The sequence below is a fragment of the Kitasatospora sp. CB01950 genome (assembly GCF_001905465.1).
Taxonomy (GTDB): Bacteria; Actinomycetota; Actinomycetes; order Streptomycetales; family Streptomycetaceae; genus Kitasatospora.
This window is the reverse complement of the sequence record NZ_LISX01000004.1, coordinates 225,618-282,819: the sequence shown is the minus strand read 5'-3', so window position 1 is coordinate 282,819 and position 57,202 is coordinate 225,618. Positions and strand designations below refer to the sequence as shown.

The 57,202-nt window shown below is 73.6% G+C and carries 50 protein-coding genes and 2 tRNA genes (2 of these 52 only partly in view); 38 read left to right on the top strand and 14 right to left on the bottom strand.

Translation table 11 applies throughout. The features are described from left to right. The 8 genes from rsmI to AMK19_RS13215 form a co-directional block, all read left to right on the top strand. A protein-coding gene (rsmI, locus tag AMK19_RS13250; RefSeq protein WP_073811302.1) for a 16S rRNA (cytidine(1402)-2'-O)-methyltransferase crosses the window boundary here: on the top strand, positions 1-404 show its 3' portion. Its footprint begins 442 nt before the window's first position; 404 of the gene's 846 nt are visible here — the last part of the coding sequence; the start codon falls outside the window, past its left edge; the stop codon is at positions 402-404. Between the two features lie 251 nt (positions 405-655). Beyond that, on the top strand, positions 656-1,075 hold the full coding sequence (locus tag AMK19_RS13245; protein ID WP_073811300.1) for a hypothetical protein: 420 nt from the start codon (positions 656-658) through the stop codon (positions 1,073-1,075). Between the two features lie 174 nt (positions 1,076-1,249). Next, on the top strand, positions 1,250-2,131 hold the full coding sequence (locus tag AMK19_RS13240; RefSeq protein WP_073811298.1) for a TatD family hydrolase: 882 nt from the start codon (positions 1,250-1,252) through the stop codon (positions 2,129-2,131). A 27-nt stretch (positions 2,132-2,158) separates the two neighbouring features. Beyond that, entirely contained in the window at positions 2,159-2,512 is a 354-nt protein-coding gene (locus AMK19_RS13235) for a Uma2 family endonuclease (protein ID WP_158071902.1), read from the top strand. Positions 2,513-2,528: 16 nt separating this feature from the next. Then, positions 2,529-3,410, top strand: coding sequence for a 16S rRNA (adenine(1518)-N(6)/adenine(1519)-N(6))-dimethyltransferase RsmA (rsmA, locus tag AMK19_RS13230; RefSeq protein WP_073811295.1), 882 nt, complete (start codon positions 2,529-2,531; stop codon positions 3,408-3,410). Next, positions 3,410-4,336 carry a 4-(cytidine 5'-diphospho)-2-C-methyl-D-erythritol kinase gene (locus tag AMK19_RS13225; RefSeq protein ID WP_073811294.1) on the top strand — a complete coding sequence of 309 codons (927 nt, stop codon included), beginning with the start codon at positions 3,410-3,412 and terminating at the stop codon, positions 4,334-4,336. Before rsmA ends, AMK19_RS13225 begins: the two co-directional genes overlap by 1 nt. A 76-nt stretch (positions 4,337-4,412) precedes the next feature. Continuing rightward, complete coding sequence (locus tag AMK19_RS13220) at positions 4,413-5,399, top strand: aldo/keto reductase (RefSeq protein ID WP_073811293.1); 987 nt, start codon at positions 4,413-4,415, stop codon at positions 5,397-5,399. 144 nt (positions 5,400-5,543) lie between these two features. Beyond that, positions 5,544-7,358, top strand: coding sequence for an ABC-F family ATP-binding cassette domain-containing protein (locus tag AMK19_RS13215; RefSeq protein ID WP_073811292.1), 1,815 nt, complete (start codon positions 5,544-5,546; stop codon positions 7,356-7,358). Between the two features lie 3 nt (positions 7,359-7,361). On the opposite strand, the gene AMK19_RS13210 is transcribed toward AMK19_RS13215, so the two are convergent. After that, on the bottom strand, positions 7,362-9,269 hold the full coding sequence (locus AMK19_RS13210) for an FUSC family protein (protein WP_143200192.1): 1,908 nt from the start codon (positions 9,267-9,269) through the stop codon (positions 7,362-7,364). 181 nt (positions 9,270-9,450) lie between these two features. On the opposite strand from AMK19_RS13210, the gene AMK19_RS13205 reads away from it, so the two are divergent. Together AMK19_RS13205 and AMK19_RS13200 are read left to right on the top strand one after the other, a co-directional pair. After that, positions 9,451-9,523, top strand: a tRNA-Thr gene (locus AMK19_RS13205). A gap of 148 nt (positions 9,524-9,671) precedes the next feature. Continuing rightward, complete coding sequence (locus tag AMK19_RS13200) at positions 9,672-10,331, top strand: LuxR C-terminal-related transcriptional regulator (RefSeq protein WP_073811289.1); 660 nt, start codon at positions 9,672-9,674, stop codon at positions 10,329-10,331. A gap of 13 nt (positions 10,332-10,344) precedes the next feature. Here AMK19_RS13200 and AMK19_RS13195 read toward each other — a convergent pair whose 3' ends face one another. Continuing rightward, on the bottom strand, positions 10,345-11,115 hold the full coding sequence (locus tag AMK19_RS13195; RefSeq protein ID WP_073811287.1) for a helix-turn-helix domain-containing protein: 771 nt from the start codon (positions 11,113-11,115) through the stop codon (positions 10,345-10,347). Positions 11,116-11,183: 68 nt separating this feature from the next. Between AMK19_RS13195 and AMK19_RS13190 the strand changes: the two genes are divergently transcribed. The 4 genes from AMK19_RS13190 to AMK19_RS13175 all read left to right on the top strand — a co-directional run bounded on the left by AMK19_RS13190 (position 11,184) and on the right by AMK19_RS13175 (position 15,400). Continuing rightward, positions 11,184-11,759, top strand: coding sequence for a TIGR03086 family metal-binding protein (locus tag AMK19_RS13190; protein ID WP_073811286.1), 576 nt, complete (start codon positions 11,184-11,186; stop codon positions 11,757-11,759). A gap of 55 nt (positions 11,760-11,814) precedes the next feature. Next, positions 11,815-12,774, top strand: a complete 960-nt coding sequence (gene galE, locus AMK19_RS13185; protein WP_073811284.1) for a UDP-glucose 4-epimerase GalE — start codon at positions 11,815-11,817, stop codon at positions 12,772-12,774. Positions 12,775-12,915: 141 nt separating this feature from the next. Continuing rightward, a complete protein-coding gene (locus AMK19_RS13180; RefSeq protein ID WP_083646739.1) occupies positions 12,916-13,800 on the top strand; it encodes a LuxR C-terminal-related transcriptional regulator in 885 nt (294 codons plus the stop codon). A 58-nt stretch (positions 13,801-13,858) separates the two neighbouring features. After that, positions 13,859-15,400, top strand: coding sequence for a polysaccharide biosynthesis protein (locus AMK19_RS13175; RefSeq protein WP_073811281.1), 1,542 nt, complete (start codon positions 13,859-13,861; stop codon positions 15,398-15,400). 27 nt (positions 15,401-15,427) lie between these two features. Here AMK19_RS13175 and AMK19_RS13170 read toward each other — a convergent pair whose 3' ends face one another. After that, positions 15,428-15,922, bottom strand: a complete 495-nt coding sequence (locus tag AMK19_RS13170) for a MarR family winged helix-turn-helix transcriptional regulator (RefSeq protein WP_073811277.1) — start codon at positions 15,920-15,922, stop codon at positions 15,428-15,430. Positions 15,923-16,039: 117 nt separating this feature from the next. Between AMK19_RS13170 and AMK19_RS13165 the strand changes: the two genes are divergently transcribed. Further along, on the top strand, positions 16,040-16,834 hold the full coding sequence (locus AMK19_RS13165) for a methyltransferase domain-containing protein (RefSeq protein ID WP_073811276.1): 795 nt from the start codon (positions 16,040-16,042) through the stop codon (positions 16,832-16,834). 7 nt (positions 16,835-16,841) lie between these two features. On the opposite strand, the gene AMK19_RS13160 is transcribed toward AMK19_RS13165, so the two are convergent. Genes AMK19_RS13160 through AMK19_RS13150 form a run of 3 tightly spaced genes read right to left on the bottom strand, consistent with a single transcriptional unit; the run spans position 16,842 to position 19,435 of the window. Continuing rightward, positions 16,842-17,693: a DMT family transporter gene (locus AMK19_RS13160; RefSeq protein WP_073811274.1), complete on the bottom strand. Its 852-nt coding sequence runs from the start codon at positions 17,691-17,693 to the stop codon at positions 16,842-16,844. Positions 17,694-17,750: 57 nt separating this feature from the next. Continuing rightward, positions 17,751-18,446, bottom strand: a complete 696-nt coding sequence (locus AMK19_RS13155) for a TetR family transcriptional regulator (protein WP_073811272.1) — start codon at positions 18,444-18,446, stop codon at positions 17,751-17,753. 26 nt (positions 18,447-18,472) lie between these two features. Then, the gene (locus tag AMK19_RS13150) at positions 18,473-19,435 is read right to left on the bottom strand and encodes an acyl-CoA desaturase (RefSeq protein WP_083646736.1); all 963 of its coding nucleotides are present in this window, start codon (positions 19,433-19,435) and stop codon (positions 18,473-18,475) included. Positions 19,436-19,678: 243 nt separating this feature from the next. Between AMK19_RS13150 and AMK19_RS13145 the strand changes: the two genes are divergently transcribed. From AMK19_RS13145 to AMK19_RS13120, 6 genes are all read left to right on the top strand, one after another. Beyond that, a tRNA-Gln gene (locus AMK19_RS13145) sits at positions 19,679-19,749 on the top strand. Between the two features lie 92 nt (positions 19,750-19,841). Next, positions 19,842-21,287, top strand: coding sequence for a bifunctional UDP-N-acetylglucosamine diphosphorylase/glucosamine-1-phosphate N-acetyltransferase GlmU (glmU, locus tag AMK19_RS13140; protein ID WP_073811271.1), 1,446 nt, complete (start codon positions 19,842-19,844; stop codon positions 21,285-21,287). 155 nt (positions 21,288-21,442) lie between these two features. Beyond that, a complete protein-coding gene (locus tag AMK19_RS13135; RefSeq protein ID WP_073811269.1) occupies positions 21,443-22,423 on the top strand; it encodes a ribose-phosphate diphosphokinase in 981 nt (326 codons plus the stop codon). A 277-nt stretch (positions 22,424-22,700) separates the two neighbouring features. Next, on the top strand, positions 22,701-23,315 hold the full coding sequence (locus tag AMK19_RS13130) for a 50S ribosomal protein L25/general stress protein Ctc (protein WP_073811268.1): 615 nt from the start codon (positions 22,701-22,703) through the stop codon (positions 23,313-23,315). 115 nt (positions 23,316-23,430) lie between these two features. Next, positions 23,431-24,006: an aminoacyl-tRNA hydrolase gene (gene pth, locus AMK19_RS13125; protein ID WP_073811267.1), complete on the top strand. Its 576-nt coding sequence runs from the start codon at positions 23,431-23,433 to the stop codon at positions 24,004-24,006. Positions 24,007-24,148: 142 nt separating this feature from the next. Next, a complete protein-coding gene (locus AMK19_RS13120; RefSeq protein ID WP_073811265.1) occupies positions 24,149-24,397 on the top strand; it encodes a hypothetical protein in 249 nt (82 codons plus the stop codon). 69 nt (positions 24,398-24,466) lie between these two features. On the opposite strand, the gene ppc is transcribed toward AMK19_RS13120, so the two are convergent. After that, a complete protein-coding gene (gene ppc, locus AMK19_RS13115) occupies positions 24,467-27,253 on the bottom strand; it encodes a phosphoenolpyruvate carboxylase (protein ID WP_073811263.1) in 2,787 nt (928 codons plus the stop codon). A 200-nt stretch (positions 27,254-27,453) separates the two neighbouring features. On the opposite strand from ppc, the gene AMK19_RS13110 reads away from it, so the two are divergent. Next, positions 27,454-28,725, top strand: a complete 1,272-nt coding sequence (locus AMK19_RS13110) for a sensor histidine kinase (protein WP_073811262.1) — start codon at positions 27,454-27,456, stop codon at positions 28,723-28,725. A gap of 4 nt (positions 28,726-28,729) precedes the next feature. Here AMK19_RS13110 and AMK19_RS13105 read toward each other — a convergent pair whose 3' ends face one another. Together AMK19_RS13105 and AMK19_RS13100 are read right to left on the bottom strand one after the other, a co-directional pair. Next, positions 28,730-29,188: an SUKH-3 domain-containing protein gene (locus tag AMK19_RS13105; protein WP_083646734.1), complete on the bottom strand. Its 459-nt coding sequence runs from the start codon at positions 29,186-29,188 to the stop codon at positions 28,730-28,732. Positions 29,189-29,229: 41 nt separating this feature from the next. Beyond that, positions 29,230-29,718, bottom strand: a complete 489-nt coding sequence (locus AMK19_RS13100) for a YwqJ-related putative deaminase (protein WP_073811260.1) — start codon at positions 29,716-29,718, stop codon at positions 29,230-29,232. 318 nt (positions 29,719-30,036) lie between these two features. Here AMK19_RS13100 and AMK19_RS13095 point away from each other — a divergent pair, with 318 nt between their 5' ends. The 7 genes from AMK19_RS13095 to AMK19_RS36505 all read left to right on the top strand — a co-directional run bounded on the left by AMK19_RS13095 (position 30,037) and on the right by AMK19_RS36505 (position 39,708). Next, on the top strand, positions 30,037-31,149 hold the full coding sequence (locus AMK19_RS13095; protein WP_073811259.1) for a Gfo/Idh/MocA family protein: 1,113 nt from the start codon (positions 30,037-30,039) through the stop codon (positions 31,147-31,149). Beyond that, positions 31,146-32,165: an NAD-dependent epimerase/dehydratase family protein gene (locus AMK19_RS13090; RefSeq protein ID WP_073811257.1), complete on the top strand. Its 1,020-nt coding sequence runs from the start codon at positions 31,146-31,148 to the stop codon at positions 32,163-32,165. The genes AMK19_RS13095 and AMK19_RS13090 overlap by 4 nt, the downstream gene beginning before the upstream one ends. A gap of 87 nt (positions 32,166-32,252) precedes the next feature. After that, a complete protein-coding gene (locus AMK19_RS13085; protein ID WP_073811256.1) occupies positions 32,253-33,383 on the top strand; it encodes a DegT/DnrJ/EryC1/StrS family aminotransferase in 1,131 nt (376 codons plus the stop codon). A gap of 112 nt (positions 33,384-33,495) precedes the next feature. Beyond that, complete coding sequence (locus AMK19_RS13080) at positions 33,496-34,602, top strand: DegT/DnrJ/EryC1/StrS family aminotransferase (protein ID WP_073811254.1); 1,107 nt, start codon at positions 33,496-33,498, stop codon at positions 34,600-34,602. 121 nt (positions 34,603-34,723) lie between these two features. Next, positions 34,724-35,725, top strand: coding sequence for an SMI1/KNR4 family protein (locus AMK19_RS13075; protein WP_073811252.1), 1,002 nt, complete (start codon positions 34,724-34,726; stop codon positions 35,723-35,725). A 25-nt stretch (positions 35,726-35,750) separates the two neighbouring features. Next, positions 35,751-37,994 (top strand): SUKH-4 family immunity protein, encoded by a 2,244-nt coding sequence (locus AMK19_RS13070; protein WP_338015783.1) that lies wholly within the window; start codon positions 35,751-35,753, stop codon positions 37,992-37,994. A 214-nt stretch (positions 37,995-38,208) separates the two neighbouring features. Further along, positions 38,209-39,708: a hypothetical protein gene (locus AMK19_RS36505; RefSeq protein ID WP_073811249.1), complete on the top strand. Its 1,500-nt coding sequence runs from the start codon at positions 38,209-38,211 to the stop codon at positions 39,706-39,708. A 61-nt stretch (positions 39,709-39,769) separates the two neighbouring features. On the opposite strand, the gene AMK19_RS13060 is transcribed toward AMK19_RS36505, so the two are convergent. Both AMK19_RS13060 and AMK19_RS13055 read right to left on the bottom strand, forming a co-directional pair. Next, complete coding sequence (locus tag AMK19_RS13060; protein ID WP_073811248.1) at positions 39,770-41,011, bottom strand: Dyp-type peroxidase; 1,242 nt, start codon at positions 41,009-41,011, stop codon at positions 39,770-39,772. 10 nt (positions 41,012-41,021) lie between these two features. After that, complete coding sequence (locus tag AMK19_RS13055) at positions 41,022-41,591, bottom strand: copper chaperone PCu(A)C (protein ID WP_073811699.1); 570 nt, start codon at positions 41,589-41,591, stop codon at positions 41,022-41,024. Between the two features lie 128 nt (positions 41,592-41,719). On the opposite strand from AMK19_RS13055, the gene AMK19_RS13050 reads away from it, so the two are divergent. Then, positions 41,720-42,280, top strand: a complete 561-nt coding sequence (locus tag AMK19_RS13050) for a copper resistance CopC family protein (RefSeq protein ID WP_073811246.1) — start codon at positions 41,720-41,722, stop codon at positions 42,278-42,280. 4 nt (positions 42,281-42,284) lie between these two features. Here AMK19_RS13050 and AMK19_RS13045 read toward each other — a convergent pair whose 3' ends face one another. Continuing rightward, positions 42,285-43,565, bottom strand: a complete 1,281-nt coding sequence (locus AMK19_RS13045; protein ID WP_073811245.1) for a nucleotide sugar dehydrogenase — start codon at positions 43,563-43,565, stop codon at positions 42,285-42,287. 520 nt (positions 43,566-44,085) lie between these two features. On the opposite strand from AMK19_RS13045, the gene mfd reads away from it, so the two are divergent. Next, positions 44,086-47,694 (top strand): transcription-repair coupling factor, encoded by a 3,609-nt coding sequence (gene mfd / locus AMK19_RS13040; protein ID WP_073811243.1) that lies wholly within the window; start codon positions 44,086-44,088, stop codon positions 47,692-47,694. A 66-nt stretch (positions 47,695-47,760) separates the two neighbouring features. Here the strand turns inward: mfd and AMK19_RS37185 are convergent, their stop codons facing one another. Then, on the bottom strand, positions 47,761-48,345 hold the full coding sequence (locus AMK19_RS37185) for a DUF4352 domain-containing protein (protein ID WP_073811242.1): 585 nt from the start codon (positions 48,343-48,345) through the stop codon (positions 47,761-47,763). Positions 48,346-48,526: 181 nt separating this feature from the next. Here AMK19_RS37185 and AMK19_RS13030 point away from each other — a divergent pair, with 181 nt between their 5' ends. The 6 genes from AMK19_RS13030 to AMK19_RS13000 all read left to right on the top strand — a co-directional run bounded on the left by AMK19_RS13030 (position 48,527) and on the right by AMK19_RS13000 (position 56,324). Then, positions 48,527-50,605 (top strand): N-6 DNA methylase, encoded by a 2,079-nt coding sequence (locus AMK19_RS13030; RefSeq protein ID WP_073811240.1) that lies wholly within the window; start codon positions 48,527-48,529, stop codon positions 50,603-50,605. 79 nt (positions 50,606-50,684) lie between these two features. Then, entirely contained in the window at positions 50,685-51,224 is a 540-nt protein-coding gene (locus AMK19_RS13025; protein WP_073811239.1) for a hypothetical protein, read from the top strand. Further along, a complete protein-coding gene (locus tag AMK19_RS13020) occupies positions 51,221-52,783 on the top strand; it encodes a serine/threonine-protein kinase (RefSeq protein ID WP_073811237.1) in 1,563 nt (520 codons plus the stop codon). Before AMK19_RS13025 ends, AMK19_RS13020 begins: the two co-directional genes overlap by 4 nt. Positions 52,784-54,348: 1,565 nt before the next feature. Next, positions 54,349-54,978, top strand: a complete 630-nt coding sequence (locus AMK19_RS13010) for a SurA N-terminal domain-containing protein (protein WP_073811234.1) — start codon at positions 54,349-54,351, stop codon at positions 54,976-54,978. A gap of 58 nt (positions 54,979-55,036) precedes the next feature. After that, positions 55,037-55,264 carry a hypothetical protein gene (locus tag AMK19_RS13005; RefSeq protein WP_073811232.1) on the top strand — a complete coding sequence of 76 codons (228 nt, stop codon included), beginning with the start codon at positions 55,037-55,039 and terminating at the stop codon, positions 55,262-55,264. A 61-nt stretch (positions 55,265-55,325) separates the two neighbouring features. Then, positions 55,326-56,324: a MazG family protein gene (locus tag AMK19_RS13000; RefSeq protein ID WP_073811231.1), complete on the top strand. Its 999-nt coding sequence runs from the start codon at positions 55,326-55,328 to the stop codon at positions 56,322-56,324. A 9-nt stretch (positions 56,325-56,333) separates the two neighbouring features. Here AMK19_RS13000 and AMK19_RS12995 read toward each other — a convergent pair whose 3' ends face one another. Next, positions 56,334-56,753: an SDR family NAD(P)-dependent oxidoreductase gene (locus AMK19_RS12995; RefSeq protein ID WP_158071901.1), complete on the bottom strand. Its 420-nt coding sequence runs from the start codon at positions 56,751-56,753 to the stop codon at positions 56,334-56,336. Between the two features lie 154 nt (positions 56,754-56,907). Here AMK19_RS12995 and AMK19_RS12990 point away from each other — a divergent pair, with 154 nt between their 5' ends. Continuing rightward, positions 56,908-57,202, top strand: partial view of a cytochrome P450 family protein gene (locus AMK19_RS12990; RefSeq protein ID WP_073811228.1) — the 5' portion only. The gene runs 950 nt beyond the window's last position; only the first 295 of its 1,245 coding nucleotides appear in the window; its start codon is at positions 56,908-56,910; its stop codon lies off the right edge, out of view.

Below are 57,202 nucleotides of genomic sequence, written 5' to 3'. Positions count from 1 at the left end.
AGCTCGCCCAGATCGCCGCCGAACCCCGCACCATGGTCTTCTTCGAGGCCCCGCACCGGATCGCCGAGACCCTCGCCGCGATGGCCGAGGCCTTCGGCGCCGACCGGTCCGCCGCGGTCTGCCGCGAACTCACCAAGACCTACGAGGAGGTCAAGCGCGGCCCGCTCGCCGAACTCGCCGCCTGGGCCGCCGACGGCGTCAGGGGCGAGATCACCGTCGTGGTGGCCGGCGCCCCGCCCGCCGCCCCCGAGGAGGTCGGCCCCGCCGAACTCGCCCGCCGGGTCGCCGCCCGCGAGGAGGCCGGCGAACGCCGCAAGGAGGCGATCGCCGCGGTCGCCACCGAGCTCGGCCTGCGCAAGTCCGTCGTCTTCGACGCCGTGGTGGCGGCCAAGCACGCGGGCTGAGCGCGTCGGCCGGTCGAACACGTCGGCCGGTTGAACACGTCGGCCGGTCGAGCGTGCTGTTCGATCGGCCGTGTGCCCGTGGCCGGAAACGGTCGTACGTTGGAATGAGCACCCCAGCGGAGGGCCAATTCGGAACCAAGACTTGGCAAGCCGGGCATCGGACGGACCCTCCCGGGCATTCCCTGGGATGGAAAGACCCGCGCCGGGCCCGCCAGGTCGGGCGACGGGCTCCGAGCGAAGCGAGGTGGCGCATGAGCGACACGATCGACAGCCCCCTGGACGGCGGAGCACCCAGCGGTCTCGGGCTGACCACCCGGCCGCGCATCCCCGTGGAGACGGTCCGCGAGGCCTACTCCTTCGTCTGCCTCAACTGCGGCTACGGCTGGGAGCAGGCGTACGACATCGAGCACCACACCGGCCGCGACGGACACACCGTGGTCGAGTACAAGGCGAACGGGGTCAAGGTGCCGTCCCCGCTGCGCGAACTGGTCTGCCCCGGCTGCGGCGGTGAACGGGTCCGAATCATGCGGGCCGGTCGGGTCGCCGCCCTCGCCGCCAGCGTCGCCCCCGGCTACGCGCCCACCGCCGAACCCGAGGGCCCGCAGCGGCGGCGCAAGCCGCGCGGCCGGCACTGGTGGAACCGGCTGTTCCGGCGCCACCACACCGACTGACACCCACCACTCCGATGCCCGCCGGCCCCGGACCGCCACCCGCGATCCGGGGCCGCGGCACGTCCGGGGCCGCGGCATGTCCGGGGCTGCGGCACGTCCGGGGCCGCGGCATGTCCGGGGACGTAGGATTCGCCGCGACCTTCCCCGTTCTCCCGAAGAGAAGACTGCGCTCCGATGGCCGCCAAGAAGAACGACGACCGCTCCACCCCGCCGCCGCTCCCCGAGCCGCTCGCGGTACCCGTCGCCGACTCGCACACCCACCTCGACATGCAGTCCGGCACCCCCGCCGAAGGGCTGGCCCGCGCCGCGTCCGTCGGCGTCACCACGGTCGTCCAGGTCGGCTGCGACGTGCCCGGCTCGCAGTGGGCCGCCGACCTCGCCGCCGAGTACGAGCAGGTGCACGCCGCGGTCGCGCTGCACCCCAACGAGGCCCCCCGGATCTTCCTCGGAGACCCCGACGGTTGGTCCGGCCAGCGCCGTTCGCCCGGCGGCCAGGCCGCCCTGGACGAGGCCCTCGCCGAGATCGACCGCCTCGCCGCCCTCCCGCACGTCCTCGCCGTCGGCGAGACCGGCCTCGACTACTTCCGCACCGGCCCCGAGGGCGTCGACCTGCAGAAGGAGTCCTTCCGCCGGCACATCGAGATCGCCAAGCGCCACGGCAAGGCCCTGGTCATCCACGACCGCGACGCCCACGAGGACGTCATCGCCGTCCTGCTCGAAGAGGGCGCCCCCGAACGGACGATCTTCCACTGCTACTCCGGCGACGCCGCCATGGCCAAAACCTGCGCCGAACACGGCTGGTACCTCTCCTTCGCCGGCCCCGTCACCTACAAGGCCAACCACCCCCTCCGCGAAGCCCTCACCGCCACCCCCCTCGACCGCATCCTGATCGAGACCGACGCCCCCTTCCTCACCCCCCACCCCTACCGCGGCCGCCCCAACGCCCCCTACCTGATCCCGGTGACCCTGCGCGCGATGGCGGCCCATCTGGCCCTGGGCGAGGACGAGTTGGCGACGGCGATTGCCGCCAACACGGCACGGGCGTTCGGTTACTGAGAGCGCTTGCGGCGCTACGCCAGCCGCGTGTTCGACTCGCGGAACTGGGTTCGACCCGATGTGGTGGTGCACGACGAGTCGGGGCTCGACGTCCGCACCATGGACACCCTGCCGCTGCGGTCCGTGCTGCTTGCCGTTGAGGTGGTCGTTCCGGCCACTCGCAGCACCGATCGGTTCCGCAAACCGGCGCAGTACGCCGAGGCCGGCATCCCGTCCTACTGGCGGGTCGAGCGCGGTGACAACGACCTTCCCGTCGTGCACGAGTTCCGGCTCGACGACGCGCAGGGCGTCCACCTTCCGGTCGCCGTGCACGAAGGGCTGCTGCGGACCGACCTGCCGTTCCCCGTTGAGATCGATCTCAAGCAGTTGGTGGAGTTCTGACCCGTATCCTTGGCGGGTGAGCACCACCGAACCCACCTCCGACGGCCACCTGCTGGGCGCTGCCGACATCCGTGCGCTGGCCGAGGCGTTCGGCGTGAAGCCGACCAAGCAGCGCGGGCAGAACTTCGTCATCGACGGGAACACCGTGCGGCGGATCGTGCGGGCGGCGGAGGTGACGGAGCAGGACGCGGTGGTCGAGGTCGGGCCGGGGCTCGGGTCGTTGACGCTGGCGCTGCTGGAGGTCGCGCGGCACGTCACGGCCGTGGAGATCGACCCGGTGCTGGCGCGGCACCTGCCGGACACCGTCAAGGGCCGGATGCCCGGCAAGGCCGACAACTTCGACCTGGTGCTGAGCGACGCCATGGACGTCACCGAGCTGCCCGGCCCCGAGCCGACCGCGCTGGTGGCGAACCTGCCGTACAACGTCGCCGTCCCGGTGCTGCTGCACATGCTGGAGATGTTCCCCAGCATCGAACGCACCCTGGTGATGGTGCAGAGCGAGGTCGCCGACCGGCTCGCCGCCAAGCCCGGCAACAAGGTCTACGGCGTGCCGTCCGTGAAGGCCAACTGGTACGCGGACGTGAAGCGGGCCGGCGCGATCGGACGGAACGTGTTCTGGCCCGCGCCGAACGTCGACTCCGGTCTGGTCTCGCTGATCCGCCGCGACCCGCCGTCCACCACCGCCACCCGGCGCGAGGTGTTCGCCGTCGTGGACGCCGCGTTCGCGCAGCGCCGCAAGACCCTGCGGGCCGCGCTCGCGTCCTGGGCCGGCTCGCCGGCCGCCGCCGAGGAGGCGCTGCGCGGCGCGGGCATCGACCACACGCTGCGCGGCGAGATGCTGACGGTGGAGCAGTTCGCGGCGATCGCCGAGCACAAGCCGAAGACTCCGGAGCAGTGATGGTCACCGTCCGCGTACCCGCCAAGGTCAACGTGCAGCTCGGCGTCGGCGGGGTCCGTCCCGACGGCTACCACGACCTGGCGAACGTGTTCTTCGCCGTCGCCCTCGGCGACGAGGTCACCGCCACCCCCGGCGACGGCGTCACCCTGACCTGCACCGGCCCCGACGCGGACGCCGTCCCGCTCGACGACACCAACCTGGCCGCCCGGGCCGCCCGCCTGCTCGCCGCCCACCACGGCCTGCCCGAGCCCGGCGTCCACCTGCACATCAACAAGGCCATCCCGGTCGCCGGCGGAATGGCCGGCGGCAGCGCGGACGGCGCGGCCGCGCTGCTCGCCTGCGACACCCTGTGGGGCCTGGACACCCCGCTGCCGACCCTGCTGGACCTCGCCGCCGAACTCGGCTCCGACGTCCCGTTCGCCCTGCTCGGCGGCGTCGCCCTGGGCCGCGGGCGCGGCGAGATCCTGGAGGCGCTGCCCGTCTCCGGCACCTTCCACTGGGTGTTCGCGGTCGCCGACGGGGGGCTGTCCACTCCGGCGGTCTACCGGGAGTGCGACCGGCTGCGCGAAGAGTCCGGTCTCGGGTCGTCCGCTGCGGACGTACCGGACCCCGACGCCGACCCCGAGCTGCTCGCCGCCCTCGCCGACGGCGACCCCGTCGCGCTGGCCGCCGCCCTCAGCAACGACCTGCAGGCCGCCGCCGTCTCGCTCCGCCCGTCCCTCGCCGACACCCTGCACGTGGGCACTGAGGCCGGCGCGCTCGCCGCCCTGGTCTCCGGCTCCGGCCCGACCTGCGCCTTCCTGGCCAAGGACGCCGACGCCGCCGCCCACATCGCCACCGCCCTCCGCACCTCCGGCACCTGCCGCGCGGCCCACCCCACCCACGGCCCGGTGCCCGGCGCGCAGGTGGTTCAGACCTCTGCTTGACCTGGAGCGCGCTCCGGGTTTCAGACTCCTCTCCGTGGCCCGCAGTGGGCGGGCTGCGGAGACGAGGGGAACCCGGATGCGCAAGCGCACCATTGGAACCGATCCGCGCACCCGTCGCGAGGTGAGTGTGCTCAGCCTCGGCGCGATGCTGTTCGGCACGCTCACCGACGAGGCCACGTCCTTCGCGGTGCTGGACCGGTACGTCGAGGCGGGTGGCACGTTCATCGACACCTCCAACAACTACGCGTACTGGCAGGACGGCAGCCAGGGCGGCATCAGCGAAGAGGTGCTGGGCCGGTGGCGGGCCAGCCGGGGGATCACCGACGAGGTGGTGATCGCCACCAAGCTCGGGGCGCGGCCGAAGGCCCCCGGCACGGGGTTCATCGAGAACGGCGAGGGGCTGTCCGCCGAGGTGATCCGGGCGTCCTCCGAGGCCAGTAGGAAGCGTCTCGGGGTGGAGAAGCTCGACCTGCTGTACGCGCACGTCGAGGACACGAAGGTGCCGCTCGCCGAGACCGTGCAGGCCTTCGGCGAACTCGTCGAGGAGGGGACGGTCGGGCTGCTCGGCGTCTCCAACCACTGGTCCTGGCGGGTCGAGCGGGCCCGCAACCTTGCTGCGCAGGCCGGACTGCCCGGGTACGAGGTGCTCCAGTACGGCCACACCTACCTGCGGCGGCGCGGCGACTGGCCCGGGCTGCTCAACCGGGACGGCGACCAGGCCGCCGTCCAGGGCGACCTGATCACATACCTCAAGGAGAGCCCCGAACTCACCCTGGTCGCCTACTCCCCGCTGCTCGGCGGCGGTTACGTCCGCGACGACAAGCCGCTCGGCCCGTCCTTCGACCACGCGGGGACGCCGGTCCGGCTCGCGGCGCTCGACGCGGTGGCCCGCGAGACCGGGGCGACGCGCAACCAGGTGGTGCTGGCGTGGCTGCTCGGCGGCGAGCTGCCGGTGATTCCGCTGGTGGGGGCTTCGTCGGTGGCGCAGCTGGAGGAGAGTCTGGGGGCGCTGGACCTGGAGCTGACGGTGGAGCAGCGGGCGGTTCTCGACGCTGCACGGTGAACGGCGGGTTCGCACCCTCGCAGTTCTCCCCCAGCCCTGGCGGGCCGGGAGGTACCCCCACCCGCCCCTGGTTGTGCGCTGCCTGGTTTTGCACCGCCACTAGGCTGGGGGTGTTCTTCCCCCTTTCCCCAGGAGCGCAGCTTCGTGGCCGTCAATCTCGCCACCATCGAGTCCGTCAGCAAGGTGTACGGCACCAGGGCCCTGCTGGACGGGGTGAGCCTTGGCGTCAGCGAGGGCGACCGGATCGGGGTGGTGGGGCGGAACGGTGACGGAAAGACGACGCTGATCCGGATCCTCGCGAAGCTGGAGGAGCCGGACAGCGGGCGGATCACCCACTCCGGCGGGCTGCAGATGGCGGTGTTGACGCAGCACGACTCGCTGGACCCGAAGGCGACCATCCGGCACGAGGTGATCGCGGACCGGGCGGACCACGAGTGGCTGGGCGACGCGCGGATCCGGGACATCGTCCAGGGGCTGTTCGGCGGGCTGGACCTGCCGGGGTTCGCGGACGGGCTGGACACCGTGATCGGTCCGCTGTCGGGCGGTGAGCGTCGGCGGATCGCGCTGGCGAAGCTGCTGCTGGGCGAGCCGGACCTGATCGTGCTGGACGAGCCGACCAACCACCTGGACGTGGAGGGCATCGCCTGGCTGGCGAAGCACCTGCAGAACCGGCGGTCGGCGCTGGTGTGCGTCACCCACGACCGGTGGTTCCTGGACCAGGTGTGCACCCGGATGTGGGACGTCCAGCGCGGTGAGGTGCGGGAGTACGAGGGCGGCTACTCGGACTACGTGTTCGCGCGCGCCGAGCGCTCGCGGATCGAGGCGACGGAGGAGCAGAAGCGCCAGAACCTGGCCCGCAAGGAGCTGGCGTGGCTGCGTCGCGGCGCCCCGGCGCGGACGTCCAAGCCGCGGTACCGGATCGAGGCGGCGAACGCGCTGATCGCGGACGTGCCGGAGCCGCGCGACAAGTCCGAGCTGATGAAGTTCGCCAACGCGCGGCTGGGCCGGACGGTCTTCGACCTGGAGGACGTGACCGTCAAGGCGGGCGAGAAGCTGCTGCTGGAGCGGGTGACCTGGCAGCTCGGGCCGGGCGACCGGATCGGTCTGCTGGGTGTGAACGGCGCGGGCAAGACCTCGCTGCTGCGGGCCATGCAGGCCGCGTACGCGACCGAGGGGGACGTGCAGCCGGCCGGCGGCGTGATCAAGGTCGGCAAGACGGTGCGGCTGGCGTACCTCTCGCAGGAGGTCGCGGAGCTGGACCCGACCATCCGGGTGCTGCAGGCCGTCGAGCAGGTGCGCGGCCGGGTGGACCTCGGCAAGGGCCGGGAGATGAGTGCCGGGCAGCTGTGCGAGCAGTTCGGCTTCAGCAAGGACAAGCAGTGGACGCCGGTCGGCGACCTGTCCGGTGGCGAGCGCCGCCGGCTGCAGCTGCTGCGGCTGCTGATGGACGAGCCGAACGTGCTGTTCCTCGACGAGCCGACCAACGACCTGGACATCGAGACCCTGAACCAGCTGGAGGACGTGCTCGACGGCTGGCCCGGCTCGATGGTCGTCATCAGCCACGACCGGTTCTTCATCGAGCGGACCACCGACACCGCGTACGCGCTGCTCGGCGACCGCCGGATGCGGATGCTGCCGAACGGCGTCGACGAGTACCTGGAGCGCCGCACCGCGATGGCGGAGGCCGCCGCCGCGGCCGCGGCCGCGCAGGTCCCGGCCGCCGCGGAGACGGCGTCCGGCCTGTCGGCGGGCGACGTGCGGGCGGCGAAGAAGGAGATGCAGAAGCTGGAGCGGCAGATCGCCAAGCTGGACCAGCAGGAGTCCAAGCTGCACGTCCAACTGGCCGAGCACGCCGCCGACTTCTCCAAGGTCGCCGAGCTGGACGCGCAGCTGCGCAAGGTCCGCGAGGACAAGGAGGAGCTGGAGATGGGCTGGCTGGAGCTGGCCGAGCAGGTCTGAGGTTCAGTCGAGCAGGACGTCCAGTTCGTCGGCGGCGCGGGCCAGGGCGCTGCGGGTCGGGTCGTGCGGTCCGGTCGGGCGGGCGGCCCGGCCGGACGGCGGGTGGTGGGCGCGGGCGGCTTCGGTGAGGCGGTCGAGGGAGCGCAGCACGCGTTCGATCACCTCCGGCTCGGGTTCCCGTCCGCCGTAACGGAGTTGGGCGGCGTAGGCGGCGACCGCGCCGGAGAGGCGTTCGAGGGCGGCGGTGGCGGGCAGCCACTGTTCGGCGAGGCGGCCGGCGGGCGGGGGTTCGGCGAGGCCGAGTTCGACCTGGCGGCGGGCGTCGGCGAGGGCCCGGTAGGCGGTGCGGCGCAGCCAGACCTCGGCGACCGGCTCGACCCGGGCGACGGCGGCCAGGTACTCGCGGACGGTGGCGGCGGCCGAGACGATGCCGGGTTCGATCCGGTGCGGGGTGCGTTCGGGCCACAGCAGGTAGCCGAAGACCAGGACGATGGCGCTGGCCAGCGTGGTGTCCAGGATCCGCGGCCAGAACTCGGCGGCGCCGCTCTCGCCGCCGAGCTGCACCAGGATCAGCGCCACCGGCGTCATCACCGCGGTGTTCAGTCCGTAGTGCGCGGCCGTCGAGTACGGCAGCAGCGCCACGCACAGCGACACCACGACGCTCAGCGTCCACTCGTTCGTGGTCAGGCCCAGCAGGGCGGCCGTCGCCGCGATGCCGAGCAGGGTGCCGAGCACCCGGCTGACGGCGCGCTGGAACACCGAGCCGAGATCCGGCTTCAGGACGAACGCCACCGTCAGCGGGACCCAGTAACTGCGGCTCAGCGTCAGCGCGTTGACGGCCGTCTCGGCGACCGCCACGCACAGGGCGACCCGCAGGCCGTAGCGGACCGAGCCGGCCGACAGCAGCCGGGCGCGCAGCCGCCACGGGTCGGGCGGGGGCGGAGCGGCGGTGTCCAGCGGGGCCCAGCGGCCCGCGACGGTGTCGGCGGCGGCCCGCAGCGCGGTGTCGAACGCCGTCCGGGACGGGGTGTCCGGCCGCCAGTCCGGGTAGTCGGGCTCGGGGCCGCCGGTGATCTGCCGGGCCAGCGCCGCCGGGAACTCGACCAGTTCGGGCGGCACCGGACGCCAGGCCCAGAGCAGCCCGGCGGCGGCCTCGGTGGTGCCGAGCGCGGCCTCGTACGAGCGGCGCAGCCAGCGCAGGCGTTCGGACTCGTGGCGGCCCGGGCGGGCCGGCGGCAGCAGGTCCTGCATCAGGTTGAGGCGGGCGGTCAGCACCCGTCGGGCCGCTGCCCCGTCCGGGGTGCCGAGCGCGGCCAGCATCCCGCCGAGCGCCCGGTAGACCCCCGCGAGGGCGACGGTGCGCGGGTCGGTGCGGACGTCGGTGCGGTAGCGCAGGCCCAGCAGCAGCACCAGGGCCGCGCCGCACGGCATCATCGCGGGCGCCGCCCACCACGGGTGCGGCAGCGCCATGCCGCCGCCCAGCGAGGCCGACACCAGCAGCAGCATCCCGGCCGCCGAGCCGCGCGGGCCGGTCGCGGACAGTGCGCCGCCGACGAAGCCGATCACGGTCAGTGCGACGCCGACCAGCACGCCGCCCGCGCCGAGGTGCTGGAGCGCGGCCCCGACCAGCATGCCGGTGGTGGAGGCGGTCAGTGCCAGGGCGATCCGCGGGGCGCGCAGCCGCAGCGGTTCCACCCGGTCGTTCATGGTGGCGTGCATCGCACCCAGCGCCGCGAACACCCCGAGGTCCAGCCGTCCGCCCAGCAGGCCCGCCAGCAGCGGCACCGCCATCCCGACCGCCGCCCGGACCGTCTGCCGCCACGGCACCGGCGGCCGGGCCGGCCGCAGGGCCAACGCCCACCAGGCGGAACGGGGGGCGCGGGACGCGCCACTGCGGCCGGGGGCTGACACGGAATCACGCGCCTTTGCTGCACGAGAGGTTCGCGGCTGCTGGGCGACATTGCACGGCAGATCGGGTCTTCTCGGGCAGTTTAGCCCGCTGGCCGGCGCGGAGCCGATTTCCCATGGGGTCCGCGGACCATGTAATGTCTTCCTCGTCGCAAAGGGGACCGCAAGGAAACCTGAGCAACAAGCCCCTATAGCTCAGTCGGTAGAGCGTCTCCATGGTAAGGAGAAGGTCTGCGGTTCGATTCCGCATGGGGGCTCAGCAGACGAAGGCCCCGCCACCCGCGGGGCCTTCGGCGTTTTCGCCAACTCTTCGCCAAACCGGGGGACGACCCGGTACGTCCCCTGGCGGCCCGCGCACGGATGCGCTGTGATGGTGCGTCTGTCGGCCGGACCGGGGAGTGGCGGATGAGCGTACGACTCGTGGTCGCGGACGATCACCGGCTGATGGCCGAGGCCCTGGGCACGGCCCTGCAGCAGCGCGGCCACCGGGTGCTGGGGGTGGGTTCGCCGTGCGGTTCGGTGCTGGACCTGGTGGCCGGGCGCCGTCCCGAGGTCTGCCTGCTGGGGACGGCGGCGGGCCCGGACGATCCGTTCGAGGCGTTACGCCGCTTACGCCGGGAGCGGCCGGAGATCTCCGTGGTGGTGCTGGGCCCGCTGGGTGCGCCCGGGCGGGTCGCGGCCGCGTTCGCGGCCGGCGCGGCGGGCTATGTGCGCAGCGACGAGCGGATCGAGGTGGTGGACCGGGCGATCGCCCGGGTCCGGGCGGGGGAGGCCGCGGTCGCGGTGGAGGTGCTGCGGGCGGCGTTCGAGCACCTGCTGTGGCCGGTCCTGGAGCCCGACGACGAGGCGGTGCGGCTGCTGCGGCTGTTGACCCGCCGCGAGGTGCAGGTGCTGGCCCGGATCGCGGAGGGCGAGGACACCGCGGCGATCGCGGCCGCGATGCGGATCGCCCCGTCCACGGCGCGCACGCACGTCCAGCGGGTGCTGAGCAAGCTCGGCGCGCGCTCCCGGCTGGAGGCCGCCGCACTGGCCGCCCGCACCGGGATGCTCGATCAACTCGCGTGAAACGTAAGGGTGTTCAGCGGGCGGCGTAGGCGGAGGGCGGGACGCCGACGGTCCGGGTGAACTCGCGGGTCAAGTGGGCGTGGTCGCTGTAGCCGAGGTCGGCGGCGAGCCGGGACCAGTCCGGGGCGTCCGGGCGTTCGGCGGCCTCCAGGGCCTCGTGGATCCGGTAGCGCAGGATCACCCACTTCGGCGGGACGCCGACCCGGGCGGAGAACAGGCGTTGCAGGGCGCGCACCGTGCGGCCGCTGCGGGCGGCGAGGTCGTCGACCCGGGTGATCGTCCGGTCGTGGCGGACCAGTTCGGCCAGCCGCAGGGCGGTGTCGGTGTCCGGGTGCGGGTGGGGGCCGTGGGCCAGCAGCAGGGCGTCGAGGGCCGCGACCCGGGTGTCGTCGTCCCCGGCGGGCAGCTCCGCGTCCGGCCAGAGGTCGGTGAGCGGCACCCGGCGGCCGGTCCAGGCGGAGACCGGCAGGCCGGGGTCGAACGCGGCGAAGCCGCCCGGCCGGAACTGCGCGCCGACCACCCAGCCCCGCCCGGTCAGTTCCTGCCGGAACACGTCGGCGCCGATGCCGGTCAGTTCGGCGCCGCCCGGCTGGAACACCGCGTTCACGGACGGGTGCGGCAGCACGGAGGTGGTGTACGGCCGGGGCAGGTCCCAGTCGATCAGCCAGTAGTGCTCCAGGTACGGCCGCAGCGCGGCGGCCGGCTCGCGACGCCGGAACCGCACCCGGGAGAGCAGCCCGTCCGGGTCGAGGATTCCCCGGGTGTCACGACGTGGAGCGGCCATCCGGACAGGCTAGATGGTGTCGCGTTTGTTCAAGCCGGCCCCCGGTCGGCCGCGCTAGCGTCGGCCGCATGACCACGAAGATCGCCGCCCTGCTGCAGGCCGCCACCGAGCGGACCGTCCCCGTGATCCTCGCGCTGCCGGACGCCGCGCTGGGCGCGCCGACGCCGTGCGGGGAGTACGACGTGCGGGAGTTGACGCGGCACCTGTTCCAGGTGGTGGTGAACTTCCAGGTGCTGGCCGCGAAGGGGCAGCCCGACTGGTCGGGGCCCGCGCCCGAGCTGGACGGCGACTGGCGGCAGCGGTTCGCGGCCGAGGCGGCGGAGCTGGTCGCGGCGTGGGGCGAGCCGGGCGCGGACGAGGGCCTGCTCGGGTCGATGTCGATGCCCGCGGAGACGGTCGGCGCGCTGGCCCTGATGGACCTGGCCGTGCACGGCTGGGATCTGGCGCGCGCCACCGGCCTGCCGTACCGGCCGGCCCCGGAGACGGTCGCCGTGTTGGGGCCGCTGACCGAGGAGTTGGCGCCGAACGGACGGCAGATGGGCATGTTCGCCGAGCCGGTCGCCTACGCAGGGTCGGACCCGTTCGAGGCGCTGCTCGCGCTCACCGGCCGCGACCCCGGCTGGGCCGCCGAACCGGTTCGTTGACCCGAGTGCCATATGCTCCGGACGAGGAACACCCGAGTGTGCGGAGGTCGAGGGCATGAGCAAGTACCTGGTCACGGGCGGAGCCGGCTATGTGGGCAGCGTGGTGGCGGCGCACCTGCTGGAGGCGGGCCACCGGGTGACGGTACTGGACGACCTGTCGACCGGTTTCGCGGAGGCCGTGCCGGACGGCGCGGAGTTCGTGCGCGGCCGGATCCAGGACGCCGCCGAGGTGCTCGACGCCTCCTTCGACGGCGTACTGCACTTCGCGGCCTCCTCGCAGGTCGGCGAGTCGGTCGTGGACCCGGAGAAGTACTGGCGCAACAACGTGGCCGGTTCGCTGGAGCTGGTGTCGGCGATGCGCAAGGCCGGCGTCCGCAAGCTGGTGTTCTCCTCCACCGCCGCCGTGTACGGCGAGCCGGACGAGGTGCCGATCAAGGAGACCGCGCGCACCTCGCCGACCAACGCCTACGGCGCCACCAAGCTCGCCGTGGACCACCTGATCACTTCCGAGGCGATCGCCCACGGCCTGGCCGCCGTCAGCCTGCGCTACTTCAACGTGGCCGGGGCGTACGGCCGTTACGGCGAGCGTCACGAGCCGGAGTCGCACCTGATCCCGCTGGTGTTCCAGGCGGCGCTGGGTCAGCGTCCGCACATCGCGGTGTTCGGCGAGGACTACCCGACCCCGGACGGCACCTGCATCCGCGACTACATCCACATCGCCGACCTGGCCGCCGCGCACCTGCTGGCGCTGGACGCCGCCGAGTCGGGCGAGCACCTGATCTGCAACCTCGGCAACGGCACCGGCTTCTCGGTGCGCGAGGTGATCGAGTCGGTCAAGCGGGTCACCGGCCGGGAGATCCCGGTGCAGGTCGCCGGCCGCCGCCCGGGCGACCCGGCGGTGCTGGTGGCCGCCGCCGACCGCGCCCGGGAGGCCCTCGGCTGGACGCCGAAGCACCCCGAGCTCGACCGGATCGTCGCCGACGCCTGGGAGTTCACCCTCGCCCACCGCGCCTGACCAGCCCCGCTCCCGACCCGACCCCGACCCCTGAAGTCCCTGCGTACAGGAACTTCACCAAATCCCCACGGCCGACCGGCGCCGCCCGTACGCTGAGTGAGGCACCGGTGGGGGTCGGGCCAGGAGCAGGGGGGCAGGACGATGGGGCGGATTCGCGTCCTGGTGGTCGACGGCCACCGCATTTTCGCCGAGGCGCTGGCCACAGCACTCGCCGCCGAACCCGATGTGGACGTCGGGGCGGCCGGCAGCGCCGCGGCAGCCGAACGCGCGCTGGAACGGGCCGCGGCCGAACGCCGCCCGTACGACGTGGTGCTGGTCGACGCCGACCTCGGCGCCGTGCCGCCGCTTGCGGCCCGCGGTGCCGTACCGCCGCCCAGGCGCGCCGCCGTACCACCCCAACAGCAGCCCGTGGCCGGGCAGTTGAGGCGACCTCCGGTGGTCGACCCGACCCGGCCGCCGGGCGACGGGATCGCCCTGGTCGGCCGGGCCTGCCGGGCCCACCCCGGGCTGCGCGCCGTGGTGCTGGCCACCGCCGACGACCCGCAGCGGGCCGTCCGCGCCCTGCAGGCCGGAGCCGGCGGCTGGGTGGCGCGGGAGAGCTCACTGGGCGCGCTGATGGCCGTGATCCGCGGCGTCCTGCGCGAGGAGACCCACCTGCCGCCGGCCCTGCTGACCGGCGTGGTCCGCGAACTCACCTCCGCCCGGCGGGACCGCTCCGAGAGCGAACGCCTGGTCGCCGCGCTCACCCCCCGCGAGGAGGAGGTGCTGCGCTGCATGGTCGCCGGCCTGGGCAGGCAGGCGGTCGCCGAGCGGCTGTTCCTCTCCCCGCACACCGTCCGCACCCACATGCAGAACGTCCTGGGCAAACTGGGGGTGCACTCCACGCTCGCGGCGGTCGCGGTCGCCCGCCGCGCCGGAATCGCCCCCTCGGAGCCCGCCGCGCCCGCTGTGCCCGCTGTGCCCGCTGTGCCCGTCCCCGTCCCCCCACCGACCGTCGCCTCGACCGCAGGCCCCGGCGCGGGCTGAACGAGCCCCGCCTTCCGAGCAGGTTTCCACTCCGTGAGTCAGCGAGACCGGAGGTCAGATGTCGCCGAACCGCGCTTCCGCACGCCCGCACGCAGCCCGCACTCGCATTCCCGAGCAGCGCGCCGATCCGGCCGGCCTGCGTACCCTGGTCGTCGGGGCCGGGTCGGCCGGCACGGCCCTGGTCCGCGACCTGGACCGGACCCCGGAGTTCGGCCTCACTCCCGTCGGAGTGCTGGACGACGACCCGGTCAAGGCCGGCCGGAACGTCTCCGGCAGCCCCGTCCTCGGCCCGCTCGCCGACCTCACCGCGCACGCCCTCGCGCACCGCGCCCAGGTGGTCGTCCTCGCCATCCCCGGCCTGCCGCACCAGCGCGTCCGGGAACTCGCCACCGCCGCGGCCGCCGCCGGCGCGGCCGTCCGCTACCTGCCGTCGTTCCTGTCCGCGCTGCGCCGCGAAGTCGTCGGCTCGGACCTGCGCACCCTCGACGTCAACCGGCTCATCGGCCGCCACGAGGTGCATGTCGTCTCGCCCGACGTCCGCACCGTCATCGAGGGCCGCCGGGTGCTGGTGACCGGCGCGGGCGGCTCCATCGGCAGCGAACTCTGCCGCCAGGTACAGGCGTTCGGGCCCGCCGCGCTCTACATGCTCGACCACGACGAGTCCAACCTGCACCGGCTGCAACTCGACATCTGGGGCGAGGCGCTGCTCACCGACGAATCCCTGGTGATCGCCGACATCCGGGACCGCCCCCGGATCCAGCAGATCTTCCGCGACCTGCGCCCCGACGTGGTCTTCCACGCCGCCGCGCACAAGCACCTCCCGCTGCTGGAGCGCCACCCCAGCGAGGCCGTCAAGTCCAACGTCCTCGGCACCGACCACCTGGTCGAGGCGGCACTCGCCACCGGCGTCGAACGCTTCGTCCTCATCTCCACCGACAAGGCCGCCGACCCCACCTCCGTCCTCGGCGCGAGCAAGCGCCTCGCCGAGCTGATCGTCCAGGCCAACGCGAAGGACGCCCGCAACCTCGGCACCGGCGCGTTCGCCGCCGTACGCTTCGGCAACGTCCTCGGCTCGCGCGGCTCGCTGCTGTCGGTGCTGGAGGAGCAACTCCGCAGCGGCGGGCCGGTGACGGTCACGCACCCCGACGTCACCCGCTTCTTCATGACCATCGAGGAGGCGGTCGGGCTGGTGCTGGAGGCCGGACGGATGGCCGAGGGCGGCGAGGTCTTCGTCCTCGACATGGGCGAGCCGGTGCGGATCGTGGACCTGGTCCACAACTACGCGGAGCAGGTGCAACTGGGGGCGGACGAGGTCGAGATCCGCTACACGGGCCTGCGGGCCGGCGAGAAGCTCAACGAGGCGCTGTTCTCGGACACGGAGGTGCGACTGCCCACCGCCCACCCGCGCATCTACGCGACGGCCGCAGAGGCGGCGACCGGCGTCGAGGACCTGGCCGGGGGACTCACGTCGCTGTACGCCGCGGCCACCACCAATGCGGACCCGCTGGTTCGCGACTGCCTGACGGCCCTGCTGCCCGGCTACAAGAGCGCCCCGGACAAGCCTCCGGCGCTCGCGAGCCTCTACCCGGACGGGTTCTGACAGGCAGCGGCCCGGGCCCCGGGCCGGCTAGCCGGCCCGGTCGAAGGGGATGACCAACTGGCGCAGCAGGGAGGCGAGTTCGCCGCGCTGGGTGGGGGCCAGTCGGGCGAGGATCTCGCGTTCGTGGGCGAGCAGGCCGGCCAGGGCCTGGTCGGCCTTGTCGCGGCCGTCGTCGGTGAGGCGGACCAGGACGCCGCGGCGGTCGTCGGGGTCGGGCAGGCGGACGACCAGGCCCTTGGTGGTGAGCCGGTCGATGCGGTTGGTCATGGTGCCGGAGGTGACCAGGGTCTGGGTGAGGAGCTGGCCCGGGGAGAGCTGGTAGGGGTCGCCCGCCCGGCGCAGTGCGGTGAGGACGTCGAATTCCCAGGGTTCGAGGCCGTGCTCGGCGAACGCGGTGCGGCGGGCGCGGTCGAGGTGGCGGGCGAGCCGGCTCACCCGACTGAGGACCTCAAGGGGTTCCACGTCGAGGTCGGGGCGCTCTCGGCGCCATGCTGCGACCAGGCGGTCGACCTCGTCCTCCATGACGATCAGTGTATCGGGGGATGTGTCGATGTGAAGTCTCTTGACATCAAGAGATAACAAAGGAACGCTCGGCGTCCGAAAGATATCTTGACGTCGAGATACCTCAGGAGGTCCGCCGTGCCCGCCGACTGGGACGCCCGCCAGTACCTGCGCTACGCCGAGGAACGCATCCGGCCGCTGGGCGAACTGCTCGCCCGGGTCCCCGAACTCCCGGACCGCCCCACCGTGCTGGACCTCGGCTGCGGGCCCGGCAACTCCACCGCCGTGCTGCGCCGCCGGTGGCCCGAGGCCCGCCTGCTCGGCCTGGACACCTCGCCCGCCCTGCTGGAGACCGCCCGCACCACCGGCGAGCCCACCGCCGAGTACCGATTGCAGGACGTCACCGCGTACGACCCCGCGCCCGAACGGCCCGACCTGATCGCGTCCAACGCCGCCCTGCACTGGATGGACACCCCGACCGCCGACCACCTCTCCCTGCTGGCCCGGTGGGCGGCGGCGCTGCGCCCCGGCGGGGTGATCGCGTTCCAGCTGCCCGGCAACTTCGCCGCGCCCAGCCACGCCCTGCTCGCCGAGCTGCGCCACGGCGTCCGCTGGCGCGAGCGGCTGGGCACCGTCCGCCCGGACGCGTCCTGCCACGCCCCGGGTCGGTACCTGGAGGCGCTGCTGGCCGCGGGCTGCACCGCCGACGTCTGGGAGACCACGTACCTGACGGTGCTGCAGGGCCCGGACCCGGTGCTGGAGTGGGTCAAGGGCAGCACGCTGCGGCCGGTGCTGGAGCGGCTGCCGGACGCGGCCGAGCAGAAGGAGTTCCTGGCGGAGTACGGCGCGCTGCTGCGCGAGGCGTACCCGGCGACCGGGCACGGCACGGTGTTCCCGTTCCGCCGGGTCTTCGCGGTGGCCGTGAAGAACTGACCGGAGGTCACTTGGCGCCGGGCATCGCCGGGTGGCGGCCCAGCACCACGACGCCGACCACGATCGCGGCCAGCCCGGCGCACTGCCAGGCCAGCGCGGCCGGGGTGATCCGGACCCGGTCGCCGAGGAAGCCGACGGCGCAGGCGATGCCGGCCAGCGGCTGGGCGGCGGTGAGGGCGGGCAGCGACATCCGCAGCGGGGCGGCCTCGAAGGCGGACTGGACCAGGAGGAGGCCGACCACGCCGATGCCGACCACGGTCCAGGGCTGCCAGGAGAGGAACGCGGCGCGGGCGCCGTGCTCGTCGATCAGGTCGAAGGTGGCGCGGGTGAGCGCGTCCTGGAGGCCGTAGAGCAGGCCGGCGGCGAGGGCCAGCAGGGTGGCCTCCTCGAACAGCGGGAGGTGGCGGGCCGTCGAGACCAGGGCCAGCGCGAGGCCCGCGACGATGCCGATGACCAGCCACTGGCGGAGCGGCCCGACGCCGGGGCCGCCGCCCTGGGGTTGGCCGGCGGCGATGAACGCGGTGACGCCGAGGGCGATCAGTGCGACGCCGATCCAGCCGGAGCGGCCGAGACGGGTGCCGGTGATCCGGCGGGCCAGCAGCATCGCCCAGACCAGGTTGGTGGCGAGCAGCGGTTCGACCAGGGTGACCTCGCCCTGGCTGAGCGCCAGCGCGGACAGCACCTGGCCGGCGATCATGAAGCCGATGCCGAGCAGCCAGTCGGGCATCCGCATCAGGTCGAGCAGCAGCCGCCAGCGCAGCAGGTCGCCGCTGGGGGCGCGTTGGGCGGCGTGCTGCTGCAGGACGAAGCCGAGTCCGAGGCAGCAGGCCGCGCCGAGGGCCAGCAGGAAGACCGCCAACGGGTTCCCCTGTCGTGCGTGTCGGCCCGGCGGCCCCGGTGGCGGGGGCCGGGCCGGTCAGTTCCTGCGGTCGCCGACCAGCTTGGGGTGCCGCTCCAGGCCTTCCAGGCCGTGCCAGGCGAGGTTGACCAGGTGGGCGGCGACCTCCGCCTTGGCGGGCTTGCGCACTTCCAGCCACCACTGGCCGGTCAGCGCCACCATGCCGACCAGCATCTGCGAGTACATCGGCGCCAGCCTGGCGTCGAAGCCCCGGGACTTGAACTCCAGTCCGAGGATGTCCTCGACCTGGGTGGCGATGTCGCTGATCAGCGACGCGAACGAGCCGGTGGACTGGGCCACCGGCGAATCCCGGACCAGGATCTTGAAGCCGTCGGTGGAGGTGTCGATGTAGTCCATCAACGCGAACGCGGCCTGCTCCAGCAGCTCCCGGGAGTGCCCGCCGGTGAGCGCGCCGGTGACCATGTCCAGCAGGAGCTGCATCTCGCGGTCGACGACCACCGCGTACAGGCCCTCCTTGCCGCCGAAGTGCTCGTAGACGACCGGCTTGGAGACCCCGGCGCGTTCCGCGATCTCCTCCACCGAGGTGCCGTCGTAGCCGCGTTCGGCGAAGACCGACCGGCCGATCTCCAGCAGCTGCTCGCGGCGCTGCTTGCCGGTCATCCGCACCCGGCCGCCGCTCTTCCTGCCGCCGGCGGCTCCGCCGCGTTGAGAAGGCTGCTGATGGCCGGCGCTGTCTCCGTTGGTCCCGTTCACCCCTCCATCATGCTGTAGGCGCTGCCTCATGCGGCGCGGCGGGCGGCGATCCGCTCCGCACCCGGCCAGCGGACGTCGGTGGCCCAGCCCGCCCGCTCGAACCAGCGGATGATCCGCGCCGAGGAGTCGACCTGGCCGCGCAGCACGCCGTGCCGGGCCGAGGTCGGGTCGGCGTGGTGCAGGTTGTGCCAGGACTCGCCGCAGGACAGCACGGCCAGCCACCACACGTTGCCGGACCTGTCGCGGGACTTGAAGGGCCGTGAACCGACGGCGTGGCAGATCGAGTTGATCGACCAGGTGACGTGGTGCAGCAGCGCGACCCGGACCAGCGAGCCCCAGAAGAAGGCGGACAGCGCGCCCTGCCAGCTCCAGGTGGCCAGGCCGCCGATCACCGCGGGCAGCGCCAGCGACAGCATCGTCCAGAGCCAGAACAGGCGGGAGATGCGCCTTATGGCCGGGTCGCGGACCAGGTCGGGCGCGTACTTGAGCTGCGGGGTCTGCTCCTCGTCGAACATCCAGCCCATGTGCGCCCACCACAGGCCCTTGAGCAGCGCGGGCACGCTCTCGCCGTAGCGCCACGGCGAGTGCGGGTCGCCCTCCTTGTCGGAGAAACGGTGGTGGCGGCGGTGGTCGGCGACCCAGCGCACCAGCGGGCCCTCGACGGCGAGCGAGCCGACCACGGCCAGGGCCAGGCGCAGCCGCCGGTTGGCCTTGAACGCGCTGTGGGTGAAGTAGCGGTGGTAGCCGACGGTGATGCCGTGGCAGGTGAGGAAGTACATGGCGACGGCGAGGCCGGCGTCCAGCCAGGACAGGCCGCGGCCCCACGCCAGCGGGACGGCGGCCAGCAGGGCGAGGAACGGCAGCGCGATGAACAGGGCGAGGGTGATCCGCTCCAGCGGGCCCTGCTTCTCGCCGCCCCTGGTGGCGGACAGTCGGGGGATGAGGTCCTCGGCGGCGCTCGGCGGCGCCTGCCCAGCCTGGATGGTCATGGCGCGTCCCGGGGGGAGGAGGGTGGTGCCAACGGATACCTACGTTTCCGTAACCTACGGCATCGTAAGTACCGAACGGCGGTAGGCGGAAGACCCGTGCGCGGACGTGTCGCGGTGTTCGTCCGCCGGATTCCTCGCGGACGGCCACCCGGGGCCGGGGCGTCGTTCGTGTGCTTCGCGGAAGGTGGTGGAGCTACGGGCCGTCAACCCGTAGGCTGTGCTCGGCGCGGGCAATCGCGCTTTTCCGCCGTGGTGTAATGGCAGCACAGGGCCCTTTGGAGGCCTTTGTCTGGGTTCGAATCCTAGCGGCGGAGCCCCTCCCGACCGTTGTCGGTCGTTTCCCCTCCGCCTCGTCTCGGTATTCTCGGTGCACCCTCACCCCGCATCGACCGAGGAGTCTCTCCGCGTGACTGCCAACCAGCCAGCTGCCGTGATCGTGCTTGCCGCCGGGGGCGGTACGCGGATGAAGTCCAAGGCCCTGCCGAAGGTGCTGCACGAGATCTGCGGCCGCTCACTGGTCGGCCATGCGGTCGCCGCCGCTCAGGAGTTGACGCCGGATCAGCTCGTCGTGGTGATCGGCCACCTGCGCGAGCTGGTGCAGGCGCACCTGGCCGAGCACTGCCCGGCGGCCCGCCCGGTCGTCCAGGCCGAGCAGCTCGGCACCGGCCACGCGGTCCGCACCGCGTTGCAGGCGCTGGCCGCCGACGGCGTGGAACTGGACGGCACCGTGCTGGTGACCACCGGCGACGCCCCGCTGCTGACCGGCGGCACGCTGTCCGCGCTGGCCGCCGCGCACGCCGAGCAGGGCAACGGCGTCACCGTGCTGACCGCGCTCGTCCCGGACGCCACCGGCTACGGCCGGATCCTGCGCGACGCCGACGGCGCGGTCGCCGCGATCGTCGAGCACAAGGACGCCGTCCCCGAGCAGCTGGCGGTCTCCGAGATCAACTCCGGGGTGTTCGCGTTCGACGCCAAGCTGCTGGCGCACGCGCTGTCGCTGGTCGGCACCGACAACTCGCAGGGCGAGGAGTACCTGACCGACACCCTGGAGATCCTCCGCCGGGAGGGCCACCGGGTGGGCGCCGTGGTGGCCGCCGACCACCGGGAGATCGTCGGCATCAACGACCGGGTGCAGCTGGCCGAGGCCCGCCGCCTGCTCAACGACCGCCTGCTGGAGCGGGCCATGCGGGCCGGCGTGACGGTCGTCGACCCCGCCAGCACCTGGATCGACGTCCAGGTCGGCTACGAGCCGGACGCGCTGGTGCACCCCGGCACCCAGCTGCGCGGCGCGACCCATCTGGGCGAGGGCTGCGAGGTCGGCCCGAACACCACGCTGACCGACACCGTCGTCGGCGCGGGCGCCCGTGTGAGCAACACCACGGCCGAGCGCGCCGAGATCGGCCCGGAGGCCTCGGTCGGCCCCTACGCGTACCTGCGGCCGGGCACCAAGCTGGCCCGGAAGGCGAAGGCCGGCACCTACGTGGAGATCAAGAACTCCGAGCTCGGCGAGGGCGCCAAGGTGCCGCACCTGTCGTACATCGGGGACGCGACGATCGGCGAGGGCAGCAATGTCGGTGCGGCGTCGGTCACAGTGAACTACGACGGCGTGAACAAGCACCGGACGGTCATCGGGGCCCACTGCCGCACGGGTTCCGACAACATGTTCATCGCTCCGGTCACGGTGGGTGACGGGGCCTACACCGCCGCCGGATCCGTGATCACCAACGACGTTCCGGCCGGTTCGCTGGGCGTCGCGCGGGCCCAGCAGCGCAACATCGCAGGCTGGGTTGAGCGGAAGCGGCCCGGCTCGGCGTCCGCCCGCGCGGCCGCCGAGGCGTCCTCGGCGGAATAGTCGGACGGGGCGGCCGGGGATCTTGAACAGAGGTCCCCGGCCGTCGACTGCGGTCCGGGGCGCGTAACCTGAAGTACATACGTGCGCCATCGGGCCTGCTGGGCCGTGCCTCGGCGTACTCACCCTGAGTGGCAATAACACGAGGAGACGGTGCAGTGAGCGGGATCACGACCTCCGGTGAGAAGAAGCTCAAACTCTTCTCCGGTCGAGCCCACCCCGAACTTGCCGAGGAGGTCGCCCTCGCCCTGGGCACCGAACTCGTCCCGACCAAGGCCCTGGACTTCGCCAACGGCGAGATCTACGTCCGCTTCCTGGACTCCGCGCGCGGCGCCGACTGCTTCGTGATCCAGAGCCACACGGCTCCGATCAACCAGTGGATCATGGAGCAGCTGATCATGATCGACGCGCTGAAGCGCGCGTCGGCCCGCAGCATCACCGCGATCCTCCCGTTCTACGGCTACGCCCGGCAGGACAAGAAGCACCTCGGCCGCGAGCCCATCTCGGCCCGCCTGGTCGCCGACCTGCTGCGCCAGGCCGGCGCCGACCGCCTGATGGCCGTGGACCTGCACACCGCGCAGATCCAGGGCTTCTTCAACGGCCCGGTGGACCACCTGTTCGCGCTGCCGATGCTCGCCGACTACGTGGGCAACCGGGTCGCCGACCGGTCCAAGCTGACCATCGTCTCGCCGGACGCCGGCCGCGTGAAGGTCGCCGACCAGTGGTGCGACCGCCTGAACGCCCCGCTGGCGATCATCCACAAGCGCCGCGACATGACGCAGGCCAACACCATCCTCTCCGCCGAGGTGGTCGGTGACGTCCGCGGCCGCACCTGCGTGCTGGTCGACGACATGATCGACACCGCCGGCACCATCTGCGCCGCCGCCGACGCGCTGTTCGACGCGGGCGCCGCCGACGTCATCGTCGCGGCCACCCACGGCGTGCTCTCCGGCCCCGCCGCGGACCGTCTGAAGAACTCCCGGGTCAGCGAGTTCGTGTTCACCAACACCCTGCCGACCCCGGCCCAGCTCCAGCTGGACAAGATCACCACGCTGTCGATCGCCCCGTCGATCGCCGCCGCCGTCCACGAGGTGTTCGAGGACGGCTCGGTCACCAGCCTGTTCGAGGGCGTGCACTGACACCGCGCTCCCGAGGGGTGGGCTGACCCCTCGTCAGACCCTTGATCGGCCCCCGGTTCCGCCCTGGAACCGGGGGCCGATTTCACGTCCGCGCCACCGCCCGGTTAGGCTGGGGAGACTGCTCGGCGAGGGATGTCCAATTTCGGGGCTCCGTGATCGACGCGCGTGAACGATGCGCTTTGATCGAACCGCCGAGTGTCCCCCCAAACGTACTTGAGGGTGTGGCCCGGCGGTTCTGTCGTTCCTGCACCCCTGCGCATTTTCGAGGAGTGCAGTCGTGTCCGAGATCCGCATCGCCGCTGAGTCCCGCACCGAGTTCGGCAAGGGTGCCGCCCGTCGCGCCCGCCGCGCCGGCTTCGTCCCCGGTGTCGTCTACGGCCACGGCCACACCCCGGTTCACCTGAACCTGCCGAGCCACGACCTGATGATGGCCCTGAAGACCCCGAACGCGCTGCTGGTCGTCCCGATCGAGGGCAAGGACGAGTACGTGCTGCCGAAGGCCGTCCAGCGCGAGGCCATCAAGCGCAGCATCGAGCACGTCGACCTGCTGCTGGTCAAGCGCGGCGAGAAGGTCACCGTCGAGATCCCGGTCCACGCCGAGGGCGAGCTGGCCCCCGGTGGCAACCTGCTCGAGCACGCCCTGAACGCCCTGCCGATCGAGGCCGAGGCCACCCACCTGCCCGAGTCGGTCACCGTCTCCGTCGAGGGCCTGGAGGCCGGCGCCTCCATCACCGCCGGTGACATCGCCCTGCCGGCCGGCGTCACCCTGGCCGTCGAGGCCGACGTCGTCGTCCTCCAGGTCATCGGCGCCCAGGCCCCCGAGGCCACCGAGGAAGAGGCCGAGACCGAGGGCGAGGCCGCCGAGGGCGAAGAGGCCGCTGTCGAGGCCTGATCCTCGCGATCTTCGTAACGCCGCTGCCCCGGCCGTCCCGCTTCCCTGCGGGCGGCCGGGGCAGCGGCATGTCCGGGATGATGGACGACGCAACGACACCCGCGTGAGGAGCGGCATGAGCGAGTACGACGGCCCCTGGCTGGTGGTGGGCCTCGGCAACCCCGGTGACGGCTACGCCCGCAACCGGCACAACATCGGCTTCATGGTGGTCGACCTGCTGGCCCAGCGGATGGGCGCCAAGTTCAAGACCCACAAGAGCCGCGCCCAGGTCGCCGAGGGACGCCTCTCCGGGAAGCGGGCGATCCTGGCCGAGCCGATGACCTTCATGAACCTCTCCGGCGGCCCGGTCACCGCGCTGCGGGACTTCTACAAGGTGCCGGCCTCGGCGATCGTCGCGGTCCACGACGAGCTCGACCTCGACTACTCGGCGCTGCGGGTCAAGCTCGGCGGCGGCGACAACGGCCACAACGGCCTGAAGTCGATCACCAAGTCGCTCGGCCCCGACTACCACCGGGTGCGCTGCGGCATCGGCCGCCCGCCCGGCCGGATGGAGGTCGCGGACTTCGTGCTCAAGGACTTCTCGTCCACCGAGCGCAAGGACCTCGACTGGTTCGTCGACCGCTCCGCGGACGCCGTCGAAGCGCTGCTCGCCGACGGCCTGGAACGCGCCCAGCAGAACTACAACTCCTGATCGGCTTCGGCCACCCTCCGTACACAACATTCGGACAACGCTTGCCCGATGGAAGCTGACTGGTGGTCAGAACCTGCCAGGAATCGGATACCGTCGGTCCCGGTGCACAAGGGTTGAAGTGCTGTCACTGGGGGTATGGGGCGTGATCCGCTCGAAGCGTGTGGGCAAGGTCGTCGGTGGCACCGTGCTGTGCCTGGCCGCCGGAGCATGGGCCGGGACGCCCGCGCTGGCCGCCGAACCCGTCAGCACCGTCGCTCCCGAGCCGGCCGCGGCCAAGCTCGCCCCGCCCACCGGCTCCGTCGGCTCGGCCGGCGTGTACGCCGTCGGCGGCGGCCTGGTGGTGGTGGCCGGCGGCGCGGCGACCTGGCTGCGCAAGCGCAAGAAGGCCTGAGCCCGCACAACGGACGAGGTCCGCTCCGCAGACGCGCGGAGCGGACCTCGCCGTGCTTTCGCGGGCCGGTCAGCCGGTGTTGCGCAGGCCGGCCGCGATGCCGTTGACGGTCAGCAGCAGGGCACGGGCCCGCAGCGGGTCCTCCGGGCGGCCGAGCGCGACCTCCTCGCGCTGGCGGCGCAGCAGCGCCACCTGGAGGTAGGAGATCGGGTCGAGGTAGGCATCGCGGACGGTGAACGTCTGCTTCAGGACCTCGTTGTGCTCCAGCAGCTCCGACTCGCCGGTCAGCCGCAGCACCTCGCGCAGGGTCAGCTCGTGCTCGGCGACGATCTGGTCGAACACGTGCCGCAGCTCGCCCGGGACCAGCTGCTCGACGTAGTGGCGGGCGATCCGCAGATCGGTCTTGGCCAGCGTCATGGCGACGTTGGACAGGAAGTTGCGGAAGAAGTGCCAGTTCCCGTACATCTCGTCGAGCACGTCCGACAGGCCCGCCGCGCGGGCCGCCGCCAGGCCGGAGCCGACGCCGTACCAGCCGGGGACGATCTGCCGGGACTGCGTCCAGCCGAACACCCACGGGATGGCCCGCAGGCCGTCCAGGCCCGCGCCGCTGTCCGGGCGGCGGGACGGACGGGAGCCCAGGTGCAGCGAGGCCAGCTGGTCGACCGGGGTGGACGCGAAGAAGTACTTCGGCAGGTCCTCCTGCTCCACCAGCCCCCGGTAGGCGGTGTGCGCGGCCTCCGAGACCCGGTCCATCGCGGCGTCCCAGCGGGCCAGCTCCTCCGGGGCCTGGCGCGGCGCGGTGTGCAGCGCGGACGCGGCCAGCGTGGCGGAGAGGGTCAGCTCCAGGTTCTCCCGGGCCAGCGACGGCAGCAGGTACTTGTCGGAGATCACCTCGCCCTGCTCGGTGACCTTGATCTCGCCCTCCAGGGTGCCCCACGGCTGGGCGAGGATCGCCTCGTGCGAGGGGCCGCCGCCGCGGCCGACGGTGCCGCCGCGGCCGTGGAACAGCCGCAGCCGGATTCCGTACCGGTGCGCGACGTCGCGCAGCCGGCGCTGGGCGCGGTGGATCTCCCACTGCGAGGTGGTGATGCCGCCGAACTTCGACGAGTCCGAGTAGCCGAGCATGACTTCCTGGATGTCGCCGCGCAGCGACACCAGCAGCCGGTACGACGGATCGGAGAGCATCTCCTCCAGGATTCGGTCGGCCTGCTGGAGCTCGTCCGTGGTCTCCAGCAGCGGCACGATGCCGATCTTGGCGATGCCCGCGTGCAGGTCGATCAGCCCCGCCTCGCGGGCCAGCACCGCGGCCGCGAACACGTCGTCCGCGCCCTGGCACATCGAGATGATGTACGACTCGACGATCTCGTCGCCGAACCGCTCGAAGCCCTGCCGGATGGTGCTGAACACGCCCAGCGTCTTGGCGCCAGCCGGGTCCAGCGGGGCCGGGATCGGGGCCAGCGGGCGGCGCGAGCGCATCTCCTTCGACAGCAGGCGCTGGCGGTACTCGCGCGGCATGTCGGTGTAGCGCCACGCCTCCTCGCCGAGCCGGTCGAACAGCTGGCCCAGCGCGTGGTGGTGCGCCTCGGCGTGCTCGCGGACGTCCATGGTGGCCAGCTGCAGGCCGAACGCCTCGATGGTGCGGATCGCCCGGGCCAGCCGGCCGTCGGCGATCAGGCCGCCGCGGTGGGCGCGCAGCGAGTCCTGGATCAGCCGCAGGTCGGCGATCAGGTCCCGGGTGCCGACGTAGTCGCGGCCCAGCACGTGCGGGGTGCCCGCGGCCAGCCGCTCGCGGGTGTTCTCCAGCTTGATCCGGATGCAGGTGGCCTTCAGGCGGTACGGCTCCTCGGCGTTCATCCGCTTGTAGCGCGGGCTCAGCTCCGGAAGGTGCGTCAGGTCGGCGTCCAGCGAGGCCAGCAGCTCCTCCGACGCGCCCGCCAGCCGCACCGAGGTCGACAGCGAGGCCCGCAGGTCGTCGATGGCCGCCAGCGCGTCCTTGATGCCGTACTCGTGCTGCAGGTTCAGCACGTCCCAGGTGACCTGCGGGGTGACGTTCGGGTTGCCGTCGCGGTCGCCGCCGATCCAGGTGCCGAACGTCAGCGGACGGACGCCGTCCGGCAGGGTCAGGCCGACCCGGGCCAGCTCCTCGTGCAACTCCTCCAGCACGGCCGGCACCGCCTCGCGGTACAGCTCGTCCAGGTAGTAGACGGCGTTGCGGGCCTCGTCGGTCGGCTCCGGGCGGGCGATCCGCAACTCGTCGGTCTGCCACAGCAGGTCGATCACCTCGGCGAGGCGGCGGTCCGCCTGCCGGCGCGCCGAGGTCTGCCGGGCGCTGTCCACCTGGCCGGTCGCCGCCTGCTCGCGGTGGATCCGCTCCAGCAGCTCGCCGACCCGGCGCAGCTTGTTCAGCACGCTGCGGCGGGCCGCCTCGGTCGGGTGCGCGGTGAAGACCGGACGCACCGCGAGGTTCGCCAGCGTGTCCGCCAGGTGCTTCGGGTCCGCGTCCTTCAACTGGTCGGCGGTCTGCGACAGCACCGAGCCCTCGCGGGCCCGCCGCGACGCGAACTCCCGCCCGCGGTGCACCTGTTCGGTGACGTTCGCGAGATGGAAGTAGGTGGAGAACGCGCGCACCAGCTTCGCGGCGGTCGCCAGGTCGATCTCCGCCAGCAGCTGGGCCGTCGCCTCGCCGTCGGTACGGCTCAGCAGGCGCACCTGTTCGACCAGGCCCAGCAGTTCCGGGCCCTCCTGACGCACGAGAGTCTCTCCCAGCAGGTCACCGAGGCGGCGGATGTCCGCACGCAACGCGGCATTCTCTGCGGCCTGGTCGGCGGTCGGGGACGAGTTGTCCGGAGCGGTCACGGCTGGCTCCCTGTGGTGGTGGGGGTGTTCGGCAACGGCTCTGCAGGTGCGGACCGCACTGTCCGACGGGCAACAGCATAGGTGGCACCCGGTGCCAGACCGGAGAGGTGGCCGGATGGCGGACAGCGGAGAGCGCGCGGGCACGGAGACAGGGAGAGCACCGACCGGGGGGCGCATCTCGCACTGCGTATGGTGTCCCCATGAGTAAGAAGCCGGCGGGGGACGGCCTGTGGTGGTGGGCGCGGAGGCGTGGCGCGGCGCTCGACGTGGCGTTGGCGCTGGCGGCGGCGGCGGAGTGTGCGGCCGGGGCGTACGCGCTGGTCAAGGTCCGGCTGGAGCTGGGCCTCGCGGCAGCCGTGGTCGCGGTGGTGCTGGGGGCGCTGGCGGGTGTCTCGCTGGTGGTGCGGCGCAGATGGCCCGCGTTTCCGGTGGTGGTGGCGCTGGTGTTCGTGCCGGGGTTCTTCGGCGTGATCCTGCTGGTGGTGTCGCTGTACACGCTGGCGGCGACCTGGGAGTGGCCGTCCCGGCGGGCCCGGGTGGTCGGGTTGTCGGCGGTCGCCACGGCGGAGACGTTCGGCATGGTGCTGTTCGCGATGTTCGCGCCGCCCCCGACGCCGTCTCCGGAACCGCTGCCGCCGGGCTGGGTGCTGGTGATCGTGTCCGCGTTCGTCGCGGTCGGCATGGCGGTCGCCCCGGTGGTGACCGGCCTGTACGTGGGGGCGCGGCGGCGGCTGGTGGAGTCGCTCACGGACCGGGCGGAGGGCCTGGAGGCCGAGTTGACGATGCTCGCCGAGCAGGCCCGGGAGCGGGCGTGGCGGGCCAGGGCCGAGGAGCGGACCAGGATCGCGCGGGAGATGCACGACGTGGTCGCGCACCGGGTGAGCCTGATGGTGGTGCACGCGGCGGCGGTGGAGCGGATCGTCCCGAAGGACCCGGCGAAGGCGCAGCAGTCGGCGAAGCTGATCGGCGAGGTCGGCCGGCAGGCGCTGGACGAGCTGCGGGAGATCCTCGGCGTGCTGCGGATGACGGAGCCGCAGGACCAGGTGGAGGCGCCGGTCGGCGGTCTGGGGGAGCTGCCGGAGCTGGTGGAGCAGTCCCGGGTGGCCGGCATGGCGGTCTCGTTGACCGTCAGCGGCGAGCACCTGGCGTACGTCGCGGAGGCCGAGCAGACCGCGTTCCGGGTGGTGCAGGAGGGCCTGACCAACGCCCACAAGCACGCCGGCGGGGCGCGCGTGGTGGTGCTGCTGGCGTACGTGCCGAACGGGGTGCGGGTGTCGGTGGTGAACGACTGCCCGGGCGGCGCGGCGCTGCCGGTGGCGCTGCCGAGCGGCGGCAACGGCCTGGTCGGGATGCGCGAGCGGGTGATGGCGCTGGGCGGGATGTTCCACGCCGGGCCGGAGGGCGACGGCGGGTTCCGGGTCGAGGCGGTGCTGCCGTCCCGGCTGCGGTTGGCCGTCGAACCGTTGAACTGACCGCTCAGCTCTCGGCGGTGCGCAGCCGGTGCGGGGCCAGGCCGAGCACCAGGGTGGCCAGCGCCTGGTCGACGCTGTGGCCGAGGAACCACTCGCCGGCGTGGTCGAGGCCGTAGACCCGGCCCTGTTCGTCGATGGCCAGCAGCGCCTGCCCGTACAGCTCCTCGCCGAGCGGGGCGAGCCGGGTGTCCAGGGCGCGGCCGAGGTCGGCGAGGGTGCGCGGGGCGTGCAGGCCGCAGCGCGGGTCGAGCAGGAACGGGGTGCGGGCCTGGGTGCGCCCGGGACCCGGCACGTCGAAGGCCAGACCGCCGAACTCGGCCCAGGCCTCGATCGCGGCGGGGAACACGGAGTGCTGCGGGTCCAGCGGACCGCCGTACGCGACCATCGCATCGGCCCACTGCTCGGCCTGGCGGATCTCCCACCGGCCCGGGTGCCAGCCGGCCTGCTTGAGGGCGGCGGCCACGTCGGCCGGGAAGCGGGGCTGGGTGCGGACGGTGCTGGCGTTCAGGACGTGCTCCGGGGGCTGGGGGACGGGGACCGGCGGCCGGGCGGCCCGACCGCGACGACAGTCACGTTCAGATGATCCAGCAGCGGAGCGCAGGAACGGCACTGCGGCGCGTGCGTGCCGTGCGCCGGATCGCCCTCCTCGCGGATCCGCACCGTGGTCATCCGGGCCCCCTTGAGCGCCTTGCGGGCCTCCTGAACCGTCATCGGCTTGCGCGAGGCCCGCTTCGAGCGGGACGAGTCGACCTGCCCCAGGAACTGCGACAGCAGCGCCGGCTCCGGGCAGCGGCCGAGGAAACGCTCGCGCTTGTCGACCGGCAGCGCCGTCAGGAACTCGCCGACCAGCGGGTGCAGCATCGGCGCCAGCTCGGACTTCTCCCCGGCCAGCGTGTGCACCTCGCCGCCGCGCAGCATCAGCGCCGCAGCCACCGCGGGCAGCAGGCTGTCGCGCTGGTGGCGCAACACGGGCGGCGGGCCCGACTGGTCCATGACTGCTCCTCGACGTTGTGCGGCGCACCGGCAGTTCTCCGCTGCCGGGGGTCTGCTGACGGACGGTGAATCCTCGCCCGGAAGCGTCCAGCCTGCCAAACCGATCCGACATGCGCCGCGCCGGGGTGCGACACGGGGGCGCACGGAGGCATACGGAGGGCCCAACTTCCGCCTCGCACGCCCCTGGTGGCGTTCACCGGTTTTTCCGATTGTGCCTCGACGGGCCCGGCCGGGCCGGTACCGTTCGAGCGACGCGGCGGCAAGGGGGGTCTTGCAATGGGGTCGAACGTCGTGGCGCACGAGGCGCCAGGGGAACACGTGCCCACACCGGGCAGCACCGATCGAGAGCCCGACCGGCGGATCGGACTCGCCGTCGTCGGAGCCGGCTACTGGGGTCCGAACCTGGTCCGCAACGCCCAACAGACTGCGGCCCTGCAACTGCACTGGCTGTGCGACCTGGACGAACAGCGCTCCCGAAAGGTCCTCGGCGAGTACTCCACCGTCGCCTCCACCACCTCCTACGAACAGGTGCTCGCCGACGAGCGGGTGCAGGCCGTCGCGATCGCCACCCCCGCCGCCGCCCACCACCGCCTCGCCCGGGCCGCCCTGGAGGCCGGCAAGCACGTCCTGGTCGAGAAGCCCATCACCACCACCGTCGAGGAGGCCGCCGACCTGGTCGCCCTCGCCGAGGAACGCGGCCTCGTCCTGATGTGCGACCACACCTTCTGCTACACCCCCGTGGTGCGCCGCATCCGCGAACTGGTGCACGGCGGCGAGATCGGCGACATCCAGTTCTTCGACTCCGTCCGGATCAACCTCGGACTCGTCCAACCCGACGTCGACGTGCTGTGGGACCTCGCCCCGCACGACCTGTCCATCCTCGACTTCGTGCTGCCGCCCGGCGTCGAACCCGTCGGCGTCAGCGCCCAGGCCGCCGACCCGATCGGGGCCGGCCGGGCCTGCGTCGCCTACCTGACGGTCCGCCTGTCCAACGGCGCGCTCGCCCACTGCCACGTCAACTGGCTCTCCCCGACCAAGGTCCGCACCACCCTGATCGGCGGCTCCCGCCGCACCCTGGTCTGGGACGACCTCAACCCGCAGGCCCGCCTCGCCATCCACGACCGCGGCGTCGACCTCACCCCGCCCGACGAGCTGACCGACGCCATCCGGCACCGCGCCCTGATCTCCTACCGGGTCGGCGACATGATCGCCCCCGCCCTGGTCGAACAGGAAGCCCTGCGCAACGTGATGGCCGAATTCGCCGCCGCGATCGCCGAGGGCCGCGCCCCGCTCACCGACGGCCGGGCCGGCCTGCGCGTGCTGCGCCTGCTGCACGCCGCGTCCCTCAGCCTCGAACTCGGCGGCGTGACCGTCCCCGTCGAGCCGACCGCCCGTCAGCGTCCCGTGCAGGAGAGGGCCACCGTCCGATGAACGCCGCCGTACCGCTCGAAGGCTCCCGCTGTCTGGTCACCGGCGGCGCCGGCACCATCGGCTCCACCGTCGTCGACCAGCTGATCGAGGCCGGCGCCCGTGAGGTGGTCGTGCTCGACAACTTCGTCCGCGGCCGGGCCGAGAACCTGGCGCGCGCCCGCGAACTGGCCGCGCCCGGGCAGCTGAGGGTGGTGGACGGGGACATCCGGGACCGGGCCCTGCTGCGTGAACTCCTGGCCCCCGGCGCGGACGTGCTGTTCCACCTCGCCGCGATCAGGATCACCCAGTGCGCGGCCGAACCCCGGCTGGCGCTGGAGGTCATGGTGGACGGGACCTTCGACGTGGTGGAGGCCGCCGCCGAGACCGGCGTGCGGAAGGTCGTCGCCTCGTCGACGGCGTCCGTGTACGGGCTGGCGGACGCGTTCCCGACGCCGGAGAGCCAGCACCCCTACAACAACGACACGCTGTACGGGGCCGCGAAGGTCTTCAACGAGGGCCTGCTGCGGAGCTTCCACACCATGTACGGGCTGGACTACGTCGCGCTGCGGTACTTCAACGTGTACGGGCCCCGGATGGACGTGCACGGCCGCTACACCGAGGTCTTCATCCGATGGATGGAGCGCATCGCGGGCGGGCAGCCGCCGCTGATCTTCGGCGACGGCGCGCAGACCATGGACTTCGTCTACACCGAGGACATCGCGCGGGCGAACCTGCTCGCCGCCACCGCGCCCGTCACCGACCGGGTCTACAACATCGCGTCCGGCAGCGAGGTCTCGCTGCGCGGGCTCGCGGACGCGCTGCTGGAGGCGATGGACTCCGACCTCCACGTCGAGCACGGGCCCGCGCGGGACACCGCGGGCGGTGTGGTGCGGCGGCTCGCGGACATCTCGGCGGCCGAACGCGACCTGGGGTGGAAGCCGGAACTGGGGCTGACGGACGGGCTGCGGAAGCTCGTCGACTGGTGGAAGGACACGACGACCGGGGCGGACGGAACCGCGCGGGACGGACAGAGCTAGCCGGAGAGACCGCGGCGATCTCGCCGGAGAGATCGCGGCAGGACGAGTGACTTGCACGTGGGCGCGACCCAGCAGAGGAGCAACCCGATGTCCACCATCCCCGTCATGATCCCGTGGCTCGGCGAGGAAGAGGCCGAGGCGGCAGCGGAAGCCGTCCGTTCCGGGTGGGTCGCCCAGGGCCCGCGGGTGGCCGCGTTCGAGCGGGCGTTCGCCGAGGCCGTGGGAGTGCCGCATGCCATCGCGGTCTCGTCCTGCACCACCGCGCTGCACCTGGCGCTGGTGGGTGCGGGCGTCGGCCCCGGCGACGAGGTCGTCGTCCCGTCGCTGTCCTTCATCGCCACCGCCAACGCCGTCACCTACGTCGGCGCGACCCCCGTCTTCGCGGACGTCGAACCGGCCACCGGCAACCTCACCCCCGAGACCGTCGCGCCGCTGCTCACCGAACGCACCCGCGCGGTGATCGCCGTCGACCAGGGCGGCGTCCCCGTCGACCTCGACGCCATCAAGGCGTTGGCCGAACCGCGCGGCATCGCCGTGGTCGAGGACGCCGCGTGCGCCGCCGGGTCCGTCTACCGGGGCCGCCCGGTCGGCGCGGGCGCGGACATCGCCGCGTTCTCCTTCCACCCGCGCAAGCTGCTCACCACCGGCGAGGGCGGGATGGTCACCTGCCAGGACGGTGAACTCGCGGCCAGGTTGCGGCGGTTGCGGGAGCACGGCATGAGTGTCTCGGCCGCCGACAGGCACGCCGGGGCGGGCGGGGCGGGCATGCTGGAGACGTACGACGAGATCGGGTTCAACCACCGGATGACGGACGTCCAGGCGGCGATCGGGCTGGTGCAGCTCGGGAAGCTTCCGGCGATGGTCGCGCGGCGACGTGAACTTGCCGCACGGTACCGGGAGTTGCTGGGGGCGGAGCTCGCGGGGCGGCTGGTCGCCGAACCGGCGTACGGGACGTCCAACTTCCAGTCGCTGTGGCTGCTGCTGCCGGAGGACGCGCCGGACCGGGGTGAGGTGCTCGGCCGGCTGGCGGCGGAGGGGGTCTCGGCGCGGCGGGGGATCATGGCTGCGCATCTGGAGGCGCCGTACAAGGGAGCGGCGCGGGTGCCGTTGCCTGTAACGGAGTTGCTGACTTCGCGGACTTTGATTCTGCCGCTGTATCACTCGTTGACGGGGGAGCAGCAGGGGCGGGTGGTGGGTGCGTTGAAGGGAGCGCTCTGATCGGTCGGGGCGCCCGCACGTGCAACCTGTTCTCTCCGACGCGATCTTTCCGACGGGTTTCTTCCGCTTCGCGCAGTTCCTCGCGCCCCTGCTCTGGAGGGTCTGATCAACAATGAATGACGTTCCCTTGGTCGATCTGCACGCCGCCCATGCCGAGATCGCCGAGGAGGTTCGGGCGGGGTTCGAGGCTGTGTTGGCGAGTGGGGCCTATATCAAGGGTCCCGATGTCGTCGCGTTCGAGCGGGAGTTCGCGGCGTTCTGCGGGGTGGGGCATGCCGTTGGGACGGCCAATGGCACGGATGCGCTCGAACTTGCTTTGCGGGCACTGGACTTGGCACCCGGTGGTGGGGTGGTGCTGCCGGCGAACACGTTCGTGGCGACGGCGGAGGCGGTGGTGCGGGCCGGGCTGACGCCGGTGCTGGTGGATGTGGACGAGGAGCATCTGCTGATCGACGTCGAGCAGGTGGCCGAGAAGATCGGGGACGCCGTCGCGGTGATGCCGGTGCACCTGAATGGTCAACTCGCGCCGATGGAGCAGGTGGTGGAGGTTGCCGGCGGCGTGCCCGTGGTGGAGGACGGGGCGCAGTCGCAGGGGGCGACGCGGCACGGGCGGGCGTCGGGGAGTTGGGGGCGGATCTCGGCGACGAGCTTCTACCCGGGGAAGAACCTGGGCGCGTACGGGGACGCGGGCGCGGTGGTGACGGACGACGCCGGGCTGGCCGAGGCGGTGCGGCTGATCGGGGACCACGGGTCGGCCCGGAAGTACGTGCATGAGCGGTTCGGGTTCAACTCGCGGATGGACACCTTGCAGGCGGTGGTGCTGCGCAGCAAGTTGCGGCGGCTGCCGGCGTGGAACGAGGCCCGGCGGGCGGCGGCGGAGCGGTACGACAAGCTGTTGGGCGGGTTGGAGGGCGTCACGCTGCCGCGGACGCTGCCCGGCAACGAGCACGTGTGGCACCTGTACGCGGTGCGGGTGGAACGGGACCGGGACGGGGTGCTCGCGGAGTTGCAGCAGGCGGGGATCGGGGCCGGTGTGCACTACCCGGTGCCGGTGCACCTGCAGCCGGCGTTCCGGCAGTTGGGGCACGGGGAAGGCGCGTTCCCGGTCACCGAGCGGGCGGCGGGGGAGCTGCTCACACTGCCGCTGTTCCCGCAGTTGACCGAGGGACAGCAGGTGCGGGTGGCGGAGACATTGTCCGCCGCGGTGCGCCGACGCTGACGCGGTGTCGGTACCCGGCCGGGCAGGGGTCGGTCGGGTACCCCCGTGACCCCGAGCGCCGTCGGTCGTTGCCCTAGGCTTGGTCTCCGAGGATTTCGGCTTCTGCTGTGGGGGACCCCAGATGACGACAGGTCGGCCCGGCACTGCCGCCGTGCCCAACGCGGCGTACGCGGGCCAGGTGGTGCAATTCCCGGACCCGGTCCGGGCGGAGCGCCACCCCGGGGGCGTTCGCGTCGACGAGCACGGGTACCCGGACTTCTCGCCGTACGCGGTCGCCGCCGCCGAGGTCGCCGACCCGCCGCAGGGCTTCGGCGTGGACGAGCTGCGGCTCACCGACTACGTGTCGGCGAACGCCGCGCTGTACACCCGGGGCCACGAGCTGTGGGCCGACCTGGAGACCGCCGTCGCCACCCCGCCCGGCTGGACGTGGCACCACGTGGTCGGCCGCGCCCCGCAGGGCTGGCGGCGGATGGAGCTGGTCCCGGTCGAGGTGAAGGCCCTGCTGCGGCACCACGGCGGTCTGGCGATCTCCACCGCCGACCACTTTCGGCGCGGCACCCGCCCGCTCCAGGAGCGCCGCCCCGTGCACTTCCCGCTGGCGAAGGACGGCGGCGACCCGCTGGCCGTCACCGAGGACCTGGTGCAGCGCGCCGAACAGCGCCTGGGCCACCCGCTGCCGCCCGTCTACCGCGACTTCCTGAAGCTGGCCGGCGGCCGCGTCCCCGCCTCCGCGGCGCTGGACGTCGACCTCGGCCTGCTGGTCGACCAGCCGTTCCTGACCCTCTCCGAGGAGTACGGCACTCAGGACCTGGTGTACGCCAACAAGTGCCTGCGCGACCACCTGACCAAGGACTACCTGGCGATCGCCTACCAGCAGGGCGGTCTGCTCGCCCTCAAGGTCCGCGGCGAGCAGACCGGTTCGGTCTGGTTCCTGCCCTACGACGACGCCCGGGACGAGGGCGCGGACGAGTCCCCGGAGGCACGGGTGGCCCGGCTGCTGCTGCCCTGCGGCGACAGCTTCGCCGCCTTCCTGCTGCGGCTCGCGGGCAGCCCCCCGGAGCTGGAGACCGTCGCCGAACTCATGGTGGACGGCGGCTTCGCGCGCGCCGTCCCGGTGAACTGACCGAACGACAGGGGTGGGACGAGACGTGGTGACCACGTACGCGCAGGCGCAGGAGACCGCCGAGGACTGGATCAACGCCGGTGTACCGCGCTCGCTCCAACGCGAGGTGCGGGTCCGGGAGTTCGACCTCGGCTACGTCTGCTGGGCGGTGGACGGCAGCGAGCACGACGGCGGGCCCGGAACCTCGCCGCGGCTGGTGATCGCCCGGGACAGCGGCGCCGGCATGCTCTGGCCGCCGCTGCCGATCAACGACGTGGTGCGGGAGTTCGAGGAGCTCTACGGCACCGCGTCGGAGCCGAACCCGGCCGGCGCGGCCAAGCCGGTGCGCGGGGCGGTCGAGGCGACGTCGTTCCTGCTCAGCCCGCCGCAGTGGCTGCAGGACGCCGGCGCTGCCGCGGTGGCCGCCGAGAACGCGCAGCTGTCCGGGGCGGCTCCCGCGCCGGTGCCTCCCGCGCCGGTGCCGGTGCCGGTGCCGCCCGCGCCGCCCGCGGAGGGGGATGCGGGGCCCGGCTCCTACACGCCGACCGGCACGCCCGTGCCCGGCACGCCCGTGCCGCCGATCGGGGCGACGCCGCCGTTCCCGCTCGGCAGTCCGGCAACTCCCGTGCCCGGCACGCCCGTTCCCGGCACGCCCGTTCCCGACGCGGGCGGGCCGTCGATCGACTACGCGCCGACCATGCTGGCCGGCGACGGCCCGCCCGGGCTGATGGGGCTGCCCGGTGCGCCCGGCACGCCCGGTGCGCCCGGCACGCCCGCGCACGGGGTGCAGCTGGGCCGGTCCGGTCCGACCGCTCCGCCGCCGCCTCCGCCGGCCGACCTGCTGCCGAACACCGGCGGGCCCGCGCACGTCGGGCTCGGCCGGTCCGGTCCGACCGCCCCGCCGCCGCCCCCGCCCGCCGACCTGCTGCCGAACACCGGCGGCCCGGTGCAGGGCCCCGGCGGCCGTGGCGGCCCCGGCGTCCCGCCGCCGCCCGCACCCGACGGGCTGCGCGCCGACGCGGCTGCCGCGCCGCCTGCCACTCCGGCGCCCGAGGCCGCCGCGGTCGCCTACCAGGCGACCCAGCTGGCCCCGGCGATCGAGCTGCCGCCGACGGGCGGCCCGGCGACGCCGCCGTTCCCGCCCGCGCCCGGCCCGCAGCAGGGTGCGCCGTTCCAGGCCCCGCCGCCGTTCCCCGGACCGCCGCAGGGCATGCCGCCGCAGCCGTTCCCGGGTGGGCCGGTGCCGCCGCCCGGCCCGGCGTTCCCGCCGCCGCCCGGCCCCGGCCCGGCCCCCGTCGCCCCGGTGCCGCCGTCCGGCGTGCCCACCACCGGTCCCGGCACCACCGCCGTGGTCAACTACCGGGCGCCCGACGGCTCCGAGCGGAGCCTGGTGATGTTGTCCGAGCTCGGCACCCCGCACCCGGAGTGGAAGGCGCTGCAGGAGCTGCGCCGGATCGGCGTGCCCGCCGACCAGGTGCTGGAGGTGCACACCGACCTGGAGCTGTGCGACCTGCCCGGCGGCTACTGCGCCCGGATGGTGAAGGCGTCCTGGCCGAACGCCCGGATCAGCCACACCGCCCCGTACGGCCGGGACACCGCCGCCCGGCAGTCCGGCATGGCGGTGCTGAGCGAGCACGTCGAGCAGCTGCACCAGCTGGTGTCCGCGCCGCCGCGCCCCCGCACCCAGCGGGTGCCGCTGCCGCCGCCCGGCTCGCTGCCGCCGCTGCCGCCGATGGTGCCGCAGCAGCTGGCCGCCGAACTGGGCCAGCTTTTCGGGCCCGGCATGTTCCGCTTCGAGCAGCGCGCGGTGTCCCGGCAGGGCGTGCCGGACCCGGTCGCCCAGACCCTGATGTGGGTCGGCCTGCCGCGCGAGTTCCCGCCGTTCTTCTGGGCGCAGGCCCAGGAGGGCCGGCCGATCCCGACGCTGGCCGAGCTGGCCGCCGAGCGCGGTCTGCAGCCCGGCCCGGACTTCGGCGGGTACCTGGTGCTCGGCAACGACTACGGCCGCCAGCTGTGCGTCCAGTACGGCACCGCCGCGGTCGTCGCCGTGGACATCGAGAACCCGGCCGAGCCGCCGCGGTTCGTCAACACCGGCGTCCCCGAGTTCGTCCGCTGCCTGGCCGTGCTGGCCCGGATGTGGCACCTTCGGCACGGCCTCACGCCCGAGCAGGCCGGCCGCTGGACCACGGACTTCCAGGCCCAGCTGCTGGCGGCCGACCCGGCCGCCGTGCACACGCCCGAAAGCTGGTGGGCCGTCCTGGTCGAACAGCTGTGGGACGGCCTGCTCTAGGGTCTGTCCGGTCGATCGTGCCGGGCGCGCGACAAGATCGACCGGACAGGCCTTGGCGCCTCCCGCACGGCCGGTTCGCCCGGCCGCGCGGCGGCGGCCTGTTTGGTTTGCGTTCGTATCTGCGCAAAATAGGTCAATGGGACGGTGCCGCCGTCCCACCGAACCACGCACCCGGCGGGGCTGCGCGGCCCGCGAGCACGAGGAGAACAGCCGAATGAGCGACGCCGTGTCCCAGTACGGCTTCACCGTCTCCCGGCGCGGTTACGCGCCGGACCAGGTCGAGGCGGCCGTCACCGCGCTCAGCCGCGAACGGGACGAGGCCTGGGAACGCCTCAGCGTGCTCGGCTCCGGCCTGCGTGAGATGGAGAAGCGCCTCGGCGACATCCAGCAGGCCGCCGAGGACGCGCCCGACCCCGACTACGCCGAACTCAGCGAGCAGGCCGCGATCCTGCTGAAGATCGCGCAGAACGAGGCCGAGGCGATCCACACCAAGGCCAAGCGCTCCGGCGAGGACGCCCGGGACGCCGCCCACGAGACCGGCGAGGCCGCCGCCAAGTCCGCCAAGGACCACTCCGCCAAGCTGCGCGAGGACGCCGCCCGCTCCGCCCGCAGCACCGACGAGCGCAGCCGCTCCGAGGCCGAGCGGGTCCGCGCCCACGCCGACGCCGAGGCCCGCGCCGTCGTCCACGCCGCGACCGGCCACGCCGCCCGGATCCGGGTCTCCGCCGCCGACGCCTCCGAGCAGTCCGAGGTCACCCTCGCCGACCGCCGCCGCAAGGCCGACGAGGAGTTCTCCACCGCCGAGGCCGACGCCGACGCGGCCGTCGCCAAGATCACCGCCGCCGCCGAGGCCAAGGTCAAGGAGGCCGAGCAGCACCGCGAGGCGATGCTCGCCGAGGCCCGCCGCCTCGACACCCAGGCGCAGGCCAAGGCCGACGCCGAGCTTGCCGCCGCCAAGGAGAAGGCCGCCCGGATCAAGGTCGCCAGCGAGCGCGAGCAGATCGACTTCGGCAAGCGCCTCGACAAGGTGCAGACCCACCTCGACCACATCAAGGGCACCCTGGCCTCGCTGACCGGCGCCGCTGTCGGCGCGATCGAGGAGCCGGAGGACGAGAAGCCGGCCGCCCCCGCGCCCGCGGAGAAGGCCGACCTCGGCAAGGCCCCCATCGGCACCGCGACGGCCGCCACCAAGCCCGCCACCGCGACGGCCGCCGCCAAGCCCGCCACCGCGACGGCCGCCACCAAGCCCGCCGCCGACCAGCCGACCGCCGTGCTGAGCCGCGTCAAGGACGAGCCCGCCGACGCCGCGCCCAAGGCCGGCGACCCCCGCAAGCCCTACACCCCGACCGTGGTGGAGCCCCCGGCCGCGCCGCCCAAGCCCGCGAGCTTCGCCAAGGACCCGCTGCCGCCGAAGCCCGCCAACCCGCCGGCGGCCGAGCCGAAGACGGATTCCGGGGCAGATGCAAAGGCCGACGCCAAGGCCGACGTAAAGGTCGACGCCAAGGCCGATGCCAAGGCCGACGTAAAGGTCGACGCCGAGGCCGACGTAAAGGTCGACGCCAAGGTCGATGCCAAGGTCGATGCCAAGGCCGCGTCGGAGGCCGACGCGAAGGCCGAGGCGGAGACCCGCATCGTGCCCAAGATCGTCATCGTGGACGACGGTCTGAACCACGACACCCGCCCCAACCGCGACCGGATCCAGCGCCGGGGCTGAGCCTCGGGGACCACGGCGAACCGCCCCGCTCGACCGAGCGGGGCGGTTCGCCGTCTCCGGGTCAGCCCAGCAGGGTCTGTCCGATCCAGCCGCCCGGTTCGCAGCCCGGGGGGACGGCGAAGACGGCGGAGCCGATCGGGGTGGTCCACTGGTTGAGCTGGTCGGAGGCGGCCAGGGTGCGCTGGACAGGCAGGAACTGTTCGGCGATGTCCCGCTGGAACGAGGCGAAGAGCAGGCCGGTGTCGGGGGTTCCGTCGGGGGCCGGTGCGTCGTCGTAGTTGTACGGGCGGCGGAAGATGCGCAGCCGGGGGTCGGCGACATGGGCCCGCCGGATGTGGGCGAAGTCGGGGATGACCGGGAAGCCGAGGGAGTCCTTGGCGTCGAAGTCGGGCACGTCGTGCTCGGCGGAGCCGGTGAGCGGGGCGCCGGTGCCGAGGGTCCGGCCGACGGAGAACTCCTTGGCCCTGGTGTCGGCGACGTCCCAGGTCTTCAGCTCCATGCGGATGCGCCGCAGGACCAGGGTGGTGCCGCCGTGCAGCCAGTCGGGGCCGGTGTCGGTCCACACCGCACGGGTGAAGATGTCGCCGGCGGGCGCCGGGTTGGCGGTGCCGTCGATCTGGCCCATCAGGTTGCGCTGGGTGGTGGCCTCGTCCTGCATGCCGCGTCCGTTGCGGAAGCCGCGCTGGGCCCAGCGCAGCCGGGCGAAGGTGCGGGCGTCCTTGATCAGCATCCGTTGGGCGTGGGCCACGGTGAGCGGGTCGTCGGCGCAGATCTGGATCAGCAGGTCGCCGCCGCACCAGCGGTCCTGGAGCCGGTCGACGGCGAACGGGGGCAGCGGTTCGAGCGAGGCGGGCCGCCGGTCGTCGAGTCCGGCGGCCCGGAACAGGCCTGGGCCGAACCCGAAGGTGACGGTCAACCGGGCCGGTAGCGCGGCGAGTTCGGGCTCGGTGTCGGCGAGTGCCGGTTCGCCCCGGGTGAGCCGGACGGCGTCGTCGGTGAGGACCCGCATCATCCGGCCGAGGGCCGCGCGGTCGGTGCCGTCGGCCAGGTCGAAGCCGAGGAACACGCCGTGGGCCTGGGCGGGCGTGTCGATCCCGGCCTGGTGCGGCCCGTGGAACGGGACCTGGTGCCGGCCGTACTCGGGCGGCCGGTCGACGGCCCGGGCGGGCCGGCGGACGGCGGTGCCGAGGCCGGCGCCGGCCAGCGCCCCGCCGAGGGTGAGGGCGCCGCCGGTCAGCAGCCGGCGGCGGCCGACCGCAGCGGGGGCGGTGGGGCTGGTGTCTGCGGTGGGGCTGGTGTCCATGGTGCGGAACTCAGCCCTTCGTCATGCCGGGGTTGTAGTCCTCCTTGCCGCCCGCGAACGCCTTGCCGACGGCGGTGAACTTCACCGTCCGGCCGTCGTCGAGGGTCAGCGTGACGGCGACTTCGTCGCCCGGCTTCAGGGGCTGGGTCAGGCCCATCAGCATGATGTGGTCGGCGCCCGGCTTGAGTTCGTGGCCGGAGTTGGCCGGGATGACGAAGCCGCCCGCCTTCGGGCGCATCATCGGCTTGCCGTCCACGTCCGCGACCTCGTGGAGCTCGGTCTTCTCCGCGACGGTGGCGGTGCCGGAGACCACGGTGAGCTGGGCGCCGGTGGTGTTGACCAGGGTGCCGAACAGGCCGGTCATGCCGGAGTCGGAGGCCTTCACCCACGGGTCCTTGACCGTCACCGGCGCCGATTCGACCGCGACGGACGGCGCGCTCGGGGAGCTCTTGGCCGGGGACGAGTCGCTGCCGCAGGCGACCAGGCCGGACAGGGCTATCGCCCCCGCCGTCGTGGCGAGGACGAGGCGGCGGAGCCGGGGGGAGCGGCCCGGAGCGGCGGGGGCGGGGGTGATCGACATGGGGTGCATCGGCTTTCGGCTCGGTTGCGGGTCGCGTCCCGCAGATACCGCAGTGGTCGGGCCGGGAGGGCAGGAAGTTCCCGGGATTCGTCGGGAACTTCCCGTTCGTCGCGGCCGACCACTCTGCTGTGAAGCCCCGAGTCCTCTCGTTCCTGACGGCCCTGTCGGCCGCCGCGCTGTCCGTCGTGGTGTCCGCGCCCCCGGCGGCGGCGCACGCGCAGCTGCTCTCCTCCGGCCCGGCCGCGGACGCCGTGGTGTCCGAGACGCCGACGGTGGTCACGCTGACCTTCGACAGCGCGGTGCAGCCGGGCTACACCACGGTCGCGGTGGTCGGCACCGACGGGACGGCGTACGCCGACGGCGCGCCGACCGCGGCGGGCCACGACATCCAGCAGAAGGTCGGCCGCCTGCCGCGCGGCCCGATCCAGGTCAGCTGGCGCACCGTCGCCGCCGACGGCGCTCCCCTCCAGGGCCGCTTCACCTTCACCAACTCCGACCCGGCCGCCCCCACCCAGCCCCCGGCCCGCCCGACGGCGTCCCCGACGACGACGTCGGCCGCCGCCCCGCCGGTGGCCAGTGACGACCCGGGGGCCTGGCGGTGGTGGGCGGCGGCCGGCGGGCTGTCGGTCGTGGCGGCGGCCGGTGTGACCGTGCTCGTGCGCCGCTCGGACGCCGCGCGCCGCCCCTGAGGCGTCACAGCACCTCGACCGCGGCTCCCGTCAGGCGGTGGCGGCAGTCCAGGACGTACCGGGCGTGGGCGGTGACGGCGGCGTAGTCGAACTCGTCGTGGTCGGCGAGCAGGACGACCGCGTCGGCGGCGGCGAGTTCCTCGGGGGTGGCCTCGACGCGGTGGACGGTGGCGAGGGGCCCGGCGTCGTGGGGTTCGGCGACGTGGACGCCCGCGACGACGTGCGGGTCGGCGGCGCGGACCTCCGCGCCCTGGCGGGTGAGGAGTTCGACGATCCGGGCCGCCGGGGTCTCGCGGGCGTCGCCGGTGTTCTTCTTGTACGCCAGGCCGAGCAGCAGCACCCGGGAGCCGTTCACGCTGCGGCGGCGCTGGTTGAGGGCCTCGGCGAGCCGGCGGACCACGTAGTCCGGCATGTGGCTGTTGACGTCGTTGGCGAGCTCGACGAAGCGGAACGACTGCCCGAGGGCGCGCTCCACCCGCCAGGACAGGTACGACGGGTCGATCGGCAGGCAGTGGCCGCCGACGCCCGGGCCGGGCGTGAACCGCAGGAAGCCGAACGGCTTGGTGGAGGCCGCGTCGATGGCCTCCCAGACGTCGATGCCGAGGTCGTGGGCGAACATCGCCAGCTCGTTGACCAGCGCGATGTTGACGTGCCGGAAGGTGTTCTCCAGCAGCTTCGTCAGCTCCGCCTCCTTGCAGGAGGAGACCGGCACCGTCCGCTCCACCAGCTGCCCGTAGAAGCCGTCCACGGCGGCCAGGCCCTCGGGCGTGGTGCCGGAGACCACCTTGGGCGTGTTCTCCAGCTTCCACTGCGGGTTGCCCGGGTCGATCCGCTCCGGGCTGTACCCGAGGTGGAAGTCCGCCCCCGCGCGCAGCCCCGAACCGGCCTCCAGCAGCGGCGCGAGCAACTCCTCCGTGGTCCCCGGGTAGGTGGTGGACTCCAGGACGACCGTCGCCCCGCGCTTCAGGTGCCGGGCCAGCAGCTTCGCGGACGCCTCGATGAACGACAGGTCCGGCGCCCCGTCCCGCAGCGGCGTCGGCACCGTGATCACCGCGACGTCGAAGCCCGCCACGTCGCCCGGATCGGCCGTCGGCAGGTACCGCCCGCCGTCCAGCAGCGGCCGCAGCCGCTCGCCCGGGATGTCCTCCACGTACGACTCGCCGACCGCGAGCCGTTTGATCCGCCGCTCGTCCACGTCGTACCCGACGACCTGGTGCCCCACCTCCGCCGCCCGGACCGCGAGCGGGAGACCGACATAGCCCTGACCTGCGATGACGACACGCATGACGAACCCAACCCCCTGGAAAAGACCCGGTGTCCCCACACCTTCTTCACAAGAGAGTACGGAGCCCCGCCCGCTGCGCGCGGCGCTTCGCGGGAAGTGGTCCGGCGGACAACACGCCGACGCCGAGATCTCGCGGCACCCGCCCCAGGCGGGCGCCGCGAGTCCCGGCGTGAGTGGCACGGGCGCCCCCACCCAGGGTCGCCCGGCCTTCGCACTCCCGACCCCCATCGAGGTGCGATCGCGCGTTCCGCAGCCATCCCCCACGGTTGGATGCGGCCTGCGCTGCTCTCCATCCTGCTCGGCCACCATGGACGGACAGTGACAGGAGTGTGTCGGCTGCATGATCTCTGGACGAGCCCGTACGCATACCGGTGAGTCGCCGGTCGGGACGGCGCGCAGCGTGCCCGGCCCCCGCGCGGCGTAGGCTGGACACCCCCCGGGCGCACCGCGTTCCGGGACTGTCGCGCTGCCCGGCGGCCGTCTGTTGCCGGGCCACTCCCCGCCGTGGAGAACTTGACGTATGAGCCTGTCCGGACTGCTCGATGTCGTCGTACGGGACGCCGCCCTCGCCGAGGCGATCGAGGCGGCCGCCACGGGGCACAGGCAGCACCTCGACCTGGTCGGCCCGCCCGCCGCGCGGCCGTTCGCGATCGCGGCGCTGGCCCGCTCGCTGGCCGCCCGTGCCGACGGGAACGGCCGCCCGGTCCTGGCGGTGACCGCCACCGGCCGCGAGGCCGAGGACCTCGCCGCCTCGCTGCGCTCGCTGCTGCCGTTCGACGCGGTCGCCGAGTTCCCGGCCTGGGAGACGCTGCCGCACGAGCGGCTCTCCCCGCGCTCGGACACCGTCGGCCGCCGCCTCGCCGTGCTGCGCCGGATCGTCCACCCGCGGGCCGACGACCCCGCCGCCGGCCCGGTGCAGGTGGTGGTCGCCCCGGTGCGCAGCGTCCTGCAGCCGCAGGTGAAGGGCCTGGCCGAGCTGGAGCCGGTGGCCCTTCAGCGCGGTGAGCAGCACGACCTGGACGAGATCGCCCGCAAGCTGTCGGCGGCCGCCTACGCGCGGGTCGAACTGGTCGAGAAGCGCGGCGAGTTCGCCGTGCGCGGCGGCATCCTGGACGTCTTCCCGCCGACCGAGGAGCACCCGCTGCGGGTGGAGTTCTGGGGCGACGACGTCGAGGAGATCCGCTACTTCAAGATCGCCGACCAGCGGTCGCTGGAGATCGCCGAGCACGGCCTGTGGGCGCCGCCCTGCCGCGAGCTGCTGCTGACCGACGAGGTGCGCGCCCGTGCTGCCGAACTGGCCGCGCAGCACCCGGAGTTGGGCGAGATCCTGGACAAGATCGCGCAGGGCGTCGCGGTCGAGGGCATGGAGTCGTTGGCCCCCGTGCTGGTCGACGACATGGAACTGCTGCTCGACGTGCTGCCCACCGGCTCGATCGCCGTGGTCTGCGACCCCGAGCGGGTCCGCACCCGGGCCGCCGACCTGGTCGCCACCAGCCAGGAGTTCCTGGCCGCGTCCTGGGTGGCCGCCGCCGCAGGCGCCGACCGGCCGATCGACCTGGAGGCGATCGACGTCTCCGCCGCGTCGCTGTGGCCGCTGGCCGACGTCCGCGAGCACGCCGCCGAGATCGGGCTGCCGTGGTGGTCGGTCAGCCCGTTCGCGACCAGTGACTCGACTGTCTCCGAGATTTTGGAGTTCGATGCCGACACGCTGACGCTCGGCATGCATGCCGTGGAGGCGTACCGGGGCGACACCGCGCGGGCGATCTCCGACGCCCGGGAGCGGCTGGCCGCCGACTGGCGCGTCGTGCTGGTGACGGAGGGCCACGGCCCGGCCAACCGGCTCGCCGAGGTGCTCGGCAACGAGGGCATCCCCGCCCGGCTGGTCGCCGACCTCGCCGAGGCCCCCACCCGGGACGTCGTCCATGTCTCCTGCGGCTCGATCGAGCACGGCTTCGTCGACGAGGCCCTCCGGCTCACCGTCATCACCGAGACCGACCTGTCCGGCCAGAAGTCCTCCACCAAGGACATGCGCCGGATGCCGTCCCGCCGCCGCAACGCCATCGACCCGCTGGCGCTGGCCGCCGGCGACTACGTCGTCCACGAGCAGCACGGCGTCGGCCGGTACGTCGAGATGGTGCAGCGCACCGTGCAGGGCGCCACCCGCGAGTACCTGGTGCTGGAGTACGCCCCCGCGAAGCGCGGCCACCCCGGCGACCGGCTGTTCGTGCCCACCGACCAGCTCGACCAGGTCACCAAGTACGTGGGCGGCGAGGCCCCGACCCTGCACCGCCTCGGCGGCGCGGACTGGGCCAAGACCAAGCAGCGCGCCAAGAAGGCCGTCAAGGAGATCGCCGCCGACCTGATCAAGCTGTACTCGGCGCGGATGGCCGCCCCCGGCCACGCCTTCGGCCAGGACACCCCCTGGCAGCGGGAGTTGGAGGACGCCTTCCCGTACGCCGAGACCCCCGACCAGCTGACCACCATCGGCGAGGTCAAGGCGGACATGGAGAAGTCCGTCCCGATGGACCGCCTGATCTGCGGCGACGTCGGCTACGGCAAGACCGAGATCGCGGTCCGCGCCGCGTTCAAGGCCGTGCAGGACGGCAAGCAGGTGGCCGTGCTGGTGCCGACCACGCTGCTGGTGCAGCAGCACTTCTCGACCTTCGCCGAGCGGTACGCGAACTTCCCCGTCAACGTGAAGGCGCTGTCCCGCTTCCAGACCGACACCGAGGCGAAGGCCGTCCTGGAGGGCCTGTTCGAGGGCTCGGTCGACGTGGTCATCGGCACGCACCGGCTGTTCTCCTCGGAGACCAAGTTCAAGGACCTCGGCCTGGTCATCGTCGACGAGGAACAGCGCTTCGGCGTCGAGCACAAGGAGCAGCTGAAGAAGCTCCGGGCCAACGTGGACGTGCTCACCATGTCCGCCACCCCGATCCCGCGCACCCTGGAGATGGCGGTCACCGGCATCCGCGAGATGTCCACGATCACCACCCCGCCCGAGGAACGCCACCCCGTCCTCACCTTCGTCGGCCCGTACGACGAGAAGCAGATCTCCGCCGCGATCCGCCGCGAACTGCTGCGCGAGGGACAGGTCTTCTACATCCACAACCGGGTCGAGTCGATCGACAAGGCCGCGGCACGACTCAAGGACCTGGTGCCCGAGGCGCGGGTCGCCACCGCGCACGGGCAGATGGGGGAGACGCACCTGGAGAAGGTCGTCGTCGACTTCTGGGAGAAGGAGTTCGACGTCCTGGTCTCCACGACCATCGTCGAGTCCGGCATCGACATCTCCAACGCCAACACCCTGATCGTCGAACGCGGCGACACCTTCGGGCTCTCCCAGCTGCACCAGCTCCGCGGACGCGTCGGCCGCGGGCGGGAACGCGGATACGCGTACATGCTGTACCCGCCGGAGAAGCCGCTCACCGAGACCGCGCACGAACGGCTCGCCACCATCGCCCAGCACACCGAGATGGGCGCCGGCATGTACGTCGCCATGAAGGACCTGGAGATCCGCGGCGCGGGCAACCTGCTCGGCGGCGAACAGTCCGGGCACATCGCCGGCGTCGGCTTCGACCTCTACATGCGGATGGTCGGCGAGGCCGTCGCCGACTTCCGGCAGTCGCTGGAGGCGGGCGGCGCGGAGCCCGAGGAAGAGCCGCTGGAGGTGAAGATCGAACTGCCGGTGGACGCGCACGTCCCGCACGACTACGCGCCCGGCGAGCGGCTGCGCCTCCAGGCGTACCGGTCGATCGCGGCCGTCAACTCGGAGGACGACATCACGCAGGTCCGCGAGGAGCTGACCGACCGCTACGGCAAGCTCCCCGAGCCGGTGGAGAACCTGCTGCTGGTGGCCGGCCTGCGACTGTTCGCGCGGCGCTGCGGCATCGGCGACATCACCCTGCAGGGCACCTTCGTCCGCTTCGGCCCCGTCGACCTGCGGGAGTCGCAGCAGCTCCGACTGAACCGGCTCTACCCGCGCACCCAGATCAAGTCCACCGCCCGGCAACTGCTCGTCCCGCGGCCCGGCTCGGGCGGGCGCATCGGCGGAAAGCCGTTGGTGGGCCGGGAGTTGCTGTCGTGGTGCACGGAGTTCCTGACCACGATGTTCGACGACCTGAAGAGGTAGCAGGGGCACGAAACCAGGGGCGCGTGGGGGTACCCCCACGCGCCCCTTTTCTCGTACCCCTGCCCGTTACAGCTTCCACTGGCCCGTCTGCTGGGCGAAGCCGCTGTTCAGGGCGAACTGGACCTTGTCGAGCTTCGCGCCCGACGGGATCTCGAAGGTGATGAAGCCGAGTGCGCTCTCGCCGGGGGCGATGTTCGCGGGGACGGGGAACTCCGGGCCGGCCTTGGTCTCGGCGACGGTGGCGCTGTAGCCCTGGCCCTGGTCGTCGAGGATCTTCGCGCTGTTGGCCGGGGCGTCGGCGTAGGCCGCGCTGCCGGTGGCCTTGACGCGGAACTGGACGGAGACGAAGCGCTTGCCGTCGGCGGGCTTCGTGTACTCGTTTGCGCCCTCCGCGTTGTCGACGACCTTCACCAGCGTGACGTCCGCCGCGTTGGACTTCTCCACGCCCTTGAGCGCGAGGGTGTCGCCGACTTTGGCGGTCTGGGCACCGGACTTGGGCGCCTCGCCGGAGGCGTCGGCGGCGCTCGCGGGGGCGGCGCTCTTGGGGGTGGTGGAGACCGTGTTCTCGGGGCCGCAGGCCGTCGCGGCGGCGAGCAGGCAGGCGCCGAGGAGGACGGCGGCGGTGCGGCGGGTGCGGGTGCGGACGGACATGGCGGGCTCTCCCCCAGGGATTCTGCGGTGGGGCCGGGGTTCCGGCGATGGCTCAAGTAAAGCCAAGCGCTGTGAACGATGTCAACGGTGATTCACAAAACATCTCTGTTCACGCGTGAACGCTCCGGAATGGTGGTCTGGCTATGCTGTGTGGCCACACCCGCCGCGAAGGAGCCCGCGCATGTCGGAACGTCCCGAGGTCACGGCCGCCGAGATCGCCAGGCTCGCCGGGGTCGGCCGGGCCGCCGTGTCCAACTGGCGGCGCCGCCACGCCGACTTCCCGCGGCCCGCGGGCGGTACCGAGACCAGCCCGACGTTCCGGCTCGACCAGGTCGAGCAGTGGCTGCGGACGCAGGGGAAACTCGCCGAACTGCCGCTGCTGGAACGGGTCTGGCAGCAGCTGGAGATGCTCCGCGACCCGTCCGGAAGCGCCGTCGCCCCGCTGGTGCAGGCGGGTTCGCTGCTGCTGCTCGCGCACCGGGAGCCCGCCGCGTGGACGGAGCTGGTCGAGCAGTCGGACACCCGGCTGGCCACCGCGCTGCCCAAGGCGCTGCGGCGCACCGCGGCCGGGCTGTTCGGGCCGGACGCGGTGGCGGCCCTCGGGCTGCCGGTGATCGCCGGCGCCACACAGCTGGACCTGGCGCGGTTGCTGGCCCGGCTGGTCGCGGAGAGCGCCCCGGCCGCCGCGTTCGAGCAGCTGCTGACCAGGTACACCGAGGCCAACCCCCGTCTGCAGCAGCCGATTCCGGCCGGGACGGCCGCGCTGATGGCCGCCCTGGCCGGCCCGCCGGGCGAGGACCGGACGGTGCTGGACCCGGCGTGCGGCACCGGCGGGGTGCTGCTGGCCGCCGCGCCCGCGGCGCGGTGGGGGCAGGACGCCGATCCCGGGCTGGCGGGCGTCGCGCTGCTGCGGCTCGCGCTGGCCGTCCCCGCGGACCGGCCGGGACCGTCGGCGTTGGACGTCCGGCCCGGCGACGCGCTGCGGGCGGACGCGTTCCCCGGGGCGGCCGTGGACGCGGTGCTGTGCCGGCCGCCGTACAACGAACGCGACTGGGGCCACGACCAGTTGCAGTACGACAGCCGCTGGCCGGGCGGGGTGGTGCCGCCGCGCGGCGAGTCCGAACTGGCGTGGGTGCTGCACTGCCTGGCGCACACCCGCCCCGGCGGGACGGCCGTGCTGCTGCTGCCGCCCACCGTCGCGTCCCGCCGGGCCGGACGCCGGGTGCGGGCCGAACTGGTCCGCTCGGGCGCGCTGCGCGCCGTGATCGCGCTGCCCGCCGGCGTCGCCCCGCCGTACGGGGTGCCGCTGCACGTGTGGGTGCTGCGCGGGCCGGAGCCCGGCGACGACTTCCGGCACCTGCTGCTGCTGGACGCCGCCGCCGACGGCGGCCGGGAACGGATCGACCGCGCCGCGCTCCAGGAGGACGTCCTGACGGCGTGGCAGGCCTTCGACGCGGCCGCCCGCAGCGGCGGCCCGCTGCCCGCCGACCGGCCCGGCCGCTCGCGGGCGGTGCCCGCGCTCGACCTGCTGGACGACGAGACCGACCTCACCCCGGCCCGCCACCTGCCCGCGCTGCCCGCCGAGGCCGCCCCCGACGCGCTGACCGCCCTGCGCGGCCGACTGGCCGCCGAACTCGCCCGGTTGGCCGACCTGGACGCCGAACTGCCCGCCCTCGCCGTCACCGGCGCGGCCGCGCCCCCGCAGGTCGGCATCGGCGAACTCGCCCGCTCCGGCGCGCTGGAGGTGCACTCCTCCGGCCAGGGCGCCCCCGCCCGGCCGGGCGGCCGCACCCCGCTGCTCACCGACCAGGACCTCCAGACCGGCGCCCCGCCGAGCGCCGCGACGGACGCGGAGGACGTGCCGGTGATCCGTCACGGGGACGTGCTGGTACCGGCGTTGGGCGGCGAGGGCGCGCAGGCGGTGCACCCCGGCAGCCCGTACGCGGGCGCGGCGATCGGGGCCCGGCTGCACCTGCTGCGGCCCGACCCGGCGCTGCTCGACCCGGACTTCCTGGCCGGCCAGCTGCGCGCCACCGGCGCCGGGCGGCGGGCCAGCAGCTACGCGTCCACCACCAGCCGGCTGGACATCCGGCGGGTCGAGGTGCCGCGCGTTCCGGTCGAGCAACAGCGGGCGCTGGGCGCGGCGTTCCGGCGGATCGCGGAGTACGAGGCGGCGCTGACCCGGGCCGCCGTCGAGGCCCGCACCCTGACCCGGGCGCTCACCGACGCGCTCGCCGCCGGGGCGGCCGGGCCGGCCTGACTCCCGGTCCGCCGGTGGCGCGGCGGGTTGTGGCGGTAGCGTGTGCGAAGCACTGCCCCGCCGTCGTCGAGGAGCGCCCATGTCCGCCCGCGCCGTGTCCGGTCCCTACCGGATCTGGGTGACGCTGCTGTGCGTCGCGCTGCCGGTGCTGACCCTCGGGCTCCTCGGCATGGTGCCCTCGGCGGTGCTCGCCGTCGGGCGGCGGCGCCCGTCCGACATCGTGGCCGCGGTCGTCATCGGGCTGATGCAGTTGGGGATGTTCGTGACCTTCGGGCTGGCCCCGGAGGGCGGGGCGGTCGGCACCTGGGCCGCGCTGCTGGTGATCCCGCTGTGGATCGGCGCGCCGGTGCACTTCCTGGTGATGAACCAGCGCCGGTTCTGGCCGGAGGCCGCCCCGCAGCCGTACGGGTACCCCGGGTACGGGGCCTACCAGGGGTATCCGGCGGCGGCGCCGACCTACCCCGTCGCTCCGCACGCCGCCTACCCGGCACCGCCCGTCGGCGGGCAGCCGGGAGCGGGACAGCCGGGGGCGGTGCCGCCCGGGGCCGCGACCGGGACCGCCGAGCTGCGCGAGCTCGGTGAGCTGCTGCGACGTCAGGCCGGGGACGGGCAGCCGTGAACCGCACCGTCGGCGGGCGGTACCTGCTCGACGAGAAGATCGGCCACGGCGGGATGGGGCAGGTCTGGTCGGCCCGGGACGAGCAGTTGGGCCGGTCGGTCGCGGTCAAGCTGCTGCGCACCGACGCGGTGCCGTACCCGGCCGGGCGCGGCGACAGCCAGGGCGACATGCTGCGGCAGCGGTTCCTGCGCGAGTGCAGGATCGGCGCGGCCCTCGACCACCCCGGGCTGGTCACCGTGTACGACGCGGGCACGGACGGGGACGAGCTCTACCTCGTCATGCAGCGAATCCCCGGCATGAGCCTGGCCGACCTGATCGCCGAGGAGGGCCCGCTCCCCGTCGAACAGGCCGCCGCCGTCGCCGGTCAGCTGTGCGCCGCGCTGGCCGCCGTGCACGGGGCCGGGGTCGTCCACCGCGACCTCAAGCCAAGCAATGTGATGGTCAGACCGGACGGGCGGGTGATCCTGCTCGACCTCGGCATAGCCGCCGCCGTCGACCCCGCCGCCACCCGCCTCACCCTCACCGGCAGCCCGATCGGCAGCCCCGCCTACATGGCCCCCGAGCAGGCCATGGCCACCGGCGCCGACCGACGCAGCGACCTCTACGCGCTCGGCTGCATGCTGCACGAGATGCTGGCCGGCGCACCCCCGTTCCCCGCGCCCACCGCACTCGGCGTGCTGCGCCGCCAGCTCGACGACCCGCCGCGGGCGCTGCGCACGCTGCGGGCCGAAGTCCCGGCCGTGCTGGAGAAGTTGGTGCTGCGGCTGCTCGCCAAGCAGCCCGAGCGGCGGCCCGTCGACGCCGTCGAGGTGCACGTCCTGCTGCTGCCGCTGCTGCCCGCCCCGACCGGTCGCCCGCGCACCCGGCTGCCCGCCGTCCCCGACCCGACGGACCCGTACCGGCACCCCTACCAGCCCGAGCTCGTCCACGAAGCGCCTGCGCCGACGCCGCCGAGGCCGGCCGGCCCGCCCCCGGTGCCCCTGCTCGCCGCGGAGACCCTGGCCGGGGCGTGCGCGCGGCTGTCCGACCTGGTCGCGGCCGGCCGGCACACCGAGGTGCTGGAGCTGTCCGCCCGGCTGCTGCCCAGGGCCGTCGCGGAGCAGGGCGAGTCCGCGCCGCTGGTGCACACCGTGCGCGCCATCCGGGCCCGCACCCTGCTCGCCGGACACCAGTGGGCCGAGGCGCTGCCCGAGCTGCGCCTGCTGGCCGCCACCGCCGCCGCCGAGCGCGGCCCGCACGACCCGGCCGTGCTCGACCACCGCCGCCACGCCGCCCGCTGCCTGGAGCAGCTCGGCCTCGCGCACGACGCCCTCACCGAGTACCGGGCCGTCCTCGCGGCCCTCCCGCCGGACTCCCCGCACGCCCCCGACCTGCGCGAACGCATCGGCATCCTGCTCGCCGCGACCGGCCACGCCGAGGCCGCCTGGCAGACCCTGCTCGAACTCCTCCTGGAGACCGAACGCCGCCGCGGCCCCCACCACCCCGACGTCCGCCGCCTGCGCACCCACCTGGAACAGCTCGGCGCCCGGCGCACCACCACCAACCCGTACGCGACCTGACGCCGGGGGACGGCCCTAGCGGAGCGCCGCCCAGAACAAGCTGGTCGAGTTGGCGGCCTGGCCGAACGTCACCTTCGCGGGCAGCGCGCCCAGACCGGTGCCGTACTGGCCGTAGCGCGGCGGCCGGCCCGGGCAGGCCCACGTTGATGGCCGAGGTGCTGAGGAAAGCGCCGCGGCCGAACCCGGGGGCGGTGCCGCCGGCGCCGCTGTTGGCGAGGAACGCCACCCAGTACGACCCGGCGGGCAGCACCGCGGGCACGCCCGCGGCCATGGTCAGCGGGACGGACTTCAGGCCGGTCGCGGCCCACGCCGCGCTCTGGTCCGCGCCGGTCGCCAGCAGCGACCCGTCCGCCCCGTACAGGCCGACCTGGTTCTGGCCCGCCGTCAGCCCGGCCCCCGCGCCGGTGACGGCGACCAGCGCCGCCGAGACCGTCTGCGGGGTGCGCAGCAGCACCCGGACCAGCTGGAGCGTCCCGGTCGCCGGCACGCCGGTGCTGCCGATCGCGGACGGGTCGAACGACCAGGTCAGCAGCCCCTGGTCGGCGGGCTGCGGGGTCGGGTCGAGCAGCGGGGTGACGGTGCCCGCGCTGGCGAAGGACAGCTGGTCGGGGCCGCTGCGCAGCCCGTCGGCGGGGCTCCGGACGGTGGCGTTGTTCTGGTAGCTGCCGGTGACCAGGTTCGGGCCGGTGCTCAGCCGGCCCTGCCCGTCCCAGTTGACGGCCTGCCCGCCCGCCGTCGTGGACAGCGCCGCCGCCTGGACCCCGACCGAGGCGGAACGCGCCACGGTGAGGCCGTAGTACGGGGATTCCACCAGCGTGTCCGGCGCGGTGTCGTCGCCCCGGAACGCGGTGACCGCCAGGCCGGTCAGCAGGACGGGGGCGGTGCAGTCGGTGACGCTGACGCCGGAGAACCGGGCGTCCTTGGTGTTGCCGTCCCGGCGGGCGCAGCAGCCGTCGAACTGGACCGCCGCGACACCGCCGATCCGCTCCAGGTGGAAGCCGTCCTGCCCGTTCTGGTCGGTGGTGCAGGCCGTGAGGACGACCGCGCCGATCGGATTGTCGTCCGTCCACTCGAAGCCGTGCCGCTTGCTGTGCTCGGAACGGCACTGCGCCAGCTGGTTGTTGCTGTTGCCGTTCGGGAGGACCACCACGCCGCCCGGGCCGGCGGCGTTCAGCGCGTTCTGCAGCGCCGTCGTGTCGTCGGCGGCACCGTCGCCCTTCGCGCCGAAGGCTCCCGGACGTCGATCCAGCCCAGCGGCCGGGCCGGATCCGCGGCCGCCTCCGCGCTGCCGGCGCCCGCCACCACCGTCGCCGCCCCGAGCCCCGTTCCGGCCGCGGCCAGCCGCAGGACATCCCGTCGCGTCGTCATCTTCCGCGCCCCCGATGGCCGAACGAGTCGCGGCAGATCACAGGCGGACGTTCGTCCACGGCGGGACGGAACGTTCGGTCCTGGACGGGCGACCGTGCGCGCGGGGTCTGGCACCCGGGGGCGGGGCTGCCTATTGTTCGTCCCAGCCGTGAACGCGAAGCACCACCGGAAAGCGCTCCATCGACCAGGAGGCCCCAGTGATCCGCATCAGCTCCGTCCGCCGACTGCGTGCCGCCATCGGGCTCGCGGCCGCCGCCGCCGCGCTCACCGCCTGCGGCGGGGCGCCGGCGCACCAGGGGGCCGCCGCCACGGTCGGCGACGAGCGGATCACCATCGCCCAGGTGCAGGCGCGGATGACGGCGGTCCGCGAGGGCGGCACCGCGCAGGACGGCGCACCGGCGACGAACGAGCAGCCCGGGCTGGCCCGGCACGCCGTGAACGACCTGATCCTCGACAAGGTCATCGTCCGGGCGCTGGCCGACCGCCGGCTCACCGTCGAGGCGGGCGAGATCGGCGCGGCCCGGTCCGCGGACAGCAAGGTCGTGGGCGGCGACGCCAAGCTGGCCGAACTGCTGCGGGTCAAGCAGGGCGTCCCGGCCGCCGGGATCGACGACTTCTACCGCCAGCAGCTCGGCCTCACCAAGCTGGCCGGCGGCCAGGACCCGACCGGCACGGCCGGCGACGCCGCCATCCGCAAGGCCCTGGTGGACGCGGGCACCGCCCTGCACATCAAGGTCAACCCGCGCTACGGGACGTGGGACACCGCCCGGATCGGGCTCACCGACACCGTCGACGACTGGCTGCCGAAGAACGTCCGCCCGCTCTGAGCCCGTTCAGTACAGGTACGGCCGGCAGAGCGGCAGCTCGCACGAGCCGCCCCAGGAGGTGTCGCCGGACGGCGTCGCGCCGTCCGCCCACCTCTCGCCGACCATCAGGGAGGCCGCCGGCGCCAACCTGTACACCGTCGTGCAGAGCATGCTCGCCGAGGGCCTCCCGCTGCCGGGCCGCCCGCCGGACGACGCCGCGCTCACCGGGGCCGCCGCCGCGCCGATCGAGCACGCCACCACGCTGCCGGCCGTCACCCGACAGCTCATGGTCCGGCCCGCGGCGTGACGCCCGCCCCGGGAGAAAAGCGCTCGTCGGCCGCGGGGACGCTCGTTGTAGGTTCGGTGGCGTGGACACTCCGAAGCTGATCCTGCTCACCACCACCCACCGCATCGCCCCCGGCCTGCTCTCCTGGCCCGCCTGGGAGGCCCTCCGCTCGGCGCCCGCGGTGCTGGTCGGCGCCGCCGACCACCCGCAGCTGCCCGCGCTGCGCGCCGCCGGTGTCGAGCCCCGGCTGATCGAACGCGGCACCGCCCCGGCGCTGGCCCGGCAGCTGCTCGCCGAGGCCCCCGCCGTGTGGCTGGAGAGCCCGGACGGCGACCCCGGGCTGACCGACGCGCTGGCCCGGATCGCGGTGGAGGAGGCCGGGCAGCACCCGGAGATCGAGGTGCTGCCCGGCTCGTACGACCTGCCCGGCGCCCGGCTGCTCGACCTGGTCTCGGTGATGGACCGCCTGCGCTCGCCCGGCGGCTGCCCGTGGGACGCCGAGCAGACCCACGAGAGCCTGGTGAAGTACCTGGTCGAGGAGGCCTTCGAACTCGTCGAGGCGATCGAGGAGGACGACCGGCCGACCCTCCGCGAGGAGCTCGGCGACGTGCTGCTCCAGGTCCTCTTCCACTCCCGGATCGCCGAGGAGCACGCCGAGGACCCGTTCTCGATCGACGACGTGGCGGGCGACATCGTCGAGAAGCTGATGTACCGCCACCCGCACGTCTTCGGCGACGTCAGCGTCCGCGACTCCGCCGAGACCGAGGCCAACTGGGAGCAGCTGAAGGCCGCCGAGAAGCAGCGCGAATCGGTCCTGGACGGCGTCCCCGCGGGCCTGCCCGCGCTGGCCTACGCGGCCAAGCTGGTCTCCCGGGTGCGCCGCGCCCGGTTCACCGGAGTGCCGGACGCGCCGTACGAGCTCCCCGCCGAGCTCACCCCCGAGTCCGCCGGGGACCTGCTGCTGGCGGTCGCACAGCGCGGCTACGACCAGGGCGTCGACGTGGACGCCGCACTGCGGGCGGCGGCCCGCCGCTACCGCCGCGCGGTGCGGGCCGCCGAGGGCCTGCCCGAGACGGACTGACGGGCGTCGTCAGCCGGCCAGCGGGACGTCCGACACCGGGCGCCGCTGGGTCGGCACGACCTCGCCGATCGCCTCGCCGACCAGCGCCAGCAGCTCCGCCAGCGGATCCAAGTGCCCGGGCAGCTCGGAGAGTTGGACGATCCGCTCGCCGTCCGGGCCGGCCACCGCGAACAGGTCGATCGGGCCGAGGTGCTTGACGGCGGTGGCGACCAGCGCCGCGATGTCCGCCGGGTGGTGCACGTCGCCGGACACCCCGACCACCGGGCAGCCGGGACGGTCGAGTTCGGCGGCCAGGTCCTCCGCGACACCCGGGCGGAGATCGGCGATGAGCAGACCGGCGGCGCCGGCGGCGGAGAACCGGCGGGCCAGGTCGGCCCCCTCGCCCCCGTCGAGCACCGCGATGACCACCACTGCACCGGCTACTCGCATGGTCTGCTCCCCTTTCAGAGCGAAACCGGGGCGGCCCGCACGCCGCCCACTGTGGTTCATCGGAGGATCGTAGGCTCGCCCCGACGCTCCGCAACAGGGATTACCCGTCAGGTGACCAGACTCACGCGACGCCGGTTCCAGATACGGTCAAGACATGCCAGATCAGCCCCACGCCACCCATCCGCAACTCTTCACCTGGGAGTTCGCCGCCGACCCGTACCCCGCGTACGCCTGGCTGCGGGAACACTCCCCGGTGCACCGCACCACGCTGCCCAGCGGGGTGGAGGCCTGGCTGGTCACCCGGTACGCGGACGCCCGGCAGGCGCTGGCCGACTCCCGGCTCTCCAAGAACCCGGCGCACCACAGCGAACAGGCGCACCGCACCGGCCGGGTGGGCATCCCCGGCGAGCGGCAGGCCGACCTGATGACCCACCTGCTGAACATCGACC

Excerpts from the sequence above, each read along its gene's own strand:
- AMK19_RS13150 (WP_083646736.1), bottom strand. The coding sequence starts at position 19,435 with ATGACCATCCAGGCTGGGCAGGCGCCGCCGAGCGCCGCCGAGGACCTC.
- AMK19_RS13175 (WP_073811281.1), top strand. The coding sequence starts at position 13,859 with ATGTCGCCGAACCGCGCTTCCGCACGCCCGCACGCAGCCCGCACTCGC.
- AMK19_RS13225 (WP_073811294.1), top strand. The coding sequence starts at position 3,410 with ATGGTCACCGTCCGCGTACCCGCCAAGGTCAACGTGCAGCTCGGCGTC.
- AMK19_RS13220 (WP_073811293.1), top strand. The coding sequence starts at position 4,413 with ATGCGCAAGCGCACCATTGGAACCGATCCGCGCACCCGTCGCGAGGTG.
- AMK19_RS13030 (WP_073811240.1), top strand. The coding sequence starts at position 48,527 with ATGTCGGAACGTCCCGAGGTCACGGCCGCCGAGATCGCCAGGCTCGCC.
- AMK19_RS13245 (WP_073811300.1), top strand. The coding sequence starts at position 656 with ATGAGCGACACGATCGACAGCCCCCTGGACGGCGGAGCACCCAGCGGT.
- AMK19_RS13180 (WP_083646739.1), top strand. The coding sequence starts at position 12,916 with ATGGGGCGGATTCGCGTCCTGGTGGTCGACGGCCACCGCATTTTCGCC.
- AMK19_RS13100 (WP_073811260.1), bottom strand. The coding sequence starts at position 29,718 with ATGGACCAGTCGGGCCCGCCGCCCGTGTTGCGCCACCAGCGCGACAGC.
- AMK19_RS12995 (WP_158071901.1), bottom strand. The coding sequence starts at position 56,753 with ATGCGAGTAGCCGGTGCAGTGGTGGTCATCGCGGTGCTCGACGGGGGC.
- AMK19_RS13045 (WP_073811245.1), bottom strand. The coding sequence starts at position 43,565 with ATGCGTGTCGTCATCGCAGGTCAGGGCTATGTCGGTCTCCCGCTCGCG.
- AMK19_RS13190 (WP_073811286.1), top strand. The coding sequence starts at position 11,184 with ATGACCACGAAGATCGCCGCCCTGCTGCAGGCCGCCACCGAGCGGACC.
- AMK19_RS13170 (WP_073811277.1), bottom strand. The coding sequence starts at position 15,922 with ATGGAGGACGAGGTCGACCGCCTGGTCGCAGCATGGCGCCGAGAGCGC.
- AMK19_RS13080 (WP_073811254.1), top strand. The coding sequence starts at position 33,496 with ATGAATGACGTTCCCTTGGTCGATCTGCACGCCGCCCATGCCGAGATC.
- AMK19_RS13085 (WP_073811256.1), top strand. The coding sequence starts at position 32,253 with ATGTCCACCATCCCCGTCATGATCCCGTGGCTCGGCGAGGAAGAGGCC.
- AMK19_RS13195 (WP_073811287.1), bottom strand. The coding sequence starts at position 11,115 with ATGGCCGCTCCACGTCGTGACACCCGGGGAATCCTCGACCCGGACGGG.
- AMK19_RS13060 (WP_073811248.1), bottom strand. The coding sequence starts at position 41,011 with ATGGACACCAGCCCCACCGCAGACACCAGCCCCACCGCCCCCGCTGCG.
- AMK19_RS36505 (WP_073811249.1), top strand. The coding sequence starts at position 38,209 with ATGAGCGACGCCGTGTCCCAGTACGGCTTCACCGTCTCCCGGCGCGGT.
- AMK19_RS13200 (WP_073811289.1), top strand. The coding sequence starts at position 9,672 with ATGAGCGTACGACTCGTGGTCGCGGACGATCACCGGCTGATGGCCGAG.
- mfd (WP_073811243.1), top strand. The coding sequence starts at position 44,086 with ATGAGCCTGTCCGGACTGCTCGATGTCGTCGTACGGGACGCCGCCCTC.
- AMK19_RS13055 (WP_073811699.1), bottom strand. The coding sequence starts at position 41,591 with ATGTCGATCACCCCCGCCCCCGCCGCTCCGGGCCGCTCCCCCCGGCTC.
- galE (WP_073811284.1), top strand. The coding sequence starts at position 11,815 with ATGAGCAAGTACCTGGTCACGGGCGGAGCCGGCTATGTGGGCAGCGTG.
- AMK19_RS13025 (WP_073811239.1), top strand. The coding sequence starts at position 50,685 with ATGTCCGCCCGCGCCGTGTCCGGTCCCTACCGGATCTGGGTGACGCTG.
- pth (WP_073811267.1), top strand. The coding sequence starts at position 23,431 with ATGAGCGAGTACGACGGCCCCTGGCTGGTGGTGGGCCTCGGCAACCCC.
- AMK19_RS37185 (WP_073811242.1), bottom strand. The coding sequence starts at position 48,345 with ATGTCCGTCCGCACCCGCACCCGCCGCACCGCCGCCGTCCTCCTCGGC.
- AMK19_RS13110 (WP_073811262.1), top strand. The coding sequence starts at position 27,454 with ATGAGTAAGAAGCCGGCGGGGGACGGCCTGTGGTGGTGGGCGCGGAGG.
- AMK19_RS13090 (WP_073811257.1), top strand. The coding sequence starts at position 31,146 with ATGAACGCCGCCGTACCGCTCGAAGGCTCCCGCTGTCTGGTCACCGGC.
- AMK19_RS13075 (WP_073811252.1), top strand. The coding sequence starts at position 34,724 with ATGACGACAGGTCGGCCCGGCACTGCCGCCGTGCCCAACGCGGCGTAC.
- AMK19_RS13240 (WP_073811298.1), top strand. The coding sequence starts at position 1,250 with ATGGCCGCCAAGAAGAACGACGACCGCTCCACCCCGCCGCCGCTCCCC.